This is a genomic window from Sphingomonas sp. 2SG (genome assembly GCF_005503285.1).
Lineage (GTDB): Bacteria > Pseudomonadota > Alphaproteobacteria > Sphingomonadales > Sphingomonadaceae > Sphingomonas > Sphingomonas taxi.
The window spans coordinates 55,038-111,801 of the sequence record NZ_SCMZ01000004.1 but is presented as its reverse complement, the minus strand read 5'-3'; the positions used below and the strand labels follow the sequence as shown (position 1 = coordinate 111,801).

Below are 56,764 nucleotides of genomic sequence, written 5' to 3'. Positions count from 1 at the left end.
AGGATCGCGTCATCAGCACGATCCAGCAGATGGCGGCCTGAGCCGCTCGACATCCATTGCCGCCGCGACCTTGCTGTTCGTCACCCCGGACCTGATCCGGGGTCCCGCTACGTTCTTCACGGGTTCCCATCGGGAAGAAGCGGGACCCCGGGTCGAGCCCGGGGTGACGGCAGGGAAGGAGAAGTCGCGGCGCCGACGAGCGTCGATCCGGCCTATTCGACCGCGGTCAGGGCCTCTTCGTGGTAGGCGTTCATCCGCTGCAACGCCGTCTCGCTCAGCGCCACGACATCGTCGTCGACCTCGATCATGCCTTCCGCCCGCAGGTGCTTTATCCAGCGGTCGCCGATCATCTTGTTCTTCGACGTGAGATTAACGGCATTGTCGATATACATCGTCTGTCGCCGCAGCGCAGCAATGTACATGTGAAGCATCATGTCCCACGCATATTCATCGAAGATGTCGGCGGGAAAATGGCCGTAGCGCAAGGCCCTCAGCGCGACCTGCGTCTTGGCCATATCAAGACAGCTTTCGAATGACGCCATTGTTGACCCCTGATCCACCCGCATTTCGGTAGTCGCCACCGGGCTGGCGGTGTATCGATCGTCCGCGGCACGCGTCCAATGCCACAGGGAGACGCGAATGACGAGCCAAATGGATAACGGTCGGCTGCTTGCATTGCTGGATGCGGCCCTGGTCGAAGCCGATCTGATCGGACACACGCTCGCTGCCGCGCTGCTTACCGAATGCATTGCCACGGTGCAGCACAATGGCCGAATGCGCGGTCATTGACCTGAGCATCCACACTATCACGACCGGCATCCTGCCGTCAGAGCGGCAGCAGGACCCGCACCTGCCTCGCTGAACGCCCCTCCGCCTGCCGGCTCACGACACCACCGCACCGCTGCGAACGATCGGTTGATTAAGATACGATAGCGTACTAATCAAAGGGGAGCGTAGAACGAGGGGCGTCAGGATGGTGTCGTTGTCGACCAAGGTCGTGTTTCTCACCGGGGCGACCGGCAACATGGGTCGCGAGGCGGTCAAGCGACTGACCGCGAAGGACGATATCGCGCTCCGTGTCCTCCTCCGCCCGGAGGAGCGCGACGGAAAATTTGCGCGGCGGATGATGGGCATGAAGGGCGTCGAGATCGTCACCGGCGATCTGACCGATGCGCGCTCGATCGAGACCGGCGTCCGCGGGGCGGATACCGTCCTGCACGTCGGGGGACTGGTCTCCCCGTTGGCGGATCATCTGCCGCCCGCGACGGTAAGCGCGGTGAACGTCGGGGGCGCGCGCAATATCATCGCGGCGATCAAGCGCGTCGGCGATCCGGATCGTACCCGATTGGTCTATATCGGCACGGTCGCCCAGACCGGCAGCCGCAACGCGCCGATCCATTGGGGCCGGACCGGCGATCCGATCAAGATCAGCACCTACGATCATTATGCCGTGACCAAGACCCAGGCCGAAGCGATCGTGGCCGAAAGCGGCATCCGGCACTGGGTATCCCTGCGCCAGAGCGGCATGGCGCATTTCGATATGTGGCGGATGTTCGACCCGATCATGTTCCACAATCCGCTCAACGGCGTATTCGAATGGTCGACGGCCAACGACAGCGGCCGGCTGATGGCGGCGGTGTGCGACGATGCGGTTCCCGACAGCTTCTGGCGGGGCTTCTACAATATCGGTGGCGGCGCCGCGTCGCGCGTCGTCAACCATGAATTCATGGCCGGCAGCATGGCCGGTTACCGTGACGTCCTGCGCCCGCACTGGTTCGCGACGCGCAATTTCCACGGCCAATGGTATGCCGACAGCGACCGGCTCGAGGCGCTGGTACCGTTCCGCGAACAGTCGGTGCACGATTATCTGGCGGAAGCGCCCCGGCATATGCCGGCTCTCGCCCGGCTCGTGCCGAAGCTGCTGCCGAAGATGGTGCGCAAGCGCATCGAGAACCTAGCGACCGCGCCGGGCGGATCGCTGCACTGGTTCGCAACCGACGACGCGGCGCACATCGCCGCCTATTTCGGCTCGCGCGCCGCCTGGGAGGCGATTCCGCGCGACTGGGCGACGTTCGAGTTTAAGGAACCGTCGCGCACGCCGACGCTGCTCGACCACGGCTATGACGAGACGATCGCGCCCGCCGACTGGCGGCTCGCCGATCTGCAGGACGCGGCGCATTTCCGGGGCGGCCAGTGCCACGCGGAGAGTTGCGACGGACCGGATCGGCCGGCGGACTGGTCTTGCGCGCTCGGCCACCGCTTTGCGATGACGCCCAATTTGCTGCTGCGCGGCGGCCATTGGTGCCCGACCTGCCAGAGCGACAGCGCGTGCTACGATCGGGTCGCCGAGCGCAGCCCGTTCTTCCGGCAGGTCTGGACCGAACCGACCGCCGCCGCCGACGCATGACGGGGCGTCGGGTCAGCGCAGCGGCAGCGTAAGCCGCGTCGTCGGCCTGCTGAGCGAGTAATTGCGCCCGCGCCACGCGAAGCTGCCCGGCAGGGACGCGGGCCGGGTGATCTCCGCCGTCATGCTGCTGCCCTCGACCCGATAGCGGACACGCACCGGACCGGCAGGCGTCGCCGCGGTCGCATCGACCCGCTTCAGATCGCCGAGCGCCGGCGCGATCCGGACGGACCGATATCCGGCCTCGCCCGGCCCGATGCCGGCAACGATGCCGAGCAGGTCCGCGGTCGGATGCGCGCTCCAGGCGTGACTGTCCGAACGCGTGTCGCCGCGTTCCTCCGGCCATGTCGTATAGTTGAGCTTGAGCAGATCCCGCCACGTATCGAGCAGGCGCAGATACCGGTCCCCCTGCCCGGCGTGGACGAACGCCTGGGCGAGATACCAGGCGAAATAATAGCTGGTCGTGAACAGGCCGGCGGGCGCGTCGATCCCCTTGCCCGGCGCGACGATCCGGTCGAGGATCGCCCTCGCTTCCTCCGGCGTCGCGACATCGTACAGGATCGCCAGCGCGTTCATATGCTGGCTGAAGACCGTGCCGTCGGGATTGTCCGCGAACAGGCCGCGGGCGGGCACCCAGCAGCGGGTGCGGATCGCCTGCTTGACCGCTTCCGCCTTCGCCGCGTCCGCCTCGCCCCGCGCCCTGTCGCCCAACGCCGCTTCGATCCGCGCACCCTGTTGCAAGGCGCCCAGCCAGCTGACGCTCATCAGGCAGCTTTCGTTCGTACTGCCATAGGACGGGAAGATCTTGCGGTCGGTGGCGGGCTGGCCGACCCAGTCGATGAAATTCCATTGCGGGTTCTTGCCGAGCAGGCCGCTCGGCTGCTGCCACGGCTGGAACCAGTCGATCACCTGCCGCATCCGGTCCAGGTGGCGGACGATCGGGGCTGTGTCGGGCTGCCGCATCCGCCAATCGTCGAGCATCGCGACCCAGATCAGCGAAAACGGCGCGATGACGTTGCTGGTCCGCTGCGGATAGGCACCGTCCATCAGGCCGCCGTCGACGTTCGATCCGGCATAGGCATCGATCGCCTGTTCGGCGAGGCGGGGATCGTCGGCGACCGCGTAGGAGATCAGCATCTGCAACCGGGTGTCACCGGTATATTGCAGCTGCTCCCAATAAGCCGTGTCCATATAGGTTTCGTGCGCGTCGATCCGCGCCGTCCGCCAGCCCACGTCGAAGATGCGGGTCAGCGTCGGATCGTCGCTGGCGAAACGGCCGACCTGACGGAACGGATAGCCGGTCTCGAACGCGCGCAGCCCGGTCAGCACGAGCGGCTGCGCCTTGGTGGTCACCGCGATCTCGGCATAGCGCCACGTCCGCCACCACAAGGGTGCGAAGGTCCGCGATCGGCCATCGGGCAGGAAGGTGTCGTGGATGCCGAAGATGGTGCGATCGCCGATCAGGTTGCGGTCGCCCTTCTTGCGGTTGGCATCGTACAGCGCCTCCGACCAGGTCAGCGTGATCGTCGATCCCGCCCCGCCGCTCACGTCGAGTTCGGGATAGGCGGAGACCATCGCGTCGCGCTGGATCAGCAATTTGACGCTGCTGTTGGCGGGCACCGTCACGGCTTGCCGTGGAAAACGCGCGCCGCCGGCAAGGTCGGTGCGGACGACCGTACCGGGCGTGGTGGCGTCATAGGATTGCAGCGGCAACCGGTCGGCGACGAGCGTGCGCCCGGCCGCCTCCGGCGCCGCCACGGCATCCTGCCAGCCGGCGCCGCGCTCGACCGGGCCGGTCCAGTCGACATCCGCCTTCGCCGCGTCGATCGTTTCGGGATGACCGGCGACATAGAACCAGCCGCCCTTGATGATCTGGCGCCAGCCGTTCTCGAAGCCGTGCCCCGCATCCCGGTGCACCCGCCAGCCGGGACGGTCGGTCGACAGCGCCGCCGCCTCGCCGTCGCCCGCCAGATGGAAGCCGGTCGCGACGCTCTGCTGGAAATTGGGCGCGGTCTGCGTGAAGAGCGCGGCCCCCTCGGCGTTCCGGACCTGTTGCGGTGTCGGGTCCGGCGGCAGCTTCAGCGGCTTGACGCCGTTCCATACGACCGCGGCGACGACGTTGCGGCCGCGCGTCAGATAGGGTGCGAGATCGACCGCCGTCTCGCGCCAATGTGCGACGTCGCCGGTCGATGGCCCTGCCGCCACCCGCCGGCCGTTGACGTAGAGGATGAAGCGATTGTCCGCGCTCACCCGCACCGGATAGCGGCGCGGCTGCACGGCAAGATCGACCGTGCGCCGGAAATGCAGCACCACCGGATTGGCGGCTGCGGGCAGATCCGCCTGGGTGATCCAGCCCTGCACCGCGGGCTGGGCGATGGCTGCGCCGCTGACGCCCGCGAGGATCAGCGCGATCGATGCCGAGGCTTTCATCATGGACTCTCCGTCGCGCACCATTGTGCCGGCATCATCGCCGGATCTCGACCGTCACCGGCCCGACGAGGCCGGCGGGCACCGGCTTCAACATCTTGTACCCCGCCAGCTTCGGGTCGATCATCGCATTCTGCGGCGTATTGGCGATCGCGATCGCCAGATCGTTCGATCCGGCGCGGACCGCGTCGGTGATATCGACGCGGAACGGCGCGGTGATCACGGGCTGCAGCGCACGGCCGTTGACCGACACGGTCGCCATGTCGTGCACCACGCCGAGATCGAGGATGATCCGCGGCTTGCCCCCGGAAAGCCAGCCCGGCTCGACCTGCATCCGCCGCCGGTAGGTCCCCGTTCCCGAAAAGGACGAAAGACCGTCGATCGAACGCCAATCGCCTAACGTGATGGCATCGATCGTGCTGCTGAACGGCTGTCGTCCGCTATGTCCGGCCGCGCCGAACGTCCAGCCCGAGGCGGGCAGCGCGATCCGTTCGACCGCGACCCGCGGAATTACGTCCCGTGGCCCGGTTGCCGGATCGGCCACCAGCAGGGCACTTTCGCCCCCCGCCAGCGGCAGCGCGATGCGGACGCCGGCACCGCCGGGTTCGACCGCGACGGGGGCGATCGACCCGTCCATCGCGTTCCAGCGCGACACGCCGCGCGCGCCGGGCAGGACCATGCCGGCATCGCGCGGGCTGTCGGCGAGATTGTGGACGAAGGTCACCGTGCGGTCGCCGACGCGCCGCTGGACATAGACGACATCCGCGACATCGCCGGCGGTGAAGGTCAGATTGGCCGGCACGCGCGCCGTGCGCAACGCCGGCACGATCCCGCCGAGCGGCAGGACCCGACCGCCGGCCTTCAGCGTCGCGGCGATCGCGGTTTTGACGCGACGGTCGCGCCGGATCGCATCCGCCAGGCCTTCGTCGCGATCCGGCGTGCGATCGGTGAAGATCACCGGCAATCCGGCCTTGGCGAAACGGGCGATCGCCTCGGCGGTCTCGGCGCGGATGCCCGCGATCGGCGGCAGCACCAGCGCAGGATAACGCGCGCCGCCGCGGGCGACGAGCTGGCGCCGCTCGACACGGGCATCGGCGATCGCATCGGGATTGATCCGGTCGAAATCGTAACCGCCCGCGATGAAGGCCTTTTCGGCGGCCTGCTTGCCCGCGCCGCCATCCTCGATCCCGACATAATAGCCGGTCTGGCCGTAGAAATAGGCGAGAGGCACGACGGGTTGCCCCTGCTGCAACACCGACTGCATGCGGCCTAGATAGCGCGCGAGCGTCGGCACGCCGGCCCATATCGGATTGCTTTCGGTGAACATCGTGCTGAAGCCGAGCGCGAACGGGCTGGGTTGGAAGGCGTGCCAGCCCGGCCACGCGCCATCGGTCAGGCGATAATCATGGCCATGCAGGATCATGCTGTTGACCCCGCCGGCGAAGATCAGGTCGGCGCGGCGGCGCAGTTCGTCCGGGGTGACGTCATACGGGCGATCCTTCCACACCAGACTTTCGGCGGAGACGATCCAGTGGCCGTAGAGGTCGGCACCGGAGCGCGCGAACCGCATGAAATAGGGATCGCCTTCGTGGACCAGATCCTCGGTCTCGGGGATATCGACGATGCCGTAACCGCGCACGATGTCGATCGCGCCGCCGTGCGCCTGGAACTTCGCCTGCAAGCCGTGCGCGTGGTTCCACGCGACATAGGGCTTGATAAAGCCGTCGAACATCAGGTCGGACACGGTCCGGCGATAATCGGCACGGACGCGTTCGGCGGTGGCGTCGCCGGCCTCGAAATAGGGCGGCGAGAAATGCTCGCTCCACGCCTGCATCCAGCCCGGCTGCAAGGTCAGCGGCAGATAGTGCGTCAGGTCGTAGCCGCGCCGCTTGCGGAACTCGGTGAGGAACTGACGCCCCCACGGCAGGTCCTGCATCAGCTCCAGACTGTCGACGAAGGTCGAGCGGATGCCGATTGGTTTCGTGCCGAGCGGATCGCCGACGCGCGCGGCATGCGCGGCGAAGGCGGCCGGGTCCATGTGATCGAGGATGAGCTGCGGCCCCTGCCCGGCCGAGCCCAGTACGCCCATGTTCGAGGCATATTGCTTGAAGACGAAGACCTGCCATGTCCCCGCCGGCGCCTGCCAGTCGAGCGTGCCGTCGGTCCGGAGCTTGTCGGTCAGGACGACCGCGCTGGCCGTGTCGAGCGCGCCCGAAGCGATGACGTCCTTCCACGGGGAAAGCTCCACCCCCATCATCGTGCTGGTGTCGGTCTTCAGCTGCGGCGCGGTGCCGCGCATCGCGACGACCGCGACGATCCTCGCCTGCGCGTCCATCCGTGCCGGCCAGTCCGCCACGCGCGGGTCCTTCACGCGCGCGTCGAACATCGAGAGCGCGCCGAGCCGCTTGGTCCGCGTCGGCATGACCAGCTTGACCGGAGCCCCGGTGCCGCCGGTCACCTGCGTGCGCGCCATGGTCAGCTCGACGAACGCCTTTTCGGGCGGAATGGCGAACCCGCCGCCCGACGGCCATGCCGATCCGAGCGTATAGTCGAGCGTCAGTCCCCGCGCCGCCGCGGCCTTCGCCGCCGCGCGGACATGGCCGAAGAAGGCGGGTTCGGCATAATCGTTGACGCGCGCCTTCTCGTCGGGGGTCAGCGTCGCGAAATTGGGGGCCAGCGCCTGGATCTCCGCGCCGCCGAAGCCCGCCGCATCGATGACGCCGATCTCGCGCTCCAGCTCGGCATCGTTGACCGCGCCGCCCGGCCACCACCAGCGGAAGCGCGGGCGCGCCTCCTTGGGGGGATTGCGGAAGCCGTCCTCCAGCGACTGGGCCGCCGCGGGCGCCCCCGTCAGCATCAATGCGGCGAGACACGCCCCGGTCATCATCGCGTGGAGCCGCATGGCGGTTCGATCCTCTATCAGGGCTTCAGGGTTTGTTTCGAGAGCCTGACCCGCGTACGCAGGCTGGTCTGCGTCGCCGAAGGCCCGACCTCGATGCCATAGGCTCCGGCCGGCACGATCCAGCGCCGCGCCTTGGCGTCGTAATCGCCGATCACGCGCGGGTCGGCGACCACCGACACCTCGCGCGTCTCGCCCGGCGCCAGCATCGGCTTGCCCCAGCCGATCAAGCGCTTGGCCTTGCCCGGCCGGGTCACATAAACCTGCGGCACGTCGGCGCCGGCGCGCTGCCCGGTATTGGTGACGGAGAAGCGCACGGTCAACGCCTTGCCGCCGGTGGCGGCGAGCCGGTCGTAGCGGAAGCTGGTGTAGCTGAGCCCGTGCCCGAACGGATAGAGCGGCGCGAGCCCCTTGGCCGCATACCAGCGATAGCCGGCGTCCGCGCCTTCGGGGAAGGTCACCGCGAAGGGCTTGGTGCCGGCCATGATGCCGTAGATCGCCCGCGTCGCCGCGTCGGCCGGCACCGCATCGCTGCCCGGCAGCGCCGGATTGGGCAGTTGCGACAGCGACGCCGGGAAGGTGACGGGCAGATGCCCCGACGGATTGACCGCGCCGGTGAGCACGCGCGCGATCGCCTCGCCGCCGCGCTGGCCGGGGAACCATGCCGCGACGATCGCCGGCACCCGGTCACGCCACGGCATCGCGACGGGGTTGCCCGTCTCCAGCACCACGACGGTGCGGGGATTGGCCGCAGCCACCGCAGCGATCAGCGCGTCGCCGTTGCGGTCGAGCGACAGGTCCTTATTGTCCGCGGCCTCGGTCGACCATTTCTCGCCGAAGACGATCGCGACATCCGCGCTTCCGGCGGCGGCCGCGGCGGCGGCCGGATCGCTGCCGTCGACGAAGGTGATCTGCGCGTCAGGCCGGATCGCCTTCAGGGCCGCGAGCGGGGCGGTGCCGCCGTAGCTGCGCTTGGCGAACGATGCCGCGCCGCCACCCGTCTGGCGTTCCTCCAGCGTGAAGCCGCCGACCGGGCGAACCTGACTGGACCCGCCGCCCGACAGCACGCCGATATCGGCATGGCCGCCGATCACCACGATCGTGCGCGCAGTCGCGGCGAGCGGCAGCACCCCGCCCTCGTTGCGCAGCAGGACGATCCCCGCCTCCGCTGCGCGCAGCGCGACCTCGCCGTTCCTCGCATAGTCGATCGTCGCGCCGCCGGTCGCCGGGTGATCGACGACGCCGCTGGCGTACATCGTGCGCAGGATACGGCGCACCGAGGTGTCGATCGCGCCCTGCGGCACGCGGCCCTCGCTGACGGCGGTCTGCATCAGGTCGGAGAACCAGCGCTTGCCGTCGATCTGCTCGCCCGATTGCTGGTCGAGCCCTTTCAGGATCGCCTCGGACGAATGCACCGCCCCCCAATCCGACATGACGAAGCCCTCGAAGCCCCAGTCCCGCCGCAGCACGTCGTTGAGCAGGAACGGATTCTCGCAGGAGTAAACGCCGTTCACGCGATTGTAGCCGCACATCACCGCATGGGGATCGCCCTTCTCCATGCCGATCTCGAAGGCGAGCAGGTCGCTCTCGCGCAACGGCGCCTCCGCCATGTCGACGGTGTGGACGCTACGCCCGGTCTCGATCGCATTGGCGGCGAAATGCTTGATCGTCGCGATGATATGGTTGGACTGGACGCCGGCAATCTGCGCGCCGACCAACGTACCGGCAAGCAACGGGTCCTCACCAAGATACTCGAAATTGCGGCCGGCGCGCGGGTCGCGGACGATATTGACCCCGCCGACCAGCATGACGTTGAAGCCCTTGTCGCGCGCCTCGCCGCCGATCATCGCGCCGCCCTCGCGCGCGACGGCCGGGTCCCAGCTCGCCGCCAGCGCCATACCGGACGGCAGCGCGGTCGCGACGTCGCCCTTGCGCAGGTCGTTGAGGTTGGACACGCCGAGGCTGGCATCGGTCTCGGTGAGATCGGGGATGCCGAGCCTCGGCACCCCCATGATGATCCCCGCGCCGATCGGCACGCCGGCCGGACGTTTGGCGGCGGGGAGCAGCGACGGCATCGGGCCGTGCAACAGCCGGATCTTCTCCTCCGGCGTCATCGCCTGCACCGTCGCCGCCGCCCGCGCATCCGCAGACCGTGTGCGATCGACGGATTGCGCGATGGCGATGGACGACGTCGCGAGCAGCGCCACACATGCGATCCGCCGCATCGTCATCAGTAGGTCACCCGGAAGTTGAGGCCGAATTCGCGGGGCCGCACCGCCGTGCCGACCGAGTAGCCGGTCGGGAACGCGCTATAGTCGACCTGGGTCGACCCCCGCGTCGTCAGCACCGCGACGTTGGCGAGGTTCTTGGCGAATACCGAGAATTCATAGCTGTCGTTGGGTCCGCGCACGCCGAAGAAGACGCTGTTGTTGAGCAGGTCGCCATATTTGACGTTGATGAACGGATCCTCGCGCTTCGGTACGTAATTGGCGAGACCGCGCAGGAACAGTTCGCGATTGCCGCTCACCGGCACGCGATATTCGGCGTTGATGCTCACGCCCCATGGCGCCTGATCGCTGAGGCGACCGTTCAAGCGGCAGAAGGCGACGTTCTGCCCGACCGGCACGCGCTGCGCACCGACCGAATCGGGGATGCCGTCACCGTTGAAGTCGTTGCAGGGCGCGGTCGCATTCTTGAACTTGGCATCGTTGTAGGTGGCGCTGAGCCCGAGCTGGAGCTGGGTACCGATGCGCGTCGACAGCGTACCCTCGACGCCGCGCACGCGGGCATCGCCGTTGAAGGTGAGCGCGGCATTGTTGTCGACCACGCCGTCCTTGCCCGTCGATACGGCGAGGTAGGAGTTGGTATAGGCCAGGTAATTCTTGAAGTCCTGCTGGTAGAGCGCCAGCGTGAACTGCACCTTTCGGTCGGCGAACGCCCCCTTGATGCCGACTTCGTAATTGTTCGACGTTTCCGGCTTGGTGACCAGCAGGCTCTCGTCGAGCCGCGCCGTCGTGGTATTGAGGCTGCCGGGTCGATACGACCGCCCGTAGGTGGCATAGGCGGTCAGGTCGCGGCTGAATTCATGCCGGAAGCTGGCGCCGCCGGTGAGCTGACGGAAGGTCCGGTTGCGATTGTCCGGGCTGACCCCGGAACTGACGATCGGCACCGGGCCGAGGATCGCGCCGCTCAGCGTCTGGACGAAGTCGCTGCGGACCTTCGTTTCCTGATAGCGCAGACCGACTTGCAGCTGATCCTTGCCGGTCACCTGGAAACGGTGATCGGTGAAGACGGCATAGGTGTCCGACTTGCTCGGCACGATTACGCCGACGTCGAGTTTGGGAACGAACTGCGGCGGCGTTCCGGCCGGCACGAACTGGAACAGATACTGGTCCTGTGCCACCGTCGTGTTCGAGGTGCTGTGCTCGTAATAGCCGCCGACGAGGAAGTTCCAGAATCGATTGCCCTGCGAGGTCAGGCGCAGCTCCTGCGAGATCTGCTCGTTCTTGGTCTGGAACGACTGGTTCTGCGAGAAATTGGGCAGCGAGCCGCCATAAGCGATGTCGTTGACCCGGCCCTGATCGATATTCTGATACCCGCCGATGTAATTCACGGCGACGCCGCCGAGATCGAGTCCGGCGGCGAGGCTGACGATATGCCCCTTGTAATTGTAGCGGCCCGGCTTGGTCACCAGCGCGCTGCGGTCGGACGGGGTGAGGACGGGGTTCGTGGTCTGGCCCGGCAGCGTGAACAGCATCGGGCTGGTGAGCGTCCGGTTGTTCAGATACTGATAGGTCAGATCGAAATTGAGCCGCGAGGTCGGCTGGAACGCGACGCTGAGACGGCCGCTCTCGGTCTTGTCGCGATCCTGATCGCCGGTGCGCAGATTGGTGACGCCCGTCCCGATGTTGCGGTCGAACAGGCCCGCGGCGCGAACGGCAAGAACGCCGGGGATCAGCGGTACGCTGACCGCGCCCTGCGAATTGATGCCTTGCTGCGTGGTCAGCGTCTGCTGGAAATAGCCGTCGATCTCGTTGAGGTCGGCGCGCCGCGTCGCGATCGTGATCGCGCCGGAGGGCGACGTCCGGCCGCGCAGCGTCCCCTGCGGACCGCGCAACACCTCGATCTGGCCGACGTCGTACAGCGCGCGGAAGGCGCTGCTCGCGTCGAGCGGGGTCTCGTTGAAATAGATGTCGACGGTGGGCGACGTGCCCGAATTCGGATCGAAGCCGACGCCGCGCAGGGTGACCGAATTCGTCGTCGGCTCCTTCGCCGTCAGGCTGAGGCCGGGCGCGAGCTGATCGATCTCGGCGAAGCTGCGCAGGTTGAGCTTCTGGATCGTATCGCCCTGCACGACGTCGACCGATTTGGGCACGTCCTGCAGCCGCTCGGCGCGCTTGTTGGCGGTGACGATGATGTCGCCGCTATCGCCCGGCGCGGGCGGCGTGGTCGCGGTATCGGTCGCCGACTGGGTCGCAGCAGGCGCCGGCGTGGTCGCGGAGTCCGCAGCTTGCTGTGCGAACGCAGGCGCCGTCATCAGCGCGATGCATGATACCGACAAGATCGAAACGGTTTTCAGACGCATGATCGTCCTCCCCTAAGCGGATGGCCGCGCCTTACGTGGAACGTACCATATTGTGGGATCAGTTCTTACAGGCTGATCTATCACAAGTCAATATATAGTTCGGTCTCGTATCATATTATCTCGCGACGATGGGCTCAGCGCTCGTCCTCGAGCTTCGAGAAGCGCCAGCCGTAGAGGGCGACGATCGCGAACGAGACGGCCGGCAGCACGAATGCCGCGGGTGCGCCGTAGCGCTCGGCAAGCAACCCCATCGGATAGGGCAAGGCGACGCCGCCACCGATCGCCATCACCATCGCCGACGCGCCGCGCTTGGCGCCGCGGCCGAGATCGCGGACACCCAGCGCGAAGATGGTCGGGAACATCGTCGACATGAAGAAGAAGACGCCGATCATCGCGATCAGCGACACGCGGTCGACACCCGCGGCGACGACGAGCGACAGGACGACGTTCGCCACCGCGAACACGGTCAGCAACTGGCGCGGCCCGACACGGGCGAGCAACGCGGTCGAGGCGAACCGCCCGACCATATAGGTCATCAGCGCGAAGGACAGGAGATAGGCCGCGCCGCGCGCGGTCAGCCCGTCCCAGGTCGTCACCGCGACGTTGATGAACAACGCGCCGATGCCGACCTGCGCGCCGATGTAGATCGCCTGCGTCACCACGCCGAGCACGAAGTGGCGGCGCGCGAGGATGCCGCCGCTGCGTCCGCCCTCGACGGCGTGGCTGTCTTCCGAAATCTCCGGCAGATGCGCCCGCGCCACGAAGAGCGCGAAGACGACGATCGCGACGCCGATGCCGGCATAGATCATCCGCACGTTGTCATGCGCGCCGCCCGCCGCGGCAGGACCGTCGGCGAAGAACAGCGTCCCGCCGATCAGCGGCCCGATGAACGTGCCGAGCCCGTTGAACGACTGGGCGAGGTTGAGCCGACGCGAGGCATCCTCGGGCGGGCCGAGCACCGCGACATAGCTGTCCGCGGCGGTTTCGAGACAGGCGAGGCCCGCGGCGAGCACGAACATCGACAGCACGAACGGCAGGAACGTACCCGACGCCGCCGCCGGGATGAACAGGAAGGCGCCGATCGCCGTCACCGCCAGCCCGGTGAGGATGCCAATCTTGTAGCCCGCCCGCGCCAGCCACAGCCCCGCGGGCAGGCTGACGACGAGATAGGCGCCGAAATAGGCGATCTGGAGCCACGTCGATTCGGCCGTGCCGACGTGCAGCGTGTCCTGGAAATGCTTGTTGAGCACGTCGAGCAGGCCGTAGGCCAGCCCCCAGATGAAGAAGAGGCTGATCGCGAAGGACAGCGCGACGCGCAGGGTGCGCCGCGGCACCTCCGCCGCATGGACGGGGACGGGAGGCATCACGGGCGGGTCTCCAGATCGAGATCGAGGCGGTAGAGGCGATTGGCGTTGCCGCCGAACAAGGCGCAGCGTTCAGCGCGGCTGAAATCGGCGACGATGGCATGATAGGCGGACAGATGCCGGTCGACCGTCCCGAACAATCGATCGGTCGGCAGGTCGCTGGCGAACATCACGCGGTCGGTGCCGAACAGCTCGATCGCCTCGCGGATGAGCGGGCGGACGCGATCCTCGGTCCAGTCGCGCCACGCAAAGCCCATGCCGGAGATCTTGATCGCGACGTGCGGCAGCGCCGCGAGCTGGCGGATGCCCTCCCGCCATCGGGCAAGGCCATCGGCATCGGTCAGCACCGGCATCCCCATGTGGTTGAGGAACACCGGCACGTCGTCGTGCCGCGACAGGACGGGGACGAGGCCGGCGACCTGGCCGGGATAGCATTGCAGATCGAACGACAGGCCATGTACCGCCAGTCGCGCAAAGCCGCGGCGCCATTCCGGCATCAGCGTCATATCCTGCAACGTATAGGTCCGCCGGGTCTCGGCATGCCAATTGACGATCTGGCGGATGCCGCGAACGCGCCGCGACTGCGCCTGCTGGTGCAGCGCATCGTCGACGCAGGGCGCGGTCAGGTCGGCGAAAGCGACGATAGCCGTCGGCAGACCGCCCGCATCCGCCAGCCGGTCGAGCCAGGCGGTCTCCGCCAGATCCTCGTCCGGCCGCGCGCCGGCATCGATATGGACGACGCCGGCGACGGTCCACGCGGCGGTCTCCGCCCGGTAATCGGCGGGCAGATAGGTTTGCGCGATCGCCGAGACGTCGCCGTTCGGCCCGCCGTCGCCGAACGGCGGGGCGAGCCAGTCGTAGCGCAGCTGCGCGAGGTCCCAGAAATGGACGTGCGCGTCGACGAAGGGGATGTCGTTCATAATCCTCTCCCCGGGGCGCCCGGCGTTCCGGGTCACCGCGATTTCGTATCAAAAGGTCGTACGGCCGCCCGACGTGTCGAAGGTCGCCGCGGTGGTGAAGCTGCACTCTTCGGACGCCATGAAGCAGACCATCGCGGCGCTCTCGTCGACCTCGCCGAGCCGCCCCATCGGGATCTTGGAGCGCATATAGTCGACCTGGCTTTGCGGGAGCTGCGCGAGGATCGGGCTTTCGAACGTCGCCGGCGTGATCGCATTGGCGACGACGCCCTTCCCCGCCAGTTCCTTGCCGAGGCTCTTGGTGAAGCCGATCACCGCCGCCTTCGATGCCGAATAGGCCGAGGCGTTGGGATTGCCCTCCTTGCCGGCGACCGAGGCGACGTTGACGATCCGGCCATAGCCCTGCGCCAGCATCGCCGGCACGATCGTGCGGTTGCAATAGAACAGCCCGTCGACGTTGACGCTCATCACGTTCAGCCAGCTCTGCACGGGATATTCGTGCACGGGCGCGGTGGCGCCGGTGATGCCGGCGGAGCAGACGAGCACGTCGACCCTGCCCAGCGCCGCATGGCTCTCGGCGAAGGCGCCCTCCACCTCGGACAGTTCGGCGACGTTGAGCGCGGCGACATGCGTCGCGCCCACCTCGGCCGCCGCGGCCTCGAGCATGCTGGCGTTGAGATCCCACAGCGCGACCGTGCCGCCCTCGGCGACGATCCGTCTGGCGACCGCCTTGCCGAGGCCGGAGGCGCCGCCGGTGACGATCGCGGCGCGGCCGGCGAAGCGTCCGGGGAAGATCGTCATGCCGCCTCTCCCGTGCGCGGATGGCGCCAGGCGACGACGCTCTGCGTCTGCGTGCCCAGTTTCGCGATCGACAGCGTCATCGTGTCGCCGGCCGCGAGGTAGATCGCGTCGGGCTTCTTGCCCTCACCGACACCGGGCGGCGTGCCGGTGATGAGCAGGTCACCCGGCTCCAGCGTGACATATTCGCTGACGTAGGAGATCAGTTCGTCGACCGCGAAGATCATCGTCTTCGTATTGCCGGTCTGCATCCGCACGCCGTTGACGTCGAGCGACATGGCGAGGTCCTGCGGATCGCCGATCTCGTCCGGCGTCACCAGCCACGGGCCGACCGGGCAGAAGGTGTCGTGCCCCTTCCCCTTCGACCATTGCGTGCCGCGCTGCTTCTGGTTGAACCGCTCCGACACGTCGTTGACCAGCACGTAGCCGGCGACGTGATCCAGCGCCGCGGCGCGATCGACGTAGCGGCAGGTCTTGCCGATCACCACGCCCAGCTCGACTTCCCAATCGCCGTGCATCGCGCCTTTCGGCAGGATCACGTCGTCGTCCGGTCCGTTCAGGCTCGACAGCGCCTTCATGAACATCATCGGTTCGGTCGGGATCGGCAGGTTCGATTCGATCGCATGGTCGCGATAGTTCAGGCCGATCGCGACGATCTTGCCGATCCCGGCGAGCGGCACGCCGTAGCGCGGGTCGCCCGCGACCAGCGGCAGCGTCGCCGCGTCGACGCCGGCGAGCGTCCGCAGCGTTTCGACGGTGATGTCGGACACGATGCCGGACAGGTCACGGATGTGGCCGTCGGCGTCGACGAGACCGGGCGTCTCGTCGCCCTTGGGGCCATAGCGGCAAAGCTTCATGGATCGATCCTCAATGGGTGTAGGGGCGGTGGAGCGGCACGGCGCGGTTGAGCTCGACGCCGAAGCCGGGCTTATCCAGGGCACTCGCCTTGAGGCGGCCGTTGACCGGCACCGGCTCGCCGAGCAGCTGCGGCGCGAACATCGGCACCACTTCGGTCGGGCCGGGATGCATCATCAGGAATTCGGCGAACGGCGAATTGTGGCGCGTGACGACGAAGTGATAGCTGTAGACCGACGAGCCGTGCGGCACGACCATCTTGCCCTTGGCGTCCGCCAGCGCGGAGATCTTGAGCAATTCGGTCACGCCGCCGCACCAGCCGACATCGGGCTGGATGATGTCGCAACAATCCATCTCCAGCAGCATCCGGAAGCCCCAGCGGGTCGCCTCATGCTCGCCGGTGGTGACCAGCATCCCCTTGGGGACGTTGCGCTTCAGCTCGGCATAGCCCCAATAATCGTCGGGGCTGATCGCCTCCTCGATCCATTTGAGGCCATGGTCGTGGCAGGCGATGGCGAGGCGGGTGGCGTAATCGACGTCGAGCGCCATCCAGCAATCGTACATCAGCCAGAAATCGGGGCCGACCTTCTCACGCATGTCGGCGAGCAGGGCTACGTTCTTGTGCAGTCCCTCCAGCCCCTCGGCCGGACCATGGTGCAGTGGCAGCTTGCCGCCGATGAAGCCCAGCTCGTTGGCGACATCGGGGCGCGCGCCGGTGGCGTAGAATTGCAGCTCGTCGCGGACCGCACCGCCGAGCAGGTGATAGACCGGCTCCTGCCGCAGCTTGCCGAGCAGGTCCCACAGCGCGAGGTCGACGCCCGAGATGGCGTTGATGACCAGCCCCTTGCGCCCGTAATATTGGGTCGAGAAGTACATCTGGTCCCAGATCTTCTCGTAATCGGCCGGGTTGCGGCCCTCGAGAAAGCGGGCGAGATGCTTCTCGACGATATAGCAGGCAGGCTCGCCGCCGGTGGTCACCGCGAAGCCGATCGTGCCGTCGTCCGCCTCGATCTCGACCACCAGCGTGCCGAGCACGTTGATCCCGAAGCTCTGCCGCGACTGGCGGTATTCGGGATAGCGCGCCATCGGCGTCGCGATGTGATCGTCGATCCAGTGGCCCTCCCCCTGGTCGTGATAGTCCGCGCCACCGCCGCGTACGACGAACGCCCGCACGTGCTTGATCTTCGCCAGCATGATTCCTCTCCTGCGTTGCCCCTCGCATACCGAAAGGATACGACTACGTACAATAAATATTTTCCACATGATGAAACATGGTGTAAGCCCGTGGGATGGAACCGGAGAGAAACGCGGCCCAGCCCCAGACCGGGGCGGGCGGCAGCCAGACCTTGATGCGGGGCCTCGACGTGGTCGAGGCGGTCGCACGCGGCGCGACGACGCTGACGCCGATGGCGGCGCAGCTCGGGCTCAGTCGCAGCACGACGCATCGCCTCGCCTCCTCGCTGGTGGAGCGCGGCTATCTCGCATTCACGCCGCGTGCCGGCTATCGGCTGGGGCCGAAGCTGCTCGAACTGGGACAGCTTGCGCACGAGCAGGCGGACATCGTCCAGGTCGCGCGGCCGCATCTCGAGGAGCTGTCCGCCAGGACCGAGGATACGGTGCATTTCGGCGTGCTCGACGGCGACCGCGCACTCTACCTCGACAAGATGCCCGGCCGGCGCCGCATCACCATCTCGTCGCGGATCGGCGACCGGCAGCCGCTCACCTCGACCGGGCTCGGCAAGGCGCTGATGATCGACCGGCCCGCCGCCGTCTGGATCGCGCAGCTCGACGCCGATGCGCGCGATGGCGGCCTGCCGGTCGATCGCGACCTGTGGCTGGCGCGGATGCGCGACTATGCCGCGACCGGCTGCGCCTTCGACCTCGAGGAGAACGAAGACCAGATCCGCTGCGTCGCCGCGCCGGTGCGCGATGCCGGCGGGGCGATCGTCGGCGCGCTCAGCGTGTCGAGCGCCGCACAATATATGAACGACGCGCGCATGCGGGATCTGGCCGATCTGGTCGTCACGACCGCGCACGACATCAGCCGGGACCTCGGATGGTCCGACAAGGAGAGCCCCATTGTTGCTTGAAGGGAAGACGGTCCTCATCACCGGCGGGTCGTCTGGGATCGGCGCCGCCGCCGCGGTCGAGGCCGCCCGCCAAGGTGCCGATGTCGCGATCAACTATATCGACGCGGATGCCGGCGCGCACGACGTCGTTGCCCGCATCGAGGCGCTCGGGCGCCGTTGCGTCGCGCTGAAGGGCGACGTCGCCGAGCCCGATACCGCCACGGCATTCGTCGGCCGGGCCGCGGATTCGCTGGGCCGGGTCGACGTCTTCGTGTCCAACGCCGGCATCTGTCCGTTCCATGCGTTTCTCGACATGCCGGGCGCGACGTTCGAGCGGACGATGGCGGTCAACCTGCACGGCGCCTTCTATATGGTGCAGGCCGCCGCCAACCGGATGGTCGCGCAGGGCGGTGGCGGCGCGATCGTCGCCGTCTCGTCGATATCGGCGCTGGTCGGGGGCGAATATCAGACGCATTACACGCCGACCAAGGCGGGCGTGCATTCGCTGATGCAATCCGCCGCGATCGCGCTCGGCCGGCACGGCATCCGCTGCAATTCGGTCCTGCCGGGCACGATCCTCACCGAGATCAACCGCGACGATCTGGCGGATACCGGCAAGCGCGAGCGGATGGCGGCGCGGGTTCCGCTCGGCCGGCTCGGCGAACCCGAGGATCTCGCCGGTCCGATCGTCTTCCTCGCCTCCGACATGGCGCGCTACGTCACCGGCGCGGCGCTGCTCGTCGACGGCGGCGCCTATGTGAACCTGCAATGATCGGCAGACCGATGCACATCGTCGCCCTTCTGGCCCTCCTCCTCGCGCCGCTCGCGGCCACCGCGCAGACCGTGCCGCCGTCGCTGCCGGTTCCCGCCGAATTCGCGACCGCATTGCCGCTCCGCACCGGCGATGTGCCGAACGGCAATGGTCCCGAACAGTGGAACGGCAAGCCGGGGGCGATGTCGGTCCGGAACACCGTGTCCTCGAGCCTGGTGCCGGTGCTCCCCGATATCGGCAAGCGCACCGGCGCCGCGGTGGTGATCGCCCCGGGCGGCGGCTTCATGACGCTGGCCTGGGACCACGAGGGGATGGAGGTCGCCCGGGTCATGGCCGATCATGGCATCGCCGCCTTCGTCCTGAAATACCGCGTCGATCCGACGCCGCGCGACCCGGCCGGCTTCGGTCGCGCGATGTCGGCGCGGATGACGAACTGGATCGGCAAGCCCGGCGAGGGACTGAAGATCACGACGCCGGCCTATGCCGTCGCCGACGGCATTGCCGCGCTGCGCCTGGTGCGCGCGCGCGCGAGGGAATGGGGGATAGATTCGACGCGGGTCGGCATGATCGGCTTCTCGGCCGGCGCGCGGACGACGCTGGGAGTCACGCTGCAGGCGGCGCCCGCCGATCGGCCCGCGTTCATCGCGCCGATCTATCCGCCGATGGAGCGGATCGCGGTACCCGCCGATGCGCCGCCGATGTTCGTGGCGATGGCGACCGACGATCCGCTGTCCGGTCGCGCCGGCTACGGTCTGCTCGAAAGCTGGGCCGCGGCACGCCGTCCGTTCGAATTCCATGCCTATCAACGCAGTGGACATGGCTTCGGATTGGGCGTCAAGGGCACCACGACGCAAGGCTGGATCGACGGGCTGTTGCGCTGGATCACGTTCAACGGCTTCCTGAAGGCAAGACCATGAAGGCTGCATCGGCTCTCGACTACCGCGACCTCGCGCGCCGCAAGCTCCCGCATTTCCTGTTCGAATATATCGACGGCGGCTCCTATGCCGAGGTGACGTTGCGGCGGAACATCGCGGACCTCGAGGCGATCGCCTTGCGGCAGCGGATCCTCACCGACGTTTCGGCGCTCGACCTGACCACCGAATTGTTCGGGCAGAATCTCGCCATGCCCATCGCGCTGGCGCCGATCGGCCTCGCGGGCCTCAACGCGCGACGCGGCGAGGTCCAGGCGGCGCGCGCGGCGAGCAAGGCGGGTATCCCCTTCTGCCTGTCGACGGTGTCCGCCTGCCCGATCGCCGAGGTCGCGGCCGGCACCGACGCGCCCTTCTGGTTCCAGCTCTATATGATCCGCGATCGCGGCTTCATGCGCGACCTGATGGCACAGGCGAAGGACGCGGGCTGCTCCGCGCTGATCTTCACCGTCGACATGCCCGTCCCCGGGTCGCGCTATCGCGACTATCGATCGGGGCTGGCGGGGGCGTCGGGGTTCATGGGGTCCGCCCGGCGCACCGTCCAGGCGATGCTGCGCCCGGCCTGGGCCTATGACGTCGGCGTCCGCGGGCGGCCGCATCAGCTCGGCAACGTCGCCCCCGTGCTCGGCAAGAACACCGGTCTCGAAGACTTCTTCGCCTGGATGCGCAACAATTTCGATCCGACGGTCTCGTGGCGCGACCTCGAATTCATCCGGGAGAGCTGGGACGGGCCGCTGGTCATCAAGGGCATTCTCGACGTGGAGGATGCGCGCGCCGCGGCGACGCTCGGGGCGGACGGGATCGTCGTGTCCAATCATGGCGGGCGCCAGCTCGACGGCGTCCCGTCGACCGCCGCGGCCTTGCCGATCATCGCCGATGCGGTGCGGGATCGGCTGACGGTATTGGCGGATGGCGGCATCCGCTCCGGCCTCGACGTCGTCCGCATGCTCGCGCTCGGTGCGCACGGCGTGCTGCTCGGCCGCGCCTGGGTCTACGCGCTGGCCGCGGCCGGCGAAAAGGGCGTCACCCACATGCTGCAGCTCATGGAAGCGGAGATGCGCGTGGCCATGGCGCTGACCGCGCGCACGACGATCGCCTCGCTCGACCGCAGCGCGCTGGTCCGCTGACGGCTTGGTATCGCGGGGCCAGTCTTATATGGGCGACGCCATGACCAAGGCTGCTCCGACATTCGTACCCCGCCGCGGCCGGCCGACGGCCAAGCAGGTCGAGGCAATCGACAATGCGCTGATCGCCACCGCGCGTCGCCATTTTCTGGAAAACGGCTTCGATGCCGTCGCGATGGAAGCAATCGCCTTCGAACTCGGCGTGTCCAAGACGACGCTATACGGTCGCTTCCCCTCGAAGGAGGCGCTGTTCCACGCGATCGTCGAGGATGCGGTCGCGCGATGGTCGGCGGAGGCGTCCGAGGCCGATAGCGAACTGACCGACGACATCGACCAGCGGCTGCGCCACCACGTCCGCGTCATCGCCCGGTCGCACGACAATCCCGAGGTGCAGGCGTTCCAGCGGATCATCGTCTCGACCGCCGGCCGCTTTCCGGAACTCGCCAAATCGATGCACGACGTCGGCTCGCTCTATATCATCAACCTGATCGCTCGGGACATCCGCGACGCCGCCGCAAGAGACGGCATTCCCGCGCGCGATCCGGAAAGCATCGCCACGCGCATCGTCGCGTCGATGACGGGCTGGTATCTCCAGCAAAGCCTGATCCGGACCGTCAGCAACGCGGAATTCGACGCTTACGGCGAGCGGACGGTGGACATCATCATGGCCGCCCGCGCGATCTGGTGACCGGCCGGTCATTGACATAGATACGGTACCGTACGATATAACTGTTGGCAGCCCCGACGCTGCGTGATGAGAGGATATCTATGCGTACGTTGATGGCAGCTGCCGCCCTTCTTCTGGCCCCCGCGACGCTCGTGAACGCGCAGGCCGCCAAGCCGCCCGCCGCGTCCGCGACCGCGACGGCGGCCCATTATTCGACGTCGAAGACCGAGATCGGTACGCTGCTCGACGATCCGGCCGCCAAGGCGGTGATCGAGAAGCACGTCCCGGGGATGACGACCAACGACCAGATCGACATGGCGCGGGCGATGACGCTGAAGGACATCCAGCAATATTCGCCCGATGCGGTGACCGACAAGGTGCTGGCAGCGATCGACGCCGACTTCGCGAAACTGCCCGCCAAACCGGCCGCAGCGGCGAAGTAACGCCTGACCCTTATCCGATGCCATGGGCTGCCGAGACATCATCGGCAGCCTTTTTTTGGCGCCTGCTGATCCGCTCGGGCAGTATCGACCGTCCGGTGGCCGACGCATTGGCAGCGGCCGCGCAGCAGGCGTCATTGGCGATCTACGCGCAACGCCATCCGAATGGGTGTTCCGGTATTTGCCCCGGTTAGCCGGGCAGGCCCCGTGGATCGGGAAATGTCTCGTATCATCGACGGTAAGTGGCGGAGAGGGAGGGATTCGAACCCTCGGTGCCCGCAAAGGCACGCCGCATTTCGAGTGCGGTACAATCGACCACTCTGCCACCTCTCCGCAGAAGACGTTTCGAGGCGCGAGGGCCTGATCGGTCGGTCGAGGGCGCGCCTCTAACGGGTTCGTTTTGCGCTGGCAAGCACCCTTGCGCTTGTGCGGCGCAGAAAGACCCCTAGATTGCGCTCATGCCTCGTCACGATCCTACCGGTGTGCTGCCCTTCGGCGACATCGATGTCCCCGCGATCGCCCATGCCCGCTTTTCGATCGGCGACGTGGTCCGTCACCGCCTGTTCGACTTCCGCGGCGTGATCTTCGACGTCGATCCGGTCTTTTCCAATACCGACGAATGGTATGAGGCGATTCCGGAGAGCGTGCGCCCGACCAAGGAGCAGCCGTTCTACCATCTGCTCGCCGAGAATATGGAATCGAGCTACATCGCTTATGTCAGCCAGCAGAATCTGGTCGCCGACGAAAGCGACGAGCCGATCGATCATCCGGCGATCGCCGGCCTGTTCACCGATTTCGCCGACGGCCGCTACGCCCTGCGCCGCGAACATCGCCACTGAGTCGAGCGGAATCGCCGGCGGACCGCAGAATCGCGGCGCCGGTGGTTGACAGCGCCCCGCGTTTTCCTTAGCTGCCACCGCTCATCCCGCCGGGCCTTCCCGAGTGGGCATATGTTTTTTGGGAAGTGACTAAAGCCATGTTCGCAGTCGTGCGCACGGGCGGCAAGCAGTATCGCGTCGCCGCCGGAGACAAGATCGTCGTCGAGAAGCTGGACGGCGAAGCCGGCGCATCGATCACGCTGGGTGACGTCCTGCTCGCGGGCGAAGGCTCGGAGCTGAAGAGCGTCGAGGGCCTCACCGTCGCCGCCGAGATCGTCGCGCAGGCGAAGGGCGAGAAGGTCATCGTCTTCAAGAAGCGCCGCCGTCACAATTATCGCCGCAAGAACGGCCATCGCCAGAACCACACGATCCTCAAGATCGTCTCGGTCGGCTGAGCCACAAGCGCGAACAGGAGTAGAGCAGCATGGCACATAAGAAAGCAGGCGGTTCGTCGCGCAACGGTCGCGATTCGGCCGGTCGTCGCCTCGGCGTGAAGAAGTTCGGTGGTCAGGAAGCGATCGCCGGCAACATCCTCGTGCGTCAGCGCGGCACCAAATTTTATCCGGGCGCCAATGTCGGCATCGGCAAGGATCACACCCTTTTCGCGCTCGTCGACGGCCGCGTGGCATTCCACGAGGGCAAGCTCGGCCGTAAATTCTGCTCGGTGCAGATTATGGCGGAAGCCGCCGAATAACATCGGGCGACCAGCCGGGTTGCCCACCAGGGTGACCCGGTCGCACCGCCCAGGCGGTGCCAACCAAATCAGGGAGGCGGGTCACCCCGGCTCCCTTTTTTCTTGCTCCCCAACCTTTTGTCCCTGCCGCGTCACAGGCGCGTGGCATGGGCGCGGCCGAGGAGAGAGCGAGAAATGTTCGCCAGGACCAAGAGATTGACGCTGCGGCCGGCATGGCCGGAGGATGCCGCGGCGCTGGCGCAGGCGATCGCGCATGACGCGGTCATCCGGATGCTGCTGCGCGTCCCCCACCCCTATCGCCTCGCCGATGCCGAGGCGTTCTGCGCCGCGCCGCGTGCGCATGACGAGGCGCGCTTCGTGATCGTCGCGCATGACCGCGGCGCGCCGGCGCTGATCGGCGGGATCGGCATCTCGGAGCATGAAGGCGCGCCCAATCTCGGCTATTGGCTGACGCCGTCGGCCTGGGGGCGCGGCTATGCGACCGAGGCGGGGCGTGCGGTGATCGACATGGCGCGCCATGCGCTGCCGCTGCGCCGCCTCGACGCCTGGCATTTCGCCGACAATCCCGCCTCGGGCGCGGTGCTGTGCAAGCTCGGCTTCCGCGCCACCGGCCGGACTGCGACGCGGCACTCGCCGGCCCGCACCGAGGCGGCGGCGACGCTCAGCTACGAACTCGACCTCGTCGACCGATGCGAGCCGATGCCGATCGCCGCTTAGGCTCTCACCGCGACGCGATCGGCCGGGCCGAGCAGCGCCGCATAGACCGTCAGCAGCGCTGCGACCCCGGCCGCCGCTGTGATGCTGACGGTACCGAGTCGCGGATAGACGAGCGCCCCGAGCACTGCCCCGCCGACGAGGCCCCACCACAGCAACAGATAGGGCAGCCACGCCCAGCGCGGCCCGCCCATCATCGCCGCCGCCAGCCGCTGCGCGAACTTGACCAGCGCCCCGGTCATATAGGTGACGCCGACGCTGACCTCGCCATCGTGCTGGAACAAGGTGTTGGCCATTCCCATCGCCGCGGCGAGCAAAGCGGTGGTGGCGCCGACCGACACCCGGCCGTCGGTCGCCGCGGCACCGGCGAGCAGCAGGGTGACGCCGACCAATGCCGCCGGCTTGCGGCGCGCGCCGGCGGCGACGGTGACGATCGTGCCCGCCACCACCCCGCCGACGAAAGCGGCGATCAGCTCCGCCGCGACTCCGGCGACGGGCAGTCCCAGCGCCAGCCCGACCGCGAGTCGCGTCGAATTGCCGCTCATGAACGAGACGAACAGCCCGCCGAGCTTGAGAAATCCGATCGCGTCGACATAACCGGCGAGCCCGGCCATCGCCGCACCCAGGAGCCAGAACCTTTTGCCGTATCGCGTCATGCCGTAACCCTAGCGCGTTTCACGGCAGCGTTTGAAGCCCGTCGTGGCGCATCACGCCGGGCGCGGCAGCACCGCCGCCTCGTAATCGCTCTCCGCCAGCCCGATCAACGCGCGGTCGTCATGCTTCCAGGGATGGAAACCGGGCAGGAAATAGGCCGCCCAGACCCCGGCGACCTTGCGCGCCATCCCGGGGTTGCCGAACGCATACCAGAACAGCCGCGCCCACACCTTCGGCCCGGTCATTCCGTCCTGCCGCAGCAATTCGAGCATGCCGCGCGTCCGCCCGGTGAAGAACCGCCAGGTGGTGATCAGCATCACCATCGACTTGACCCGCCAGCGCGTGAAACGCGGCCAGTCCTTGGTCGCATGCAGCCAGGTGTCGTAGGCGACGCCCTTGTGCTCGATCTCCTCGGCGGCGTGCCACAGCCACAGCGCCTTGGCCTGTTCCTCGCCGCCGGCGAGATGCCGGGGATTGGCGATCAGCTCGTGCGCGAGCATTGCGGTGAAATGTTCGAGCGCGGTGGTCGCGGCGAGGCTAGCGATCGGCGGCCGCCCTTTGGTCAGCGCGAGCGCGTCGTCGACGTCCTTGTCTAGCCGGCGCACGTCATAGCCCTGATCGGTGACATGGCGGTTGAACGCGACATGCTCGCGCGTGTGCATCACCTCCTGCTTGATGAAGGCGTTGATCTCGCCGGTCAGCTTGGGCGGGGCGCCGTCGCGGAACTTGCGCACGCTGTCGACGAAATAGCCCTCGCCCTTGGGAAAGGTGACCGAGAGCGCATTGTAAAAGGCGGTCGCGACCGGATCGTCGTTGAGCCACCAGCGGCCCATGCGCGTGCCCCGGCCGAAGCGGCGGTCGCGCGGGGTGATGACCAGATCGTCGGGCGTGGTTGCTTTCACCATGGAAACCTCCAACACAGGACTCGCGTCCTCATACTGACATTCATGTAAATAGGCCTCCGCTTTGTCGATCGCAACCCTCCGCAAACGCCTGTCCCCCGCCGACGCCCGCGAGGCGGCGCTCGCCGCCGCGCAGGCGCTGCTGATCGAAGCCGGGCCGCAGGCGGTGACGCTGAAGGCGGTCGGCGGCCGGATCGGGCGGACCCACGCCAATCTGCTCCACCATTTCGGCTCGGCCGAGGGGCTGCAGCTGGCGCTGATCGCGCGGATGACGAGCGACATCACCGCGACGATCCGCGATGCGCTGCTCCTCGACCGGCCGGCGGAGCCCGACCCGCGCCGGATCGTCGATCTGGTGTTCGACGCCTTCGACGGCGGTGGCGCCGGCGCGCTGGCGAGCTGGATGATCCTCACCGGCAACCGCGACGCGCTCGATCCCATCCTCTCCGCGGTGCGCGCGCTGGTCGAGGATCTCGCCGTCGGGGTCGAACCCGCCTGCCGCCCGATCCAGGACGAAACGCTGCATCTGGTGCTGATGGCGCTGGGCGATGCTTTGCTCGGGGCGCCGATGGCACGCGCATTGAGCCTGCCGCGCGACCGGGCGCGTGCGCTTGCCGCGACGATGCTCGCCGCGCCGCTCGCGGCAAACGGCTGACCCATCGCCAATGTCGCGTGGCACGGCGTCAATGCCGCCGCCCCTGCACCGCCGCGGCACGAGCCGGTAGGACGGCGGCACGAGGGGCCGGCGGCCGCGATTGCGTGATATATCGCGCGCTCGACCGCCGATCGCCCGCACGACGCCAAGGCCGGTCGGACGGCCGATGGCGCCGACTCGGACAAGCGAAGGCGGCGGCCGCAGCAAGGCACGCTGCCACGGGTGGAGGATGCACGGATAGGCGGATGCTCCAGGCATCTGCCTGACGGTGCCGTCGATCGGTAACGCGATGGGGGTCGCGACGCCGGTCGGCGGTTACCAAGCCTACCCCGTCACCCCGGACCTGATCCGGGGTCTCGCTTCGTCCCCTTGCGCGTGCCGATCGGAAGAAGCGGGACCCCGGGTCGAACCCGGGGTGACGAACGAACGTCGTTTCCGCCTAGCCCCCCGTATGCCGCGCGCGATAGTCGCCCGGCGTGATGCCATAGACCTCGCGGAACGCCCGGCCGAGATAGGCGGCATCGCAAAAGCCCCATCGCTCCGCGAGCATCGCGATCGTCTGCCGGTCCCCCGCCGTACGCAGGCTTTCGGCGATCCGCGCCAGCCGGCGGGTGCGGATATAGGCCTGAACCCCGCCCTCCTCCTGCAACAGCCGGTACAGCGTCGAGCGCGACACGCCCAGCGCGCGGCTGAGCCGCGTCGTGTTGAGCGACGGCGAGCCCAGGTGCCGCTCGATCGTCTCGCGCAGTTCGAACGACAGGCCGCGCTCATGCTGTTCGGTATCGGCCGGTGCGGTGCCGAGGCTGGCGGAAAGCGCGATGGTGAACAGATCGAGCACGGTCTGCGCCAGCGCCGGGCCGCTGGTCACCGGCAGATGATGCGCGGTGTCGCGCAACGTCGCGAGATGCGAGACGAGCAGCGCCGCCTGCTCCGGCGCGATGACATGGCCGTGCAGGCTGCGCACCGTCGCCGGCAGCAGCCGCTCCGCCATCGCGCGTGGCAGCGTGAAGCCGGTGCTGACCGATGCCTCCGATCCATGCGCCTGCGTCTGCGCGAGGTCGGCCAGCACGATCGATCCGCCCGGCGCGACGAGATCGCGGCCGGCCATGTCGCCGCGCGCGCCGCCGTGGTGCCGGACGTTGACGACCAGATCGTCGCTTCGATCGCGCGCGATCGTGTCGCTCCGCCGTACCCAGTCCTGCGCGGTGATCCGCGCCTGCCCGATGCCGATCGTGCCGAGATCGAGCCAGTCCATCGCGACGGTGAAGGGTTCGTGCGGCGTCGTGTCGAACCGCGTCGACAGGCCGGCGATATCGGCGTCGCGCCAACAGGCATAGCGCTCGCTTGCCGGCAGCCCGTCCGCACTGAAGACACGCTGCCACGCCAGTCGTTCGGCGGCCGGATCGGCCCGGGAATCGCGCGGCATCGTCACCCGCCGGATCTTAGCGCCCGCCGAAATGGCCGTACATTGCTCTTGTCGCACGCGATCGGCGATGGCGCCGCCGCCGCGGGGGTGGCCGTTCGCGCGGGGCACGCTAAAGAGGCGGCATGCATTTTCTCGACCAGGCCAAGATCTACGTCCGCTCCGGCTCGGGCGGCCCCGGCGCCGTCAGCTTCCGACGTGAAAAATTCATCGAATATGGCGGCCCCGACGGCGGCAACGGCGGCAAGGGCGGCGACATCATCTTCGAGGCGGTGGCCGGCCTCAATACGCTGATCGACTTCCGCTACACCCAGCATTTCCGCGCGCCGCGCGGCTCGGGCGGCTCGGGCAGCAACCGCACCGGCGGCGGCGGCGACGACCTCGTCATCAAGGTTCCGGTCGGCACCCAGGTGCTGTCCGAGGACAAGGACGAGGTGCTGCTCGACTTCACCCATGTCGGCCAGCGCGAGATGTTCCTGCGCGGCGGCGACGGCGGCCGCGGCAATGCCAGCTACAAGACCTCGACCAACCGCGCGCCGCGCCAGCACGGCACCGGCTGGCCCGAGCAGGAGGCGTGGGTGTGGCTGCGGCTCAAGCTGCTCGCCGACGCCGGGCTCGTCGGCCTGCCCAATGCCGGCAAATCGACCTTCATCAACGCGGTAACCAATGCGCAGGCGAAGGTCGGCGCCTATGCCTTCACCACGACGCGGCCGCAGCTCGGCGTCGTCCGCCATCATGGCCGCGAGTTCGTCGTCGCCGACATTCCCGGCCTGATCGAAGGCGCCGCCGACGGTGCCGGGATCGGCGACCGGTTCCTCGGCCATATCGAACGCTGCCGCGTGCTGCTGCATCTGGTCGACGCCAATGACGACGACGTCGCCGAAAGCTATCGCATCGTCCGCGACGAGCTGGAGGCTTATGGCGGCGGTCTGATCGACAAGCCGCATATCGTCGCGCTCAACAAGATCGACATGCTCGACGAGGAACTGATCGAGGCGCTGTCCGCCGAGCTGGCGGCGGAAAGCGGCACCGACGTCATCCCGCTGTCGGGCGCCGCCGGCACCGGCGTCGACTGGGTGCTCGACAAATTGCTCGAGGCGATCGACCCGGCACCCGATACGGTGCCGGACAGTGACGAGGGCGAGGACGAGATCACCTGGTCGCCGGTATGACGCGATGCGCCCGTTCGTCTGAATAGCTATAGCGATGGGGCTCGATCGATAGCACCCCGGGACCGTCACCCCGGACTCGTTCCGGGGTCCACCGTACCGCAAGCGTACGCTCTCACATCGAGCCCCCCTCCTCGCCGCGGAGTGGACCCCGGAACGAGTCCGGGGTGACGAGGGAGCGTGGAAAGGGCGACGACAACCAAGCGGCCATATCCATCGGCCCTGCATCGACAGGTAACCGAGGACTTATGCTGTCGGTCATCCCTCGCTAGACCCCACCCCATGACGCTCTTCCCGCCCGCCTCCTGCCCGCGCCTGATCGTCAAGGTCGGCTCCGCCCTGCTCGTCGCCCCCGATGGCGCGGTACGGCGGGACTGGCTCGCGACGCTGGTCGCCGACATCGCCGCGCGCGTCCGCGACGGCCAGCAGGTCGCGATCGTCTCGTCGGGTGCGATCGCGCTCGGCGCGCGGCGCCTCGGCCTCGCCAAGGGCGGCCGCGCCAGCCTCGAGGACGCGCAGGCCGCCGCCGCGACCGGCCAGATCGCGCTCAGCCAGACCTGGGCGGAGCTGCTCGGCGACCACGGCCTTACCGCCGCGCAGATGCTGGTGACGCTCGACGATCTGGAGGATCGCCGCCGCTATCTCAACGCCGCCGCGACGCTCGGCCGGTTGCTCGGGCTCGGCGTGGTGCCGGTCATCAACGAAAATGACAGCGTCGCCACCGAAGAGATTCGCTTCGGCGACAACGACCGGCTCGCCGCGCGCGTCGCGCAGGCGGCGGGGGCGCAGGGCGTCGTGCTGCTGTCTGACGTCGACGGCCTCTACGACGCCAACCCGCACACCAATCCGGCGGCACGGCATATCGCACGGGTCGAGCGGATCGACGCGGTCGCGGGCATGGCCGATGCCGGATCGGCGTCGGGCATGGGATCGGGCGGCATGGTGTCGAAGATCGCCGCGGCACGGATCGCCACCGGCGCCGGCGCGCATCTCGCCATCGCCAGCGGTCGACTGGATCACCCGCTCGCCGGGGCGCAGCGGCATACTTTGTTCGTCGCCGAACGCGCCGCACCGGCGCGCAAGGCGTGGCTGGCGGGCGGGCTGACCGCGCGCGGCCGCATCCACGTCGACGCGGGCGCGGCGCGCGCGCTGGCAGCGGGCGGCAGCCTGCTCGCCGCCGGCGCGACGCGGATCGAGGGCGCATTCGGCCGCGGCGATCTGGTGACGATCGAGGGGCCGGACGGCACGATCGCGCGCGGCCTGTCGGAATATGCGGCGGACGAGGCGCTGCGGCTGCTCGGCACGCGCTCGGAAGATCAGGCGGCGATCTTGGGGTACGCGCCCCGCGCCGCACTGGTCCACCGCAACCATCTGGCGCTGCTGTGAGATCGCCAGCCTCTTCGAGAGGCCGACCGGTGGCCCGACCATTCCAGTGTTCCTGCGAAAGCAGGAACCCAGGGCCAAGCAGACGACCGCTGTCCGTCTTCGAAACCCCTGGGCTCCTGCTTTCGCAGGAGCACAAATCGTCCTTTGTAGAGGTCGCGAGCATTACCGGCGCGATCGCAGGAGCCGCTTCATGACCACCCTCGCCATCACCGGCGCGACGGGGTTCGTCGGCGGCGCCCTCCTCGATCGGGCGCTCGCCGCCGGCCATCACGTCCGCGCGCTCACCCGCCGGCCGCAACCCGGCCGCAATGGCGTCATCTGGATCGAAGGCGCGCTCGACCGTCCCGACAGCCTCGCCGCGCTCGCCGATGGCGCGGACGCGATCGTCCATGTCGCCGGCGTGGTGAACGCGCCCGACCGCACCGGCTTCGTCGCCGGCAATATCGACGGCACGCGCGCCATGCTCGCCGCCGCGACCGCCGCCGGCGTCCGCCGCTTCGTCCACGTCTCGTCGCTGTCCGCACGCGAACCCGCGCTGTCCAACTACGGCTGGTCCAAGGCGGAGGCCGAATCGCTGGTACAGGCGAGCCCCCTCGCGTGGAGCATCGTCCGCCCGAGCGGCGTCTATGGCCCCGGCGACATGGAGATGCGCGACCTGTTCCGCGCCGCGAAGCTCGGCCTCGCGCTGCTGCCGCCGCGCGGCAAGGTGTCGCTGGTCGCGGTCGACGATCTCGCCCGCCTGTTGCTGACGCTCGCCACGCGCGACCTGCCGCCCGCGCTCTACGAGGTCGACGACGGTCACGTGCTCACCCATGACGAGATGGCGCAGGCGATCGGCCGCGCGGTCGGCCGGAGCCACGTGCTCGCGGTGCACCTGCCCAGGGCGATCCTCCATCTCGGTGCGAAGCTCGACAGGGGCCTGCGCGGATCGGCCGCCAAACTCACCGCCGATCGCGCGAACTATCTCGCCCACCCGGACTGGACCGCCCGCCCTGCGCTGCGCCCGCCGGCCGATCTGTGGACGCCGTCCGTCGCCCCGGAGGCAGGCCTCGCCGCAACCGCGCGATGGTATCGCGCCAACGGATTGCTATAGCGCCGCAACCCTGCCGTATTTGGCCGCCATCCAGGATAGTATGATGACCGACCGCACCCAGATCCTCGACACGATCAAGGCCCAGATCGAACCGTTCAACAAGAAAGGCGTCGCGCTGACCGAGGCGACCACCTTCCAGGGCGATCTGGAGTGGGACAGCCTGACCGTGATGGACTTCGTCGCGGCGATCGAGGACGAGTTCGAGATCATCATCACGATGAACATGCAGGCCGAGATCGAGACGGTCGGCCAGCTCGCCGACGCCGTCGCCAAGCTGAAGGGCGACGCATGACCGAGACCGGCCTGCAGTCCGAAACGCTCGACCTCGACCCCGCCCCGGTCGCGCCCGAGCGCGACCTGATGAGCAAGTTCGATTCGCTGATCGCCGAGCGCAAGGCGCTGATCGACACCGGCGTCACCGATCCGTTCGCGATCGTCATGGAGCAGGTGAAGAGCCCGACCGAGGCGGTGATCGCCGGCCGCGACACGATCCTGCTCGGCACCTACAATTACATGGGGATGACGTTCGATCCCGACGTCATCGCCGCCGGCCATGCCGCGCTCGACCGGTTCGGCTCGGGCACCAACGGCAGCCGCATGCTCAACGGCACCTTCCGCGACCATATGGAAGCGGAACAGGCGCTGCGCGACTTCTACGGCACCAGCGGCGCGATCGTCTTCTCGACGGGCTATATGGCCAATCTCGGCATGATCTCGACGCTCGTCGGCAAGGGCGAATATGTCATCCTCGACGCCGACAGCCACGCCTCGATCTACGACGGCTGCAAGCAGGGCAATGCCGAGATCGTTCGCTTTCGCCACAACAGCGTCGAGGATCTCGACAAGCGCCTCGGCCGCCTGCCCAAGGAGGCGGGCAAGCTCGTCGTGCTGGAGGGCGTCTATTCGATGCTCGGCGACGTCGCGCCGCTCAGGGAAATGGTCGCGGTCGCCAAGAAGCACGATGCGATGGTGCTGAGCGACGAGGCCCATTCGATGGGCTTCTACGGCCCCAACGGCCGCGGCGTGTACGAGGATCAGGGGCTGGAGGCGGACGTCGATTTCGTCGTCGGTACCTTCTCGAAATCGGTCGGCACCGTCGGTGGCTTCTGCGTGTCGAACCACCCGAAGTTCGAGGCGATCCGCCTCGCCTGCCGCGCCTATATCTTCACCGCCTCGCTGCCGCCGTCGGTCGTCGCGACCGCGGCGGCATCGATCCGCAAGCTGATGACCGCGCACGACAAGCGCGCGCAACTCTGGGCGAACGCGCGCCAGCTCCACGGCGGCCTCAAGGCGATGGGCTTCAGGCTCGGCACCGAGGCGCCCGACAGCGCGATCGTCGCGGTGATCCTCGACGACCAGGAACAGGCGGTCACGATGTGGCAGGCGCTGCTGCACGGCGGCGTCTACGTCAACATGGCGCGCCCGCCGGCAACCCCCGCCGGCACCTTCCTGCTGCGCTGCTCGCTGTGCGCCGAACATAGCGCAGCGCAGCTCGACGCGGTGCTCGCCGCCTTCCGCGCCGCGGGGCAGGCCGTGGGCGCGATCGGCTGAGCCTGCCGCGGCGCATGCCGCGGCGGCTTTCCACGCGGCGGGAAACGGACTAGCCTCACGCCCGTGACTCGCAACGACGCCGAAACGGTCTCCGTAGGGACCCTGGAGGGCGACGCGACCTGGCGGACGATCACGCTCGTCGTGATGGGTCTGCTCGGCGCGGCGGTGCTCGTCGCGCTCATCGTGACGCTGGGCGAGGCCAACCGCCAGCGCGACCGCGCGTTGCAGGCGCAGGCGCACAGCTACGACGTGATGATCCTCGCCCGCACCGTGTCGGGCACAATCGCCCGCTCCGAGGCGTCGCTCGGCCGCTACGTCATCAGCGGCAAGGCCGAGAAGGAGCTCGGCCAGCTCTATTATGACCAATGGCGCCTCGCCGGAACGCAGCTCGGCCGGCTCGAACGGCTGACCGTCGACACGCCGGAACAGAGCGCCCGCGTCCGCCGCCTGCGCGCCGCCTACGAACGGCGCGGCGAGGAGCTGTCGCTGACCGCGCTCAGCACCACCTACGGCCAGAACAGCCAGGCGCTCGCCCGTTATTACAAGGCGCGCCAGTCGCCGACGCTGACCGCGATCGACACGACGCTCGACCAGATCATCACCCGCGAACGCGCCCTGCTCGACCAGCGCACCGCCGACGCGATGCGCACCGTCGACCGGTCGAGCCGCATCGCGACGGTGCTGGCGATCTTCGGCGTGCTGATCGTCGTCGGTGCGCTGGTGCTCGGCTGGTTCACGCTGCACGCGGTCGGCGAGCGCGCCCTCGCCCGCGCCGAGGCGGAGGAGGAACGCGAGCGCGCCGAGGAACTCGCCGCTGCGGTGACCAAGGCGACCGACGAATTGCGCGTGCAGGAGGCCAAGGTCCGCCAGATCCACAAGATGGACGCGGTCGGCCAGCTCACCGGCGGCATCGCCCACGATTTCAACAATATGCTCGCGGTCGTCCTCGGCGGGCTCGAACTCGCGCGGCGCGCCGTCGGTCATGATCCGGCGACGGTGGCGCGGCATCTCGACAATGCGACCGACGGCGCCAATCGCGCCGCGGCGCTGACCCGGCGGCTGCTCGCCTTCAGCCGCGAGGAATCGCTCAAGCCCGAACCGATCGCCGCGGCGGCTTTGGTGTCGGGCATGTCCGAGCTGATCGACCGCACGCTCGGCGATGCGATCACCGTCGTCGTCCGCGACGATGCGCGCGGCTGGCAGGTCCATGCCGATCGCGTGCAGCTCGAAAATGCGGTGCTCAACCTCGCGGTCAACGCGCGCGACGCGATGAACGGTCGTGGCCGGCTGGTCATCGCGACCGGCGCGACGACGCTCGCCGACGATCATGTCGACGATTGCTGCGCCGGTGATTACGTCACGCTCGCGGTCACCGATACCGGCACCGGCATGACGCCCGAGGTGCTCGAACGCGTCTACGAACCCTTTTTCACCACCAAGGCGGCGGGCAAGGGCACCGGCCTCGGCCTCAGCCAGATCTTCGGCCTCGTGCGGCAGTTGCGCGGTGGCATCGCGATCGAGACCGCGCCCGGATGCGGCACCACCGTCACCCTCTATCTGCCGCGCGACACCAGCGCCGGCACCGCCGCGCCGGCCGCCGTCGTCGCGCCGGTCACCGTCGCGCCGCTCGCCGAGGCGCTGCGCGTGCTCGTCGTCGAGGACGATCCGCGCGTGCTCGCCGCGACGATGATGGCGCTGGAGGAGCTGGGCCATCGCGCCATCGCCTGCGACGCGCCGCTCAAGGCGCCGGCGCTGCTCGCCGGCAACGACGATATCGACCTCATCATCTCGGACGTGCTGATGCCGGGGCAGACCGGGCCGGAGATGATCGCCGCCCTCGCCCCGCATTACCCGCATATCGCCGTGCTGTTCGTCACCGGCTTCGCCGGCGAGGCGAATGCGAGCGAATTCGGCCGTCACCCGGTGCTGCGCAAGCCGTTCACGCTCAGCGGGCTGGAGCGCGCGATCGGCAAGGCGATGGCGACCGAACGCCCCGCTCCGCCGCAGCAGATAGCCGCCGAATGAGCCACCGGAATTTTAGCTGACGTTGCCGACACCCGCGCCTATACCGGCCGCTCCCCGCCCCGGCCCGAGCCCCTGACCGCATGACCTCCCTCGACCGCTACATGGCCCGGCTGATCGCGTTGCCGCTATTCTCGACGCTGACCATCGCCGCCATGCTGCTGGTGCTCGACCGTATCCAGCGCCTGTTCGTCTTCGTCGCCACCGAGGGTGGGCCGGTCAGCGTCGTGTGGCGGATGCTCGCCAATCTGCTGCCCGAATATCTCGGCCTTGGCATCCCCATCGGTCTGCTGCTTGGCATCCTGCTCGCCTTCCGCCGCCTCGCCGCCAATTCGGAACTCGACGTGCTCCGTGCGGTCGGCGTCAGCTACACGCGGATGCTGCGCGTGCCGTTCATGTACGCGCTGATCCTCGCGGCGCTCAACATCGCGATCGTCGGCTTCGTCCAGCCCAAGGCGCGCTATTATTACGAGCAGTTGCGCTTCGAGCTGCGCACCGGCGCGCTGGGTGCATCGATCAAGGTCGGCGAGTTCACCCATTTCGGCGACCGCATGACGCTGCGCATCGAGCAGAGCCACGACAAGGGCCGCAAGCTCGACGGCATCTTCGTCTATTACAACGACAAGGGCACCAGCTATTCGGTCACCGCCCAGTCGGGCCAGTTCCTCGCCACCGACGATCCCAACACGATCATCTTCCGCCTGACCAAGGGCACTTTGGTGCACAAGGCGCCCAATTTCACCGTGCCGCGGGTGCTGACCTTCACCTCGCACGATCTGCCGATCCCGCTGCCGCGCTACGAGAATTTCCGCCAGCGCGGCGGCCGCAATCTCGAATTCACGTTGCCCGAACTCGCAAAGCTCGGCCATCGCGCGCAGAGCGAGGAGCAGCGCGACAGCAGCCGCTCCGAATTCCACTTCCGCCTGGTCGAGGTGGCGACGATGTTCCTGTTGCCGCTGCTCGCGATCGCGCTCGGCGTGCCGCCCAAACGCTCCAATTCGGGCTTCGGCGTGTTCCTCGCGATCGTGATGATCGTCGCCTATCACAAGGTGAACGAATATGCCGCCTCGATCGGCGAGCTCGGCCGGATCGATCCGCTGATCGCGCTCTGGGTCCCCTTCTGCATCTTCGCCGGGATCATCCTCTGGATGTATTATCAGATCGCCTATGTCCCCGGCGGGCAACCGATCGGCGCGCTCGAACGCGCCTTCTCGAAGCTCGCCAAGCTCGTCACCCGCTATCTGCCCGGCCGCGGCCGCAAGAAGGAGCAGGCGGCATGAGCAGCTTCTTCCCGTCGCGCACCGTCGCGATCTACATGGGGCGGATGTTCCTGGTGCGCACCTTCGGGTTGCTCGCCGCGCTGCTGCTGATCCTGCAGACGCTCGACCTGCTCAGCGAATCGGGCCAGATCCTCGCGCATCCCGGCAATACGCAGGAACAGGTGTGGCAATATGTCGGGCTGCGCGCGCCGCAGATCGCCGCCTTCCTGCTGCCCTTCTCTGTCCTGCTCGGCACCATCCTGACGCTCATCACGATGAACCAGAACAGCGAGGTCATCGCGTTGAAGGCCGGCGGCCTGTCGGCGCATCAGGTGCTGGCGCCGCTGCTCGTCGCCAGCCTCGGCGTCGCCGGGCTCAGCTTCGCCTTCAACGAACGGATCGTCAGCCGCGCCACCGCGACGCTGGACCAGTGGAAGGACGCCGATTACGGCGCGCTGCCGATCGACCGCGGCGACCGGACCAACGTCTGGGTGCGCGACGGCGACGACCTGATCGCGGTGCAGCAGGTGCGCGGGCGCGGCGAGCAGGTGCGGCTCGGCAACGTCACCGTCTACGACCGCACCGGCGGCGAGCTGGTCGCGATCATCAAGGCGCCGACCGGCCGCCACGCCGGCAACGGCTGGGCGATCAGCCCGGCGACGCGCTTCGACGTCGCCACCGGCAAATTGAGCAACCTCGGCACGGTCAAGGTCGCGCCGGGCGTCCGCCCCGACCAGTTCACTCTGGGTGCGGTCAACCCCGACGGGCTCGACTTCGCCGCGCTCCACGCCGCGATCGGCGACTTGCGCGACGCCGGCCGGCCGACCAAGTCGCTCGAAGGCACGCTCTGGCACAAATTCTCCAGCCCGCTGTCGGCGGTGCTGATGCCGCTGCTCGGCGCGGTCGCGGCGTTCGGCATCGCGCGGTCGGGGCAATTGTTCGTGCGCGCGGTGATCGGCATGGCGCTGGGCTTCGCCTATTTCGTCGCCGACAATTTCGCACTCGCAATGGGCAATCTCGGCGCCTACCCACCCTTCCTCGCCGCCTGGGCGCCGTTCCTGCTGTTCCTGCTGATCGGCGAAGCGGTCCTGATCCGCACCGAGGAATAGGACGGCGGAAAGAAGCTGCTCCGCCCCCCCATCGTTCGCCCTGAGCCTGTCGAAGGGCAGGTGAGTCTTACGGTGCTTCGACAGGCTCAGCACCAACGGGGTGATGTTATCGATTCACGCGGAGGCGCGGAGGCGCGGAGAGGTATCGCGTGGGGCGGACGTGGCCCTGTAATTGCAAGACCTTGGTAGGAAGAGCCGCTGACGCTGCGAACGCAACACCTCCGCGCCTCTGCGCCTCTGCGCGAACCAACCTTCTTCTTCCCGCCCTACAGAACCGAACCTCCAGCGCAGACCTTACGGCACCGACAAAGGCCCCTCGAGCACCGCCGGCATCCGCGACACCAGAGCGCCCGCCAGCTTCGCACCGACCACCGCGGGCGCGTTCGCCTGCGTGCCGCCGACCTGCGCGGTCACCGCACTGCCCGTCCACAAGGTCCGCCCGTCGCGCCAGGCGGTGAGCGTGATCGTCATCCGCGTCACGATCAACGCGCGCAGATCCTGCTTCTGCGTCGGCAGCGCGAGTTGCACGCCCCCGCCCCAATTGGCGACGCTGGCGGCAGGCGCCTTGGTTCCGGAAGGCGCCCCGACCAGGCCGCGCTGCTCATGGTCGATCGCGACCCGCGCACGATAGCGGCTCGGACCGGTCGCCGGCAGGACGAGATAATTGGCGGAGTTGAAGGCATCGCCGACCGCATCGGCGATCGCGGGAATCTCGGGTCCATCGGTCTTGCCGTCGTCGACGACGGTGAGGGTGACCGTCCCCGGCGGCAGGGTTTCGGCGGCGACCGCCGGAACGGCCAGCAGGGCGACGATGCCGGACCAAATGATCATCTTCCGACCCCCACCTCCGGCAACCGTCCTGCCCTATTATAGCGCAATCCTCTGGTTACCGAGGGTGGAACGTGCTCCGCACGATCTTGTTCACCAATCCCGGCAGACCGGCATAGCTCGCCTTGTGGTAGGGCGAACCCTGCTCGACCGCCGCGGTGATCCGGCGATGCGCCTCGCCGAGCGCGTGATACGGCAGGCTCGGCAGCAGATGGTGGAGCGCGTGATAGCGCAGGCCGACTGGTGCCCACAGTGCCGGCAACAGCGCCGGCGGCGGCACGTTGACCGAATCGAGATACTGGGCGGTCACCGACATCGGCTCGCCGTCATTCTCCCAGAGATGCGCGACGAGGGTACGGACCTGGTTGACCACCGCGACGCCCGACCCGATCGCCAGCGCGATTGCGACGCTGCGCAGCGGGAAGACCCCCGTCGCGGTCAGCACCACGACCGCGATCGCCCACAGGCTCGCCGCGGTCTCGACGCGATCCCACATCGTCCGCGCCTCGCCCTCCGGGGCGCGACGGCGGAACGACGGATTGATCGCCAGCGCCGAATAGCGCTCCATCACGATCGTGCGGAACTTGGGCGACAGCAGCGACAGCGGCGACAGGATCGCATAACGGATCAGCAGGCCGAGCGGCGCCAGCGCGGAGATCACCACGAACGCCGGTAGCGTCCACGGCTTCATCAGCGCGAGCGGCAGATATTCCGGGTCTTCCGACGTACCGTAGCGCGTCTTGGCGTGGTGGAGGTTGTGCACGCCTTCATACATGAAGCTCGGCACCAGCATCGGCACGCCGACCAGCGCATTCCAAGCACCGCGGAAGCGGGGCACGGCACTATGCTTCATGTGACTGATTTCGTGGATAAAACTAAGCGCACGATACAGCGCCAGCGCCGATACGACGGCAGCGAGCACCACCCAGCCGGTCTGCCGGACGGTCACCGCCGCAGCCAGCGCGCCATAGCCGACCGCCACCGACCCGATCAGGTCGGCCCAATAGACGCCGGGACGCGGCGCGATCAGGTCGCGCGTCGCCTCCGCCGCCGCACGCAGCATCGCCTTGTCGTCGGCGATCCGCACGCGCGGCGCGCGTCCGGCCGGCTCGGCGACGGGGGCGCGGGATAGGGTCAGCGAGCGTTCCATGGCTTGGTCCATTGCGTGAAGATAGTGGCGATAGCGTGGCATTTACAGGCGCCCCGGCCGCTGCGGCGCCGCAACATATCGATCACTGATGACGGAAACGTCACTCGCCTTGCCGCGCCGCCGTGCTAGATCGCGGGCCAAAATGGGAGGCCCGAATGAGCGACCTGACGATCACCCCCGCCACCACCAAGAGCGAGCGCAAGGCGTTCGTCGACCTGCCGTTCCGGCTATACAAGGACGATCCCGCCTGGGTCCCGCCGCTGAAGGGCGAGGCGCTCGGCCTGATCACGCCGGAAAAGAACGGCTGGTACAGCCACGCCAAGGTGCAATTGTTCCTCGCCCGCGAGAACGGTCGGGTGGTCGGGCGTATCTCGGCGCATATCGACACGCTGGCGCTGACGATGCCGGCCGAACAGGGATTCGGTCCCGGTGTCGGTCAATGGGGGTCGATGGAAGCCGAGCGCGAGGACGTGTTCGTCGCGCTCCTCGCCAAGGCGGAGGGCTGGCTGCGCGAGCAGGGCATGACCCGCGCTCTCGGTCCGATCTCGCAATCCGTGTGGGAGGAGCCGGGCCTTCTCGTGCAGGGCTTCGATCATTCGCCGACGATCATGATGGGCCACGCCAAGCCGGAATATCAGGGCTGGATCGAGCGCGCGGGCTACCAGCAGGTCAAGCAGCTCTTCACCTACGAGCTGGACATCACCCAAGAGTTTCCGCCGATCGTCAAGCGGATCATACGCTCCGGCGAGAACAACCCGCGCATCGTCGTGCGCGAGGTCGACAAGCGCAAGTTCGAGGAAGAGGCGGCGATCATCCTGTCGATCCTCAACGATGCGTGGAGCGACAATTGGGGCTTCGTCCCCCTCACCCCGCCCGAGATCAAGGACGTCGGCGTCAAGCTCAAGCCGATCGTGTTCAACGACCTGATCCGCATCGCCGAACTCGACGGCAAGCCGGTCGCGTTCATGATCACGCTTCCGGACCTCAACGAGCCGCTCAAGCCCCTCAACGGCTCGCTGCTGCCGTTCGGCTGGGCGAAATTGCTGCTGTGGCTGCGCAAGCCGAAGGTGCGGACGATGCGCGTGCCCTTGATGGGCGTCGTCAAGGAATTGCAGGCATCGCGGATGGCGAGCCAGCTCGCCTTCATGATGATCGAATATATCCGCGTCGCCTCGGTCCAGCATTACGGCGCGAGCCGCGGCGAGATCGGCTGGATCCTCGACGACAACCAAGGCATGCGCTCGATCGCCGAGACGATCGATAGCCGCGTCAACAAGGTCTACAACATCTACGGGCGGGACCTTTAGATTTGACGCCACGCGAGGGAGGAGCCGATCGGATCAGACCGTGAAGCTTTCCCCGCAGCCGCACGCGCCCTTGGCATTGGGGTTGTTGAACACGAACCCGGCGGTGAAATCGTCCTCGACCCAGTCCATCGTCGATCCGACGAGATACAGGATCGAGCCGCCGTCGACGAACAAAGTGCCGCCGGGCGTCTCGATCCGCTCGTCGAACGGCTTGGCCTCGGTGACGTAATCGACCGAATAAGCGAGCCCCGAACAGCCGCGGCGCGGCGTCGAGAGCTTGACGCCGATCGCGCCGTCCGGCGCGCGTGCCATCAGATCGGCGATGCGTGCGTCGGCATTGGCGGTGAGGATCAGCGGCGCCGGCCGCTGGCGCAGGGTCGTGGCCATCACAGCATCCCCAGTTCGAGCTTGGCGTCGTCGGACATCTTCTGCGGGTCCCATGGCGGATCCCAGACGAGATTGACGTCGGCGAAGGCGATCCCCGGTACCGCTGCGACGCGCATCTCGACCTCGGCGGGCATCGATTCGGCAACCGGGCAATGCGGCGTGGTGAGCGTCATCGTCACCACCGCCTGACCGTTGTCCGCGACCTCGACGCCGTAGATCAGGCCGAGATCGTAGATGTTCACCGGGATTTCCGGATCGTAGATCTCTTTCAGCGCGTCGATCACCGCCTCGTACAGCGCGCCGCCCGGCTCGCCCGGCGCATCGCCCTGCGGCTGCTGCTGGAGAAAGCCGGTCAGGTAATCGCGTTCGCGCGGCGCATTGTCCGCCACGTCCTCGACGCGCGCGCGCGGCGCCGGCGTCACTCCGTCCACTTCCTCGATACGGATCGCATCGCTCATCCGAATATCCTCGTCACTCGTTCGACGCCCTTCACCAGCGCCTCGATGTCCTGCGGACCGTTATAGACCGCGAAGCTCGCCCGCGCGGTCGCATCCACGCCCAGCGCCTCCATCAGCGGCTGCGCGCAATGATGGCCGGCACGGATCGCCACCCGGCCCTCGTCCAAGATGGTGCCGACGTCGTGCGGATGCACCCCCTCGACCGCGAAACTGACGATGCCGGCGCTGTCCTCCGGCCCGAACAGGCGCACCGAGTTGAGCGACGCCAGCGCCGCACGCGCATCGCGGACCAAAGCGGTCTCGTGCGCATGGATGCGGTCGAGCCCGATCCCCTCGACATAGTCGATCGCCGCGGCAAGGCCGAGCGCGCCGACGATATGCGGCGTTCCCGCCTCGAACCGGCCCGGCGGCGGGGCATAGGTCGTCTTCGCGAAGGTCACGCGATCGATCATCGAGCCGCCACCCTGATAGGGCGGCATCTGCGCCAAGAACTCGCCGCGACCCCACAACACGCCGATCCCGGTCGGACCGTACAGCTTGTGACCGGAAAAGACGTAGAAATCGCAACCGATCGCCGCGACGTCCACCGCGATCCGCGGCACCGCCTGACAGCCGTCGAGCAGGATTTTCGCGCCGACGCCATGTGCCAGATCGGTCGCGCGCTTCGCGTCGAGCACCGAGCCGAGCACGTTCGAGACGTGCGCAAGCGCGACCAGTTTGTGCTGCGGGGTGAGGATCCGCTCCATCGCGTCGAGATCGATGCGATGATCCGCCGTCAGCGGCAGCACGTCGATCGCCGCGCCGACCCGCTCGGCGGCCATCTGCCACGGCACGATATTGCTGTGATGCTCCAGCATCGACAGCAGGATGCGGTCCCCCGCCTTGAGCTGCGTCGCCGCCCAGCATTGCGCGACGAGATTGATCCCCTCGGTCGCGCCGCGGACGAAGACGATCTCGTCGGACGTCGTCGCGCCGATGAAGCGTGCGACCTTGGCGCGCGCCGCCTCATAGGCGACGGTCATGTCGGCCGAGCGCTGGTAGACGCCGCGATGCACCGTCGCATAGGTCTCGCCATAGGCCCGCGCGATCGCGTCGATCACGACCTGCGGCTTCTGCGCGGTGGCCGCGGTATCTAGATAGGCCCATCCCGCGGGGATCGCCGGAAAGTCGGCGACGCGATCGAGGGGGGATTCGCTCACAGCGTCTGCTCCAGCCACACGTCGGCGTCCGCAGCGAAGACGTCGCGCACCGTCTCGTCGGCGATACGATCGAGCGCATCCGCGACGAACGCGCGCGTCAGCAGCGCCTTGGCGCGAGGCGCAGGAATGCCGCGGCTCTGCATGTAGAAGAGCGCGCGCGCGTCGAGTTCGCCGACCGTCGCGCCATGCGCGCATTTCACGTCGTCGGCGAAAATCTCAAGCTCGGGCTTGAGGTTGACCGTCGCGGTGCGCTGGAGAAGCAGCCCGCGCAGGCTCTGTTCGCCGTCAGTCTTCTGCGCATCGCGCGCCACCTCGACCGCGGCGGCGAGGCTCACCGTCGAGCGATCCGCGGCGACCGCGCGCCAGAGCTGGTGCGACTGGCCGTTGGGCTTGGCATGGCGGACGCGCACCGCGCATTCCTGCCGCTGGTCATCGCGGGTGAGCAGCGCGCCGCCGAGCTCGGCATAGGCACCGTCGCCATTCAGCGTCAGCGCCGCGTCGAGCCGCGTCCCCGCCGCGGTGGCGCCGAGCGCGACCGAGACGAAGCTGGCGGCCTCGGCGATCGTTACCTCGTCACGCGTCGAGACGAAGCCGGCGTCCTGCACGATGCGCACCGCGCGCATCACCCGCGCTCCCTGCCCCAGCTCGAACCGGGTCAGCGTGTTGGTCCAGCCGGCACCGGTGAAACTCTCGATTAGCGTCAGTACGGCATCCTCGCCGAGCGTGATGACGAGCGGCGTCTGGCTGTCCTCGCCGGCGTTGACGCGGGCGATCTCGATCGTGGTTACGGTGCGCGGCGCGAGCGTGATCCGGTGGCCGTCGCCCGCAGCATGGCGGGCAAGCGGGTGATCGCTAGCAAGGGCTTCCGGAACGATGGCGACGTCGCCGGGGCGGCTGACATCGGCATCGAGATCGCCGTCGACGAACACCAGTCGCGCCGCGTCGGGCAGGATCGCGTCCGGCACCGATGCCGACTGCGGCGTCAGCGCGCGGGCGGCTTGCAGTGCGGGCATGTCCGCCCAGCGAAACGCTTCCTCGCGCGTGGTGGGCAACTCGAGAACGGCGGTCATGCGGCGGCTCGCTGAATGGTGTCACGCGAAGGCGCGAAGACGCGAAGAGAAGAAAGGTTTTTTGCGCGCAGAGGCGCAGAGACGCGGAGAAGAAGAGAAGAAGACGTGACGGCGCCTGCAGCGCGAGCCTTCTCCCTGCGCGTCAGCGCAATATCAAAATTGTTGGGGATGATCGATGAGAGCAGGCCTCCCGCGACGCAATCTCCGCGCCTCTGCGCCTCTGCGCGAACAAAGACCGTATCGAGGGCACCCGACGGCATGCCAAGCGACACGCCCTCTTCGCGCCTTCGCGCCTTCGCGTGAACGAAAATCACGCCGTCACCCCCGCATAGCCCTCACGCTCCAGCTCGTGCGCGAGGTCAGCGCCACCGGTGCGGACGATACGCCCGTCGGCGAGCACGTGGACAACGTCGGGTCGCACGTAATCGAGCAGCCGCTGGTAGTGGGTGATCAGCAGCACCGCCTTGTCGGGCGCGCGCATGATGCGGTTGATGCCGTCGCCGACGATGCGCAGCGCGTCGATGTCGAGGCCGCTGTCGGTCTCGTCGAGGATCGCGAACTTGGGGTTCACGACGCCCATCTGCACCATCTCGTTGCGCTTCTTCTCGCCGCCGGAGAAACCGACGTTGACCGGGCGCTTGAGCATTTCGGCATCCATGTCGAGCTTGCGCGCCTCCTCGCGCGCGAGCTTCAGGAACTCCGCCCCGGACAGCGGCTTCTCGCCACGCACGCCACGCTGCGCGTTGAGCGCCTCGCGCAGGAACTGGACGTTGCTGACGCCGGGGATCTCGACCGGATATTGGAAGCCGAGAAACACGCCCGCCGCAGCGCGCTCGTTGGGAGCAAGCTCCAGCAGGTCCTGCCCGTCGAAGGTGATCGATCCCTCGGTCACCTCATAACCGGGACGGCCGCCGAGCACATAGCCGAGCGTCGACTTGCCCGCACCGTTCGGCCCCATGATCGCATGGATCTCGCCCGCATTCACTTCGAGCGTGAGACCCTTGAGGATCGGCTTGCCGTCGATCTCGGCGTGGAGGTTTTCAATCTTGAGCATTGATCTGATCTTCTTCCTTAAGCCCCTCCCCTGCGGGGGAAGGGTTTGGGGGTGAGGGAAGTCTCACCGAGACTGTCACCCGCATCCCCCACCCAATCTTACCCTACCGAGCCTTCGAGGCTGATCCCGAGCAGCTTCTGCGCCTCGACAGCGAATTCCATCGGCAATTGCTGCAGCACCTCACGTGCGAAACCGTTGACGATCAGCGCCACCGCCGCCTCCTGATCGAGACCGCGGCTCATCGCGTAGAAGAGCTGGTCCTCGCTGATCTTCGAGGTCGTCGCCTCATGCTCGATCTGCGCCGAGGGATTCTTCACCTCGATGTACGGCACGGTATGCGCGCCGCATTGGTCGCCGAGCAGCAGCGAATCGCACTGCGTGAAGTTACGGACGTTCTCCGCGGTCGGCCCGACCCGGACCAGCCCGCGATAGGTGTTGTCCGAACGCCCCGCCGAAATCCCCTTCGACACGATCGTCGAGCGCGATCCCTTGCCGAGGTGGATCATCTTGGTGCCGGTATCGGCCTGCTGGCGGTTGTTGGTCACCGCGACCGAATAGAATTCGCCGACGCTGTTCTCGCCGGCGAGCACGCAGCTCGGATATTTCCAGGTGATCGCCGATCCGGTCTCGACCTGCGTCCACGACACCTTGCTGTTCCGGCCCTGACACAGCGCGCGCTTGGTGACGAAATTGTAGATGCCGCCGACGCCATTCTCGTCGCCGGGATACCAGTTCTGCACGGTCGAATATTTGATCTCGGCATCGTCGAGCGCGACCAGTTCGACGACGGCAGCGTGGAGCTGGTTCTCGTCGCGCATCGGCGCGGTGCAGCCTTCGAGATAGGAGACGTACGCCCCCTTGTCGGCGACGATCAGCGTCCGCTCGAACTGGCCGGTATTCTCGGCATTGATGCGGAAATAGGTCGACAGCTCCATCGGGCAGCGCACGCCTTCCGGGATGTAGACGAACGTGCCGTCGGAGAAGACCGCCGAGTTGAGCGTCGCGAAATAATTGTCGCGCTGCGGCACGACCTTGCCCAGCCATTTGCGGACCAGATCGGGATATTCGCGGATCGCCTCGCTGATCGAGCGGAAGATGACGCCCGCGGCCTCCAGCTCCTTGCGGAAGGTGGTGGCGACCGAGACGCTGTCGAACACTGCATCCACCGCGACGCGGCGCTTCGGATTGCCCTCCGCATCGAGGTCCTCGACCCCGGCGAGCATCTTCTGCTCGGCGATCGGAATGCCGAGCTTTTCGTAGACGCGCAAGATCTCGGGATCGACCTCGTCGAGCGAGCCGAGCTTTGGCTTCGCCTTCGGCTCGGCGTAATAATAGGCGTCCTGATAGTCGATCGGGGGGACGTTGAGCTTGGCCCAGTCGGGCGCGTCCATCGTCTGCCACAGGCGGAACGCCTTCAGCCGCCAGTCGAGCATCCATTCGGGCTCGTTCTTCTTGGCGCTGATGTAGCGAACCGTGTCCTCGCTCAGCCCCTTGGGCGCGAAGTCCTGTTCGATATCGGACGAAAAGCCCCATTCGTAGGTCTTGGAGACGGCCGCATAGGCCTCTGCGTTCTTGGTCGCCATGGTTACACCTGTTCGCTCAGCGGAGCGGGAATGGGATCGTGGATGGGAGCGCGCGAAAGCCGGGCGAGCGAGACGCCGGCAAGCGCGCCGCGGACCGCCTCGTTGACGATCCCCCAATGCGGCCGGACGAGGCAATTGCCCTCCAGCCCGCATTCGTGGCGGCTGCCCTCGACGCAGGAGGTCATCTGGATCGGCCCCTCGACCGCCTCGACGATATCGGCGAGGCTGATCGCCGCGGCGGGCCGGGCGAGGCGGAAACCGCCACCGGTGCCACGCGTGCTCTCGATCAGGCCGGCGCTCGACAGCCGGCTGACCAGCTTCTGCGCGGTCGGCAGCGGCACGCCGGTCTCCTCGGCGAGCAGCGTCGCGTTGAGCCGCGCCGCACCGCCGCAATGGCGCGCGGCGGCGGACATCATCACGACCGCATAATCGGCAAGGCTGGAAAGTCGCATCGGCTCCGGTCAGTTGTTGCGAGCGTTTCGCAAATCGGATCAATTCGATCCGATTGCGAGATAGGGTTTTGTGCGCTGCGGTCAAGCGGGGATGGGCGATCTGTGTGAGTGAGGGAGGCGTCACTATCCTTCCTTCCGTCATCCCCGCGCAGGCGGGGATCCATACACGCCGCAGTATCGGCTGAACCGCAGCGTCAGCGTTTATGGATCCCCGCCTCCGCGGGGATGACATACTGGGGGCGCAAGCGCGCTTTGACCTTCGCCCCCACCGATGCGATGGGCCATCCCATGTCCTACGCCCTTCGCCCGCTCCTCTTCGCGCTCGATGCCGAACGCGCGCATGCGCTGACGCTGAAGGCGCTATCACTGCGCGCCAAACTGCCCGCCCCCGCCTCCAAGCCGAATCCGCGCCTCGCCACCCGCATCAGCGATCTTGCCTTCGCCAACCCGCTCGGCGTGGCGGCGGGGCTCGACAAGGACGGGGTGGCGATCGAGGGACTGTTCGGCCTCGGCTTCGGCGCGGTCGAGATCGGCACGCTCACGCCCCTGCCCCAATCGGGCAACCCGAAGCCGCGGTTGTTCCGCCTCGTCGCCGACCGCGCGGTGATCAACCGCATGGGCTTCAACAACGGCGGGCTCGAAGGCGGCCTCGCCCGCGCCCGCGCCGCCCGACGCGGTGCCGGCCGTCTCGGCATCAACGTCGGCGCCAACAAGGACGCGACCGACCGCGTCGCCGATTATGTCGCCGGCGTCTCCGCCGCCGCGCCGCTCGCCGATTACGTCACGATCAACATCTCCTCGCCCAACACCCCCGGCCTGCGCGACCTCCAGCACGGCGCGGCACTCGACGAGCTGCTCGTCGCTTGCACCGCGGCGCGCGGCACGACGCCACTGTTCCTGAAGGTCGCCCCCGATCTCGACGCCGCGGCGATCGACGGCATCGCCCGCGCCGCGATCGGCCACGGGCTCGACGCGATCATCATGGGCAACACGACGATCTCGCGCCCGCCGCTACGGTCGCCACAAGCGGGCGAGGCCGGCGGCCTGTCGGGCGCGCCGCTCGCGACGCTTGCCCGGCAGCGGCTGGCCGACCTGCGCAGCGCCACCGGCGGCGGCATCGCGCTGATCGCCGCGGGCGGGATCGACAGCGGCGCGGAAGCCTATGCGCGCATCCGCGCCGGTGCGCGCCTCGTCCAGCTCTATTCGGCGCTCGTCTACGAAGGACCGGGACTCGCCCGCCATATCCTCGCCGAGCTCGACGCCTGCCTCGTCCGCGACGGTTTCGCGGATATCGCCGCGGCGGCCGCGGCGTAACGGCTTGCCCTCGGCGGACCAGCCGTTAGGCTTTGCGGCGATGAAGATCGGACTCGCGCTCGCCCTTGCCGCCGTCAGTGCCCCGGCGCTGGCCAAGGCTCCGCCGCCCCAGGCCCCCGGAATGGTCAGCGCCGCCGATCCGCGCGCCGCGGCGGCGGGGGTCGAGATCCTCAAGGCGGGCGGCAGTGCCACCGACGCCGCGATCGCGACGATGCTCGCGCTCAACGTCGTCGAGCCGCAGAGTTCCGGCATCGGCGGCGGCAGCTTCTGGGTCAGCCACGCCGCCAAGACCGGCAAGGTGACGACGATCGACGCGCGCGAGGCTGCCCCCGCCGCCGCGACGCCGCGCTGGTTCTACGACGCCGCCGGCAGGCCGCTGAGCCACGACGACGCGGTGCCGGGCGGGCGCAGCGTCGGCGTGCCGGGCGCGCTGCGCGGCATGGCGCTGGCGCACCGCCAGTCGGGCAAACTGCCCTGGGCGCGCTTGTTCGAACCGGCGATCCGGCTGGCGCGCGACGGCTTCCGCGTCAGCCCGCGCTTCCGCCATTCGGACGAATCCTACGGCGACCATCTCACGCCCGAGGCGCGCACGGTATTCACCGTCGGCGCCGACGGCATCCTGCGCAATCCGGCACAGGCGGCGCTGCTCGACCGGATCGCGCGGCAGGGTCCCGACAGTTTCTACGTCGGCCCGCAGGCGGCGAAGCTGGTCGCGACGGTCAACGGCGCCGCGCGCAACCCGTCGAAGATGACGACCGGCGATCTGGCGACCTACGACGCCAAGCCGCGCCCCGAATTGTGCGTTCCCTATCGGACCTACCGGATCTGCGGGATGGGGCCGCCGTCGTCGGGCGGGATCACCGTGCTGATGATCCTCAAACAGCTCGAACGGTTCGACATGGCGAAACTGGGCAAGGATTCGCCCGTCGCCTGGCATCTGTTCGCCGAAAGCTCGCGCCTCGCTTATGCCGACCGCAACCTGTACGTCGGCGATCCCGATTACGTCCGCGTCCCGGTCAAGGGCTTGCTCGACCCCACCTATATCGCGAAGCGCTCGGCGCTGATCGCGACCGACAAGACGATGGCGCGCGTCGCCGCCGGCACGCCGCCGGGCGCACCGGCACGCACCCCGGCGCCGGTCAGCGAGGTCGCCGGCACCACCGACCTCGCCGTCGCCGATCGCGCCGGCAACGTCGTCGAGGTGACGACGACGGTCGAGGGGCCGTTCGGCTCGGGGCTGGTCGTCGACGGCACCGTGCTCAACAACGAGCTGACCGACTTCGACATCGTGCCGGTGGATGCCGGCTATCTCGTCGCCAACCGCGTCGAGGGCGGCAAGCGGCCGCGCAGCTCGATGGCGCCGACGATCGTCTACGACGCCAGCGGCAAGGTCCGTCTGGCGGTCGGCGCGGCGGGCGGCTCGACGATCATCGCGCAGATCGCCAAGGCGCTGATCGGCGTGCTCGACTGGAATCTGTCGGCGCAGGAGGCGATCGCGCTCGGCCTTGTCTACGCCCCCGGCCCGGTCGCGACGCTGGAGACCGGCACTGGCGCCGCCGCGCTGCAACCCGCGCTCGCCGCGCTGGGCGAACGCACGCAGGTCGCGCCGCTCGGGCTCAAGGCCAATGCGATCGAATGGAAGCAGGGCCGCTGGGTCGGCGCCGCCGATCCGCGCAGCGAGGGCGTCGCGATCGGCGAGGACGGCAGCGTCAGCGACCCGACCCGCATGGCGCCGGTCGCCAACCGCCCTTCGGAATAAACGACGACGGCGGGCCGGCGAGCCCGGCCGCGACAGGAGAGATCATGGCCCTCGAGCGTTTCACCAATCTCGTCACGATGTTCTTCGCTCGGGCGAAGGACCGCGGCGACGCTCCCTTCCTCTGGGCGAAACGCGACGGCCAATGGGTCGCGACGAGCTGGGCGGAGGCAGCACGTCAGGTCGCGAGCCTCGCCGCGGGTCTCAAGGCGATCGGCATGAAACCGGGCGACCGGGTGATGCTGGTCAGCGAGAACCGGCCGGAATGGTGCATCAGCGATCTCGCGATCATGGCGGCGGGCTGCATCACCGTGCCGGCCTATGTCACCAATACCGAGCGCGACCATGCCCATATCATCGCCGATTCGGGCGCATGCGGCATCATCGTGTCCACCGACAAGCTCGCGCGCACGGTGCTCACCGCGGTGCTGCGCTCCAACCAGGGCCAGATCGTCATCGGCATCGATCCGATGCGCGCGCCCTCGGCCGGCGTCGACTTCCACGACTGGCATGCGCTGATCGCCGACCATCCGACCGAGCCAACGGTGGCCGCGGCGGAAGCGACCTTCCAGCGCGGGGACCTCGCCTGCATCATCTACACCAGCGGCACCGGCGGTGCACCGCGCGGGGTGATGCAGCATCACGGCGCGATCCTGCACAATTGCAACGGCTGCGCGACGGTCATCGAAGAGGATTTCGGCGCGGGCGACGAGGTATTCCTGTCGTTCCTGCCGCTCAGCCACGCCTATGAACATACCGGCGGCCAGCATCTGCCGATCTCGCTCGGCGGCCAGATCTATTATGCCGAGGGGCTCGACAAGCTCGCCGCCAATATCGAGGAAGTGCGCCCGACGATCATGTTCGTCGTGCCGCGCCTGTTCGAGGTGCTGCGCACGCGGATCAGCAAGGCGATCGAGAAACAGGGCGGCATGTCCGCCTATCTGCTGGCGAAGGCGCTCGACGTCGGCGCGAAGGCGAATGCGGGCACGCTGCGCCTCGCCGACCGGCCCGCGCAACTGCTGGTCCGCACTCTGTTCAAGCCGAAGATCGCGAAGAAGTTCGGCGGACGGATGAAGGCGATGGTGTCGGGCGGCGCGCCGCTCAACCCGGAGATCGGGTTGTTCTTCCAGTCGCTCGGCGTCACCTTCCTGCAAGGCTATGGCCAGACCGAGGCGGCGCCGGTGATCTCGTGCAACCGGCCGAGCGCGGGCATCCGCATGGATTCGGTCGGCCCGCCGCTGATCGATACCGAGGTGCGCATCGCCGAGGACGGCGAGATCCTGGTGCGCGGCGAGCTGGTGATGCACGGCTATTGGCGCAACGAGGCCGAGACGGCGCGCGTGCTCAAGGACGGCTGGCTGCACACCGGCGACATCGGCGAAATCGACGCCGCCGGCCGCATCGCGATCACCGATCGCAAGAAAGACCTCATCATCAACGACAAGGGCGACAATGTCGCGCCGCAGAAGGTCGAGGGGATGCTGACGCTGCAACCCGAGATCGTGCAGGCGATGATCGCCGGCGACCGGCGCCCCTATATGGTCGCGCTGATCGTCCCGGACCCCGAATGGACGCAGGAATGGTGCGCGGCCAACGGCACGCTCTGCAAGTTCGAGCGACTGGCGGAGAACAGCGAATATCGCACCGCGATCGGCCATGCGGTGGAGCGCGTGAACAAGGATCTGTCGGTCACCGAACGCATCCGCCGTTTCGTGCTGGCGGATGCGCCGTTCACGATCGAGAACGAGCAACTGACGCCCAGCCTCAAGATCCGCCGCCACGTGATCCGCAAGGAATATGGCGACCGGCTGGACGCGCTATATCGGGGGTGAGGTGACCTCGCGGGCTCCCGCCCTGTCCTCCCCTCCGCCAGCTTGAATAACCTTACTGCGGGCGGAGCCGGGGCCAGCGAAGTTCGATCGGTTTCTTTATCAGATTCGTCACCCCGGACTTGTTCCGGGGTCCACCGAGCCGCGAAAGAACGGTGTCGAAACAGGCCTTTCTCCTCGCCGCAGGGTGGACCCCGGAACAAGTCCGGGGTGACGGGGTGGGCTTGAAAGACGACAGGCTTGCGCGAGCGTCCATATGCGATAGCCCTGCCCTTGCGGGGAAGGATTTCCGTCACTTCCCCTTTCGCGGCAGCACCGCCAGCGTCCAGTCCTTCGCCGGCACCAGATATTTCGCCGCGGTCGCCTGCAACACATCGGGCGTCACGTCGCCGAAGTCGCGGCCGATGCGACGCGTCGCCTCCAGCCGGCGATCGTCATAGGCCCCGCCCGACAGCTCGCGCAGCCAGAACAGGCTGCTCGTCGCCGCGCGCGCATAGACCTGCTGCAACGGCCCCTTCACCCGCGCCAGCTCGTCGGCGCCGATCGGCGTCTTGGCGAGATCGGCGGCGATCTCGCGCGACAGGCGGAAGAACAGATCGACGTTCGCCGGCGCGACCTGACTCACCGCCATCAGGCGGCCGCCGCCGGGCAGCCCCTTGGGCCAGTTGCTCGCGACGCCGGGGCTGTAGCTCGCCCCCGCCGCCTGCCGCATCCGCTCGAACAATCGGTCGCTGAACACCTGCGCCAGCACGTCGAGACGGCGTGCCTCGGCGATGTCGGCGACGCCGGCGCCGGTCGGCCAGGCGATCACCGCGCTCGCCTGATTGTCGGGGCCCTTGTGGTAGCGCAGCACCGGCGTCGCGACATGGGCGGGGAAGCGCACCGGCGGCGCCGCCGTCGTCGGCTGGGTGCGCGCGGGGATCGCGCCGAGGCTCTTGGCGACCGCGGCGATCGCCTCGTCCGCCTTGACGTCGCCGAACACGTCGACCTCGATCGGACCGCTGGCGAGCAGCGGCGCCCAGAACGCCTCGAACGCCTTGGGCGTCAGCGCGTCGACCGCCTTGGCGTCGGGCGTCGCCCAGCGCGGGTCGCCGGCATGCAGCAGCCCTTCCAGATCGCGCGACAGCACGCCGTCCGCCGACGAATCATAACCGGGAATCGCGGTCAGCGCCGCCGATTTGGCGCGTGCCACCGGCGCCGGGTCCCAGCGCGGATGCGCCAGCTTGGCGGCGATCAGCGTCAGTTCGTCGGCATAATCCTTGGGGCTGCTCAGCGCGGCGATCGAGAAGGTGTCCTCGTCGATGCCGAAATCGAGGCCGAGCTGCCGCCCCGCGGTGAGTTGGTCGAGATCGTCCTGCCCCAGATTGCCGATGCCGCTTTCCATCAGCGCGAGGTCGCCCGCCCACGCCGGGCTCGGCCGGTTGGCGGGCAGCGAATTATAGCCGCGGCCGAACCGCACCCGCACGAAGACGCGGCCGGTATCGTCCGGGTTGGCGAACACCAGCATGCGCACGCCATTGGCGAACACCACCTTTTCCGCCGGCAGCCCGACGAGCGGTTCGCGCGACGCGACCGTACCGGCAGCGCCTAGCGCGGGCAATTTGGTGAAGTCGACCGCCGCCTGGCTGGCGCGCTTGATCGTCAGCGTCGACACGTCCGCCTTGAGCGCGGCGGCGAGCTTCTCCGCCGTCCCCTTCTCCGCGGTGCGCGTGTTGACCAGCGCCCGCGTGGCGTCGCCCTGGAACAGTTTCTTTGACGAGGCGAGCACCGCGGCGGGGTTGAACATCCCCTTCTGCTTCGCTTCGGTCAGGATCGCATAGCTGTTCTCGGGCGCCGTCACCGTCTCGCGGATGTCGAGCGCGCCGGCCATGTCGTCGGCCTGTTTGGCGCTCGCCTCGACCCGCGCGGTCTCGACGCTGTTGCGGATCGCGACCTCGTAATCGGCATATTCGCGATCGATCTCGGCCTGCGTCGGGGCGCTGTTCTGCGCGTCGGCGATCACCGCGCGCACGTCCTTCAGCGCCTGTTCCCACTGGTCGCCGACCGGCAGGATCAGCACCGAGGTCATGTTGGCCGAGCGCGACCGGTCGTCGAGATCGACCCCCGCCTGCACGAAGCTCGCACCGGCGCGCGCGCGCCGCTCGAGCCGGCGGCTGATCACCTTCGCGGCGATCGTGTCGACCATCCGCTTCTGGTTGAAGATCTTGGTATCGTCATTGTATTGCCAGGGGCGCATCACCCCCATCATCACCAGCGGCGGCAGGCCGGGTTCGACCAGCGTCGCCGAGGTCGGCTGCTTGGGGTCGGGCCTGCCGAAATCGGGGTCGGCGGGGTTGGGGCCGTTACCCTTCCAGCCGGCGAAATGGCGCGTCACCATCTGGCCCAGCGTCGCCGGGTCCATGTCGCCCGAGATGATGACGACGGCACGTTCGGGGCGATACCAGCGGTCGTGGAACGCCTTGATGCTCGCCCCGTTCGCCGCGTCGAGCGTCTCGACCGTGCCGATCGGCGAGCGTTCGGCGAGCGGCTGGCCGGCGAAGAACAGCCGGTTCATCGCGTCCTGCAGCTTGACCTGCGGACCGGGCTGTTCGCGCCGCTCGGCGAGCACGATCGGCCGCTCCGCCGACACCGCGGCATCGGTCAGCGCCGGCGCCGCCATCATCCCCGACAGGATCTTGAGGCTCTCGTCGACGGTCTGGTCGGTCGCCGAGGGCAGATCGAGCTTGTAGAGCGTCTGCGTCGGCGTGGTCGAGGCGTTGCTGTCCGAACCGAAGGTTGCGCCGAACCGCTGCCACACCCGCTTCGCTTCGCCGTCAGGGACATATTCCGAGCCGCGGAACGAGAGATGCTCGATGAAATGCGCATAACCGCGCTCGCTGTCCTTCTCGTACAGCGAACCCGCGTCGATGCGGACGCGGATCGACACCTGCCCCGGCGGTACGCCATTCTTGCGCACCGCATAGCGCAGGCCGTTGGGCAGCGTACCGAACACCCAGGCGGGATCGTGCGCGAGGTCGCTGCCCTTGTAGAGCCACGGCGTCGGATCGACCTTGACCCCGGCGTCCGGGGCGGCAGCGGTGGCGGATGCGGGCCGGGCGGGAGCCCTGACCTGGGCGAGCGTCGCCGACGCGAGGGCGAGGACGAGTACGGGCGCGAACGCGCGGGTGAAAAACGCCATAGTCCCCCTCTCTAGCGATTGCGGCGCGGCCCCGCCAGCGTGACCGTATCCTCCTCGTTTCGGTCATCATTTCGCCCCAGCCGGGGCGTAGCCCGACGGTCTTGGGGCAGCCGGGCAACGACGGGCCCGACGCGACTCGATGATGGTATCTGTAATGACGACCGGTATGAACGAAGCGGCCCCCGCAATGTGGCGGAACTCGGGCAAGGCCGTGCCCACCCCGCCCGCGCCGCTCGCCGCCGAGCCCGGCCGGCCGCTGATCATCCGCATTGGCAAGCGGCTGCGCGGCCTGTTCGACCGGATGATCGCCGCCTCGTCGCTGGTCGCCAACGATCCGGTGCTCGACGTGCGCCAGTTCGGCTGGACCGCGCTGCTGCGCGACCAGTGGCAGACGATCCGCGACGAGGCCGCGGCGGTGGCGTTGCAGGGACAGCCGGCGCCGAGCCTCGCGACGATCTCGCCCGATCACCGGTCGATCGCCGAGGTCGACAAATGGCGCTCCTTCTTCCTGTGGGGCTATGGCTATCCGATCGAGGACAATCTGGCGCGCTGCCCGGCGACGCAGGCGCTGGTCGCGCGCATCCCCGGGCTCAACAGCGCCTTCTTCTCGATCCTCGCGCCCGGCACGCATATCCCCGCGCATCGCGGGGTCACCAAGGGGCTGATCACCTGCCACCTCGGCCTGTTCGTGCCGCGCGACGGCGACGTGCGGATGCGCGTCGCCGACCGCATCGTCCGCTGGGCGGAGGGCGAGACCCTGGTCTTCGACGACACCTACGACCACGAGGTGTGGAACGACAGCGCGGGAACGCGCGTGGTGCTGCTCGTCCAGTTCGAACGCCCGCTGAGGAATCCGGGCAAATGGATCGCCGACCTCTTCCTCGGCGTGGTGCGGAGATCGCCGTTCGTCCAGGAGGCGCGCGCGAACATCAAAAGCTGGAACGCCGCGGTCAAGCAACTCGAGGCTTAACCGCCCTCCCCTTGCAGGGGAGGAATTCAGCGGACGCGGAAACAATCCCTTTCCGCCGTTACGCTTGATCCCCCGCCCCCCACGGTCCACATGACGCTCATGCTGATCGAGACCGAAACCACGCCCAACCCGGCGACGCTCAAGTTCCTGCCCGGCCGCACCGTCATGGATGCCGGCACGCGCGACTTCGCCACCCCCGAGGAGGCCGAGGCGAGCCCGCTCGCCGAGATGCTGTTCGCGCTCGGCGACGTCACCGGCGTGTTCTTCGGTCGCGACTTCGTGTCGGTCACCGCCGCGCCCGGCGTCGAATGGCACAGCCTCAAGCCCGACGTGCTGGCGATCCTGCTCGACCATTTCGCCGCCAACATGCCGCTGTTCCGCCAGGGCAGCGCCGGGTTCAGCGTCCCCGCCGACGAAGAGGTACTGACCGACGACCCCGCCGATGCCGACATCGTCGCGCAGATCCGCGA

Annotated in this window: 51 protein-coding genes and 1 tRNA gene (2 of these 52 only partly in view); 28 read left to right on the top strand and 24 right to left on the bottom strand. The window is 68.0% G+C overall.

The window, feature by feature from the left end; translation table 11 throughout:
* Positions 1-41: the 3' portion of a response regulator gene (locus FFS23_RS03380; protein ID WP_245640867.1), read on the top strand. The gene continues 337 nt to the left of window position 1, outside the view; the window shows 41 of its 378 coding nt (coding positions 338-378); its start codon lies beyond the left edge, outside the window; the stop codon is at positions 39-41.
* A 171-nt stretch (positions 42-212) separates the two neighbouring features.
* Here the strand turns inward: FFS23_RS03380 and FFS23_RS03375 are convergent, their stop codons facing one another.
* Complete coding sequence (locus FFS23_RS03375; RefSeq protein WP_038661277.1) at positions 213-515, bottom strand: hypothetical protein; 303 nt, start codon at positions 513-515, stop codon at positions 213-215.
* A 124-nt stretch (positions 516-639) separates the two neighbouring features.
* Here FFS23_RS03375 and FFS23_RS19980 point away from each other — a divergent pair, with 124 nt between their 5' ends.
* On the top strand, positions 640-789 hold the full coding sequence (locus FFS23_RS19980; RefSeq protein ID WP_156143792.1) for a hypothetical protein: 150 nt from the start codon (positions 640-642) through the stop codon (positions 787-789).
* A 184-nt stretch (positions 790-973) separates the two neighbouring features.
* The gene (locus FFS23_RS03370) at positions 974-2,407 is read left to right on the top strand and encodes an NAD(P)H-binding protein (protein ID WP_137897443.1); all 1,434 of its coding nucleotides are present in this window, start codon (positions 974-976) and stop codon (positions 2,405-2,407) included.
* Positions 2,408-2,419: 12 nt separating this feature from the next.
* On the opposite strand, the gene FFS23_RS03365 is transcribed toward FFS23_RS03370, so the two are convergent.
* From FFS23_RS03365 to rhmD, 9 genes are all read right to left on the bottom strand, one after another.
* Positions 2,420-4,837 carry an alpha-L-rhamnosidase-related protein gene (locus FFS23_RS03365; protein WP_137897442.1) on the bottom strand — a complete coding sequence of 806 codons (2,418 nt, stop codon included), beginning with the start codon at positions 4,835-4,837 and terminating at the stop codon, positions 2,420-2,422.
* A 31-nt stretch (positions 4,838-4,868) separates the two neighbouring features.
* Positions 4,869-7,733 carry a glycosyl hydrolase gene (locus FFS23_RS03360; protein WP_137897441.1) on the bottom strand — a complete coding sequence of 955 codons (2,865 nt, stop codon included), beginning with the start codon at positions 7,731-7,733 and terminating at the stop codon, positions 4,869-4,871.
* A gap of 17 nt (positions 7,734-7,750) precedes the next feature.
* Positions 7,751-9,961 carry a glycoside hydrolase family 3 C-terminal domain-containing protein gene (locus FFS23_RS03355; RefSeq protein ID WP_212742900.1) on the bottom strand — a complete coding sequence of 737 codons (2,211 nt, stop codon included), beginning with the start codon at positions 9,959-9,961 and terminating at the stop codon, positions 7,751-7,753.
* A complete protein-coding gene (locus FFS23_RS03350) occupies positions 9,961-12,267 on the bottom strand; it encodes a TonB-dependent receptor (RefSeq protein WP_171009337.1) in 2,307 nt (768 codons plus the stop codon). Before FFS23_RS03350 ends, FFS23_RS03355 begins: the two co-directional genes overlap by 1 nt.
* A gap of 182 nt (positions 12,268-12,449) precedes the next feature.
* On the bottom strand, positions 12,450-13,679 hold the full coding sequence (locus tag FFS23_RS03345) for a sugar MFS transporter (RefSeq protein ID WP_137897439.1): 1,230 nt from the start codon (positions 13,677-13,679) through the stop codon (positions 12,450-12,452).
* The gene (locus FFS23_RS03340; protein WP_137897438.1) at positions 13,679-14,599 is read right to left on the bottom strand and encodes an amidohydrolase family protein; all 921 of its coding nucleotides are present in this window, start codon (positions 14,597-14,599) and stop codon (positions 13,679-13,681) included. The genes FFS23_RS03345 and FFS23_RS03340 overlap by 1 nt, the downstream gene beginning before the upstream one ends.
* Before the next feature lie 48 nt (positions 14,600-14,647).
* On the bottom strand, positions 14,648-15,397 hold the full coding sequence (locus tag FFS23_RS03335) for an SDR family NAD(P)-dependent oxidoreductase (RefSeq protein ID WP_137897437.1): 750 nt from the start codon (positions 15,395-15,397) through the stop codon (positions 14,648-14,650).
* Positions 15,394-16,251 (bottom strand): 2,4-didehydro-3-deoxy-L-rhamnonate hydrolase, encoded by an 858-nt coding sequence (locus tag FFS23_RS03330; protein WP_137897436.1) that lies wholly within the window; start codon positions 16,249-16,251, stop codon positions 15,394-15,396. The genes FFS23_RS03335 and FFS23_RS03330 overlap by 4 nt, the downstream gene beginning before the upstream one ends.
* Before the next feature lie 10 nt (positions 16,252-16,261).
* Positions 16,262-17,443 (bottom strand): L-rhamnonate dehydratase, encoded by a 1,182-nt coding sequence (gene rhmD / locus FFS23_RS03325; protein ID WP_137897435.1) that lies wholly within the window; start codon positions 17,441-17,443, stop codon positions 16,262-16,264.
* 95 nt (positions 17,444-17,538) lie between these two features.
* On the opposite strand from rhmD, the gene FFS23_RS03320 reads away from it, so the two are divergent.
* The 6 genes from FFS23_RS03320 (at position 17,539) to FFS23_RS03295 (ending at position 22,253) form a co-directional block, all read left to right on the top strand.
* Positions 17,539-18,339, top strand: coding sequence for an IclR family transcriptional regulator (locus FFS23_RS03320; RefSeq protein ID WP_137897434.1), 801 nt, complete (start codon positions 17,539-17,541; stop codon positions 18,337-18,339).
* Positions 18,329-19,090: an L-rhamnose 1-dehydrogenase Lra1 gene (lra1, locus tag FFS23_RS03315; protein ID WP_137897433.1), complete on the top strand. Its 762-nt coding sequence runs from the start codon at positions 18,329-18,331 to the stop codon at positions 19,088-19,090. Before FFS23_RS03320 ends, lra1 begins: the two co-directional genes overlap by 11 nt.
* Positions 19,091-19,101: 11 nt before the next feature.
* Positions 19,102-20,007: an alpha/beta hydrolase gene (locus FFS23_RS03310; protein ID WP_212742899.1), complete on the top strand. Its 906-nt coding sequence runs from the start codon at positions 19,102-19,104 to the stop codon at positions 20,005-20,007.
* A complete protein-coding gene (lldD, locus tag FFS23_RS03305; protein WP_137897432.1) occupies positions 20,004-21,146 on the top strand; it encodes an FMN-dependent L-lactate dehydrogenase LldD in 1,143 nt (380 codons plus the stop codon). Before FFS23_RS03310 ends, lldD begins: the two co-directional genes overlap by 4 nt.
* A gap of 40 nt (positions 21,147-21,186) precedes the next feature.
* Positions 21,187-21,831 carry a TetR/AcrR family transcriptional regulator gene (locus tag FFS23_RS03300; RefSeq protein WP_169742527.1) on the top strand — a complete coding sequence of 215 codons (645 nt, stop codon included), beginning with the start codon at positions 21,187-21,189 and terminating at the stop codon, positions 21,829-21,831.
* A 92-nt stretch (positions 21,832-21,923) separates the two neighbouring features.
* Entirely contained in the window at positions 21,924-22,253 is a 330-nt protein-coding gene (locus FFS23_RS03295) for a hypothetical protein (protein ID WP_249340499.1), read from the top strand.
* Between the two features lie 240 nt (positions 22,254-22,493).
* On the opposite strand, the gene FFS23_RS03290 is transcribed toward FFS23_RS03295, so the two are convergent.
* A tRNA-Ser gene (locus tag FFS23_RS03290) sits at positions 22,494-22,583 on the bottom strand.
* Between the two features lie 125 nt (positions 22,584-22,708).
* On the opposite strand from FFS23_RS03290, the gene hspQ reads away from it, so the two are divergent.
* The 4 genes from hspQ (at position 22,709) to FFS23_RS03270 (ending at position 24,539) form a co-directional block, all read left to right on the top strand.
* Entirely contained in the window at positions 22,709-23,089 is a 381-nt protein-coding gene (gene hspQ, locus FFS23_RS03285; RefSeq protein WP_038661436.1) for a heat shock protein HspQ, read from the top strand.
* A 137-nt stretch (positions 23,090-23,226) separates the two neighbouring features.
* The gene (rplU, locus tag FFS23_RS03280; protein ID WP_017979337.1) at positions 23,227-23,523 is read left to right on the top strand and encodes a 50S ribosomal protein L21; all 297 of its coding nucleotides are present in this window, start codon (positions 23,227-23,229) and stop codon (positions 23,521-23,523) included.
* 29 nt (positions 23,524-23,552) lie between these two features.
* Entirely contained in the window at positions 23,553-23,822 is a 270-nt protein-coding gene (rpmA, locus tag FFS23_RS03275; protein WP_037534549.1) for a 50S ribosomal protein L27, read from the top strand.
* 174 nt (positions 23,823-23,996) lie between these two features.
* Positions 23,997-24,539, top strand: a complete 543-nt coding sequence (locus FFS23_RS03270; protein WP_249340498.1) for a GNAT family N-acetyltransferase — start codon at positions 23,997-23,999, stop codon at positions 24,537-24,539.
* Here the strand turns inward: FFS23_RS03270 and FFS23_RS03265 are convergent.
* Complete coding sequence (locus FFS23_RS03265) at positions 24,536-25,192, bottom strand: YoaK family protein (RefSeq protein WP_137897430.1); 657 nt, start codon at positions 25,190-25,192, stop codon at positions 24,536-24,538. The genes FFS23_RS03270 and FFS23_RS03265 overlap by 4 nt on opposite strands.
* Positions 25,193-25,243: 51 nt before the next feature.
* On the bottom strand, positions 25,244-26,095 hold the full coding sequence (locus FFS23_RS03260; RefSeq protein ID WP_137897429.1) for a metal-dependent hydrolase: 852 nt from the start codon (positions 26,093-26,095) through the stop codon (positions 25,244-25,246).
* A gap of 67 nt (positions 26,096-26,162) precedes the next feature.
* Between FFS23_RS03260 and FFS23_RS03255 the strand changes: the two genes are divergently transcribed.
* Positions 26,163-26,747, top strand: coding sequence for a TetR family transcriptional regulator (locus FFS23_RS03255; protein ID WP_137897473.1), 585 nt, complete (start codon positions 26,163-26,165; stop codon positions 26,745-26,747).
* Positions 26,748-27,186: 439 nt separating this feature from the next.
* Here the strand turns inward: FFS23_RS03255 and FFS23_RS03250 are convergent, their stop codons facing one another.
* On the bottom strand, positions 27,187-28,173 hold the full coding sequence (locus FFS23_RS03250) for a helix-turn-helix domain-containing protein (RefSeq protein WP_137897428.1): 987 nt from the start codon (positions 28,171-28,173) through the stop codon (positions 27,187-27,189).
* Positions 28,174-28,295: 122 nt separating this feature from the next.
* Here FFS23_RS03250 and obgE point away from each other — a divergent pair, with 122 nt between their 5' ends.
* The 8 genes from obgE (at position 28,296) to lptG (ending at position 37,759) form a co-directional block, all read left to right on the top strand.
* Positions 28,296-29,342, top strand: coding sequence for a GTPase ObgE (gene obgE / locus FFS23_RS03245; RefSeq protein WP_137897427.1), 1,047 nt, complete (start codon positions 28,296-28,298; stop codon positions 29,340-29,342).
* A 279-nt stretch (positions 29,343-29,621) separates the two neighbouring features.
* Entirely contained in the window at positions 29,622-30,725 is a 1,104-nt protein-coding gene (gene proB / locus FFS23_RS03240; protein ID WP_137897426.1) for a glutamate 5-kinase, read from the top strand.
* A 190-nt stretch (positions 30,726-30,915) separates the two neighbouring features.
* Positions 30,916-31,818: an NAD-dependent epimerase/dehydratase family protein gene (locus FFS23_RS03235; RefSeq protein ID WP_137897425.1), complete on the top strand. Its 903-nt coding sequence runs from the start codon at positions 30,916-30,918 to the stop codon at positions 31,816-31,818.
* A 43-nt stretch (positions 31,819-31,861) separates the two neighbouring features.
* Positions 31,862-32,110, top strand: coding sequence for an acyl carrier protein (locus FFS23_RS03230; RefSeq protein ID WP_038666809.1), 249 nt, complete (start codon positions 31,862-31,864; stop codon positions 32,108-32,110).
* Positions 32,107-33,369 carry a serine palmitoyltransferase gene (gene spt / locus FFS23_RS03225; protein WP_137897424.1) on the top strand — a complete coding sequence of 421 codons (1,263 nt, stop codon included), beginning with the start codon at positions 32,107-32,109 and terminating at the stop codon, positions 33,367-33,369. Before FFS23_RS03230 ends, spt begins: the two co-directional genes overlap by 4 nt.
* A gap of 144 nt (positions 33,370-33,513) precedes the next feature.
* The gene (locus FFS23_RS03220; protein WP_081974537.1) at positions 33,514-35,394 is read left to right on the top strand and encodes an ATP-binding protein; all 1,881 of its coding nucleotides are present in this window, start codon (positions 33,514-33,516) and stop codon (positions 35,392-35,394) included.
* A gap of 80 nt (positions 35,395-35,474) precedes the next feature.
* Positions 35,475-36,671 (top strand): LPS export ABC transporter permease LptF, encoded by a 1,197-nt coding sequence (gene lptF, locus FFS23_RS03215; RefSeq protein WP_171009336.1) that lies wholly within the window; start codon positions 35,475-35,477, stop codon positions 36,669-36,671.
* Positions 36,668-37,759 carry an LPS export ABC transporter permease LptG gene (lptG, locus tag FFS23_RS03210; protein ID WP_038661466.1) on the top strand — a complete coding sequence of 364 codons (1,092 nt, stop codon included), beginning with the start codon at positions 36,668-36,670 and terminating at the stop codon, positions 37,757-37,759. The genes lptF and lptG overlap by 4 nt, the downstream gene beginning before the upstream one ends.
* A gap of 294 nt (positions 37,760-38,053) precedes the next feature.
* Here lptG and FFS23_RS03205 read toward each other — a convergent pair whose 3' ends face one another.
* Together FFS23_RS03205 and FFS23_RS03200 are read right to left on the bottom strand one after the other, a co-directional pair.
* Complete coding sequence (locus FFS23_RS03205) at positions 38,054-38,590, bottom strand: hypothetical protein (protein WP_137897423.1); 537 nt, start codon at positions 38,588-38,590, stop codon at positions 38,054-38,056.
* A gap of 55 nt (positions 38,591-38,645) precedes the next feature.
* On the bottom strand, positions 38,646-39,737 hold the full coding sequence (locus FFS23_RS03200) for a fatty acid desaturase family protein (protein WP_137897472.1): 1,092 nt from the start codon (positions 39,735-39,737) through the stop codon (positions 38,646-38,648).
* A gap of 155 nt (positions 39,738-39,892) precedes the next feature.
* Here FFS23_RS03200 and FFS23_RS03195 point away from each other — a divergent pair, with 155 nt between their 5' ends.
* Complete coding sequence (locus FFS23_RS03195) at positions 39,893-41,044, top strand: N-acetyltransferase (protein ID WP_137897422.1); 1,152 nt, start codon at positions 39,893-39,895, stop codon at positions 41,042-41,044.
* A gap of 33 nt (positions 41,045-41,077) precedes the next feature.
* Here FFS23_RS03195 and FFS23_RS03190 read toward each other — a convergent pair whose 3' ends face one another.
* The 7 genes from FFS23_RS03190 to FFS23_RS03160 all read right to left on the bottom strand — a co-directional run bounded on the left by FFS23_RS03190 (position 41,078) and on the right by FFS23_RS03160 (position 47,247).
* Positions 41,078-41,431: a HesB/IscA family protein gene (locus tag FFS23_RS03190; RefSeq protein ID WP_038661475.1), complete on the bottom strand. Its 354-nt coding sequence runs from the start codon at positions 41,429-41,431 to the stop codon at positions 41,078-41,080.
* Positions 41,431-41,889 (bottom strand): SUF system Fe-S cluster assembly protein, encoded by a 459-nt coding sequence (locus tag FFS23_RS03185; protein ID WP_137897421.1) that lies wholly within the window; start codon positions 41,887-41,889, stop codon positions 41,431-41,433. Before FFS23_RS03185 ends, FFS23_RS03190 begins: the two co-directional genes overlap by 1 nt.
* Complete coding sequence (locus FFS23_RS03180; protein ID WP_249340497.1) at positions 41,886-43,088, bottom strand: aminotransferase class V-fold PLP-dependent enzyme; 1,203 nt, start codon at positions 43,086-43,088, stop codon at positions 41,886-41,888. The genes FFS23_RS03185 and FFS23_RS03180 overlap by 4 nt, the downstream gene beginning before the upstream one ends.
* A complete protein-coding gene (locus FFS23_RS03175) occupies positions 43,085-44,158 on the bottom strand; it encodes a SufB/SufD family protein (protein ID WP_137897419.1) in 1,074 nt (357 codons plus the stop codon). The genes FFS23_RS03180 and FFS23_RS03175 overlap by 4 nt, the downstream gene beginning before the upstream one ends.
* 310 nt (positions 44,159-44,468) lie before the next feature.
* Positions 44,469-45,212 carry a Fe-S cluster assembly ATPase SufC gene (gene sufC, locus FFS23_RS03170; RefSeq protein ID WP_137897418.1) on the bottom strand — a complete coding sequence of 248 codons (744 nt, stop codon included), beginning with the start codon at positions 45,210-45,212 and terminating at the stop codon, positions 44,469-44,471.
* 98 nt (positions 45,213-45,310) lie between these two features.
* Entirely contained in the window at positions 45,311-46,795 is a 1,485-nt protein-coding gene (gene sufB, locus FFS23_RS03165; protein ID WP_137897417.1) for a Fe-S cluster assembly protein SufB, read from the bottom strand.
* Positions 46,796-46,797: 2 nt separating this feature from the next.
* A complete protein-coding gene (locus tag FFS23_RS03160; RefSeq protein ID WP_137897416.1) occupies positions 46,798-47,247 on the bottom strand; it encodes an SUF system Fe-S cluster assembly regulator in 450 nt (149 codons plus the stop codon).
* 288 nt (positions 47,248-47,535) lie between these two features.
* Between FFS23_RS03160 and FFS23_RS03155 the strand changes: the two genes are divergently transcribed.
* Genes FFS23_RS03155 through FFS23_RS03145 form a run of 3 tightly spaced genes read left to right on the top strand, consistent with a single transcriptional unit; the run spans position 47,536 to position 52,149 of the window.
* Positions 47,536-48,561 (top strand): quinone-dependent dihydroorotate dehydrogenase, encoded by a 1,026-nt coding sequence (locus FFS23_RS03155; RefSeq protein ID WP_249340496.1) that lies wholly within the window; start codon positions 47,536-47,538, stop codon positions 48,559-48,561.
* Positions 48,562-48,601: 40 nt separating this feature from the next.
* Complete coding sequence (gene ggt / locus FFS23_RS03150; RefSeq protein WP_171009335.1) at positions 48,602-50,320, top strand: gamma-glutamyltransferase; 1,719 nt, start codon at positions 48,602-48,604, stop codon at positions 50,318-50,320.
* A 41-nt stretch (positions 50,321-50,361) separates the two neighbouring features.
* Positions 50,362-52,149 carry an AMP-dependent synthetase/ligase gene (locus FFS23_RS03145; RefSeq protein WP_137897469.1) on the top strand — a complete coding sequence of 596 codons (1,788 nt, stop codon included), beginning with the start codon at positions 50,362-50,364 and terminating at the stop codon, positions 52,147-52,149.
* A 289-nt stretch (positions 52,150-52,438) separates the two neighbouring features.
* Here FFS23_RS03145 and FFS23_RS03140 read toward each other — a convergent pair whose 3' ends face one another.
* A complete protein-coding gene (locus FFS23_RS03140) occupies positions 52,439-55,324 on the bottom strand; it encodes a M16 family metallopeptidase (protein WP_137897415.1) in 2,886 nt (961 codons plus the stop codon).
* 154 nt (positions 55,325-55,478) lie between these two features.
* Here FFS23_RS03140 and FFS23_RS03135 point away from each other — a divergent pair, with 154 nt between their 5' ends.
* Positions 55,479-56,294 (top strand): aspartyl/asparaginyl beta-hydroxylase domain-containing protein, encoded by an 816-nt coding sequence (locus tag FFS23_RS03135; RefSeq protein ID WP_249340495.1) that lies wholly within the window; start codon positions 55,479-55,481, stop codon positions 56,292-56,294.
* A gap of 99 nt (positions 56,295-56,393) precedes the next feature.
* A protein-coding gene (locus tag FFS23_RS03130) for a NifU family protein (protein ID WP_038666821.1) crosses the window boundary here: on the top strand, positions 56,394-56,764 show its 5' portion. 202 nt of this gene lie beyond the right edge of the window; only the first 371 of its 573 coding nucleotides appear in the window; its start codon is at positions 56,394-56,396; its stop codon lies beyond the right edge, outside the window.

Excerpts from the sequence above, each read along its gene's own strand:
- FFS23_RS03265 (WP_137897430.1), bottom strand. The coding sequence starts at position 25,192 with ATGACGCGATACGGCAAAAGGTTCTGGCTCCTGGGTGCGGCGATGGCC.
- FFS23_RS03195 (WP_137897422.1), top strand. The coding sequence starts at position 39,893 with ATGAGCGACCTGACGATCACCCCCGCCACCACCAAGAGCGAGCGCAAG.
- FFS23_RS03270 (WP_249340498.1), top strand. The coding sequence starts at position 23,997 with ATGTTCGCCAGGACCAAGAGATTGACGCTGCGGCCGGCATGGCCGGAG.
- FFS23_RS03365 (WP_137897442.1), bottom strand. The coding sequence starts at position 4,837 with ATGATGAAAGCCTCGGCATCGATCGCGCTGATCCTCGCGGGCGTCAGC.
- FFS23_RS03185 (WP_137897421.1), bottom strand. The coding sequence starts at position 41,889 with ATGAGCGATGCGATCCGTATCGAGGAAGTGGACGGAGTGACGCCGGCG.
- FFS23_RS03250 (WP_137897428.1), bottom strand. The coding sequence starts at position 28,173 with ATGCCGCGCGATTCCCGGGCCGATCCGGCCGCCGAACGACTGGCGTGG.
- FFS23_RS03340 (WP_137897438.1), bottom strand. The coding sequence starts at position 14,599 with ATGAACGACATCCCCTTCGTCGACGCGCACGTCCATTTCTGGGACCTC.
- FFS23_RS03360 (WP_137897441.1), bottom strand. The coding sequence starts at position 7,733 with ATGCGGCTCCACGCGATGATGACCGGGGCGTGTCTCGCCGCATTGATG.
- sufC (WP_137897418.1), bottom strand. The coding sequence starts at position 45,212 with ATGCTCAAGATTGAAAACCTCCACGCCGAGATCGACGGCAAGCCGATC.
- rplU (WP_017979337.1), top strand. The coding sequence starts at position 23,227 with ATGTTCGCAGTCGTGCGCACGGGCGGCAAGCAGTATCGCGTCGCCGCC.
- FFS23_RS03260 (WP_137897429.1), bottom strand. The coding sequence starts at position 26,095 with ATGGTGAAAGCAACCACGCCCGACGATCTGGTCATCACCCCGCGCGAC.
- lptF (WP_171009336.1), top strand. The coding sequence starts at position 35,475 with ATGACCTCCCTCGACCGCTACATGGCCCGGCTGATCGCGTTGCCGCTA.
- FFS23_RS03320 (WP_137897434.1), top strand. The coding sequence starts at position 17,539 with ATGGAACCGGAGAGAAACGCGGCCCAGCCCCAGACCGGGGCGGGCGGC.
- FFS23_RS03205 (WP_137897423.1), bottom strand. The coding sequence starts at position 38,590 with ATGATCATTTGGTCCGGCATCGTCGCCCTGCTGGCCGTTCCGGCGGTC.
- sufB (WP_137897417.1), bottom strand. The coding sequence starts at position 46,795 with ATGGCGACCAAGAACGCAGAGGCCTATGCGGCCGTCTCCAAGACCTAC.
- obgE (WP_137897427.1), top strand. The coding sequence starts at position 28,296 with ATGCATTTTCTCGACCAGGCCAAGATCTACGTCCGCTCCGGCTCGGGC.
- FFS23_RS03300 (WP_169742527.1), top strand. The coding sequence starts at position 21,187 with ATGACCAAGGCTGCTCCGACATTCGTACCCCGCCGCGGCCGGCCGACG.
- FFS23_RS03350 (WP_171009337.1), bottom strand. The coding sequence starts at position 12,267 with ATGACGGCGCCTGCGTTCGCACAGCAAGCTGCGGACTCCGCGACCACG.
- FFS23_RS03375 (WP_038661277.1), bottom strand. The coding sequence starts at position 515 with ATGGCCAAGACGCAGGTCGCGCTGAGGGCCTTGCGCTACGGCCATTTT.
- hspQ (WP_038661436.1), top strand. The coding sequence starts at position 22,709 with ATGCCTCGTCACGATCCTACCGGTGTGCTGCCCTTCGGCGACATCGAT.
- FFS23_RS03235 (WP_137897425.1), top strand. The coding sequence starts at position 30,916 with ATGACCACCCTCGCCATCACCGGCGCGACGGGGTTCGTCGGCGGCGCC.
- FFS23_RS03200 (WP_137897472.1), bottom strand. The coding sequence starts at position 39,737 with ATGGAACGCTCGCTGACCCTATCCCGCGCCCCCGTCGCCGAGCCGGCC.
- FFS23_RS03135 (WP_249340495.1), top strand. The coding sequence starts at position 55,479 with ATGACGACCGGTATGAACGAAGCGGCCCCCGCAATGTGGCGGAACTCG.
- proB (WP_137897426.1), top strand. The coding sequence starts at position 29,622 with ATGACGCTCTTCCCGCCCGCCTCCTGCCCGCGCCTGATCGTCAAGGTC.
- rpmA (WP_037534549.1), top strand. The coding sequence starts at position 23,553 with ATGGCACATAAGAAAGCAGGCGGTTCGTCGCGCAACGGTCGCGATTCG.
- FFS23_RS03330 (WP_137897436.1), bottom strand. The coding sequence starts at position 16,251 with ATGAAGCTTTGCCGCTATGGCCCCAAGGGCGACGAGACGCCCGGTCTC.
- FFS23_RS03370 (WP_137897443.1), top strand. The coding sequence starts at position 974 with ATGGTGTCGTTGTCGACCAAGGTCGTGTTTCTCACCGGGGCGACCGGC.
- FFS23_RS03345 (WP_137897439.1), bottom strand. The coding sequence starts at position 13,679 with ATGCCTCCCGTCCCCGTCCATGCGGCGGAGGTGCCGCGGCGCACCCTG.
- spt (WP_137897424.1), top strand. The coding sequence starts at position 32,107 with ATGACCGAGACCGGCCTGCAGTCCGAAACGCTCGACCTCGACCCCGCC.
- FFS23_RS03160 (WP_137897416.1), bottom strand. The coding sequence starts at position 47,247 with ATGCGACTTTCCAGCCTTGCCGATTATGCGGTCGTGATGATGTCCGCC.
- FFS23_RS03310 (WP_212742899.1), top strand. The coding sequence starts at position 19,102 with ATGCACATCGTCGCCCTTCTGGCCCTCCTCCTCGCGCCGCTCGCGGCC.
- FFS23_RS03355 (WP_212742900.1), bottom strand. The coding sequence starts at position 9,961 with ATGACGATGCGGCGGATCGCATGTGTGGCGCTGCTCGCGACGTCGTCC.
- lptG (WP_038661466.1), top strand. The coding sequence starts at position 36,668 with ATGAGCAGCTTCTTCCCGTCGCGCACCGTCGCGATCTACATGGGGCGG.
- rhmD (WP_137897435.1), bottom strand. The coding sequence starts at position 17,443 with ATGCTGGCGAAGATCAAGCACGTGCGGGCGTTCGTCGTACGCGGCGGT.
- FFS23_RS03155 (WP_249340496.1), top strand. The coding sequence starts at position 47,536 with ATGTCCTACGCCCTTCGCCCGCTCCTCTTCGCGCTCGATGCCGAACGC.
- FFS23_RS03190 (WP_038661475.1), bottom strand. The coding sequence starts at position 41,431 with ATGGCCACGACCCTGCGCCAGCGGCCGGCGCCGCTGATCCTCACCGCC.
- FFS23_RS03230 (WP_038666809.1), top strand. The coding sequence starts at position 31,862 with ATGACCGACCGCACCCAGATCCTCGACACGATCAAGGCCCAGATCGAA.
- FFS23_RS03295 (WP_249340499.1), top strand. The coding sequence starts at position 21,924 with ATGGCAGCTGCCGCCCTTCTTCTGGCCCCCGCGACGCTCGTGAACGCG.
- FFS23_RS03175 (WP_137897419.1), bottom strand. The coding sequence starts at position 44,158 with ATGACCGCCGTTCTCGAGTTGCCCACCACGCGCGAGGAAGCGTTTCGC.
- ggt (WP_171009335.1), top strand. The coding sequence starts at position 48,602 with ATGAAGATCGGACTCGCGCTCGCCCTTGCCGCCGTCAGTGCCCCGGCG.
- FFS23_RS03140 (WP_137897415.1), bottom strand. The coding sequence starts at position 55,324 with ATGGCGTTTTTCACCCGCGCGTTCGCGCCCGTACTCGTCCTCGCCCTC.
- lldD (WP_137897432.1), top strand. The coding sequence starts at position 20,004 with ATGAAGGCTGCATCGGCTCTCGACTACCGCGACCTCGCGCGCCGCAAG.
- FFS23_RS03335 (WP_137897437.1), bottom strand. The coding sequence starts at position 15,397 with ATGACGATCTTCCCCGGACGCTTCGCCGGCCGCGCCGCGATCGTCACC.
- FFS23_RS03220 (WP_081974537.1), top strand. The coding sequence starts at position 33,514 with ATGGGTCTGCTCGGCGCGGCGGTGCTCGTCGCGCTCATCGTGACGCTG.
- FFS23_RS19980 (WP_156143792.1), top strand. The coding sequence starts at position 640 with ATGACGAGCCAAATGGATAACGGTCGGCTGCTTGCATTGCTGGATGCG.